Below are 57,671 nucleotides of genomic sequence, written 5' to 3'. Positions count from 1 at the left end.
GCAGAGAGCCGGAAAGCTCTCCGGCTGTTAATTCAATGGCTTCTAATTCTAAATCCTGGGAGGAGGGGACAACTTGCTCAACAGTTTTGGTGTACTCAGGAAAGAGATCATACCATTTCATATACTCTCGGTGAGCACTGCCAAATAATCTTGATTGGGATCGGTTGCCCATGAGGGAGCCATCAGTACCGTATTCGCTATCACCACTGTCGTTAGTGTCTCCATCATTATTACTGTCGAGGCCTGCATGGCTGAGGCCAATATTGTGACCTAATTCATGTCCCATAACATTTTGATCAGAGAAGGAAGCGACCAGGCTCATACCACCTCCGACACTGGCGATGCCTGCACCGACAAGACCTGCTCTGTAAGATGCATTTGGGTAAATAAAAACTTGATGACGCCAGTTGCGCAGATTTAGGGGTTTGCCATTCTCATCAAAAAGATTGTCTGTTGCCCATTGATAAGCCTTATCACGCCATTCAAAGCCACCATCTGTATACTCCCCTTCTTGGCCGGCCTGTGCTCGGGCAACAGCATTTTCTATACTCAAGATTCCGCCATTTTCACTATCGGGAATGTCGAAGACGATGCAATCCAGTGAAGTTTCTTCCTTGCCTTGCTCACCGTAACAATAGTGCTGTAATGACTTATCCTTGACACGATGGCGAAGGAACTTGAGTTGTCCGAAAGAGTTTTCTCTATAAGCGTTATCGAGTGAATCTACATCATTGAATACAGTGTTAGCTATATGAGTAAGATCGCCTTGGTCTGTTGCAGCCCCATCGGAGAAGTTCATTAGAATAAATACAATGCTGCTCTCTGTCGGATCTATAGTAGCTACAGTAAACGTAACCGACTGCTCTATACCATCCGTTAAGTGGAATTTGATGGTATCTTCTACTGTTTCACCTTCTTTCAGGTTATTAGTGTTGTTGTTAAGAGTGTAATCCCAGCCTCCGTTATTGGAAACTTTAAATTCGCCATAATTGCCAGAGAAGGTGCCTTCGACAAATTTCGGAGTATCGCCATCGATATCCTCTATTATCATAATTCCTTGAGCGTGCTCCCTACTATCTACAACCATTTTTGCGAGAGGTGAACCTGGATCAAATGTATAGGGATCATCAGTTCCAGTTATGGATATGGTTATGGTAGTGGTTTCTTCGTTACTGCCAAAACCAACTGTGAACTTATCTGTGGCAATTTCATTAGCACTTAGTGGATCAGCAAGTTTACTATTTAGAGAGTAGTTCCAACTGCCATCTGAGGAAACTTTGAGGTTGCCATACTTTCCCTGAAGATCTGATTCCTCAAAATTTTGATTGGCTTTAGAGCTATCACTCAACTGGCCGGAAGCTGAGGTTTTTATATCTTCAGTGACAATCCCTTCACCGCCAGTGATCACTCCTGGTGAGTCCTTATCACTGTCTGTGTCTGTGTCTGTGTCTGTGTCTGTGTCTGTGTCTGTGCCTGTGTCTGTGTCTGTGTCTGTATCAGTGCCTGTATCAGTGCCTGTACTTGTATCACCACTTACAGGGTTGCCACCATTGTTACTGTCATTATCGGAGCCTCCCCCTCCCCCTCCACAGGCTGTAAGAAAAGCGGATAAACTTATGGCTGTAAGTAACTTTAATGGCTCGTTCATGTCTGTCCCGATCGATTCGATTACATTTGGTATAATTCGGACCGAATTATAGGGAGGCCAGCTTATTATTCTGTGAAGTCAGATAAATATTTGAGGTTTCTACGGAAAGCTATGACACGGGTAAATTCTGGATATCCATAGTATGAATAAAACACATATTACTCCGCGAAATAAAATTTTGTTCTGAGTCTGTACTCATGCATTTAATTGAATTTGTGTGCAAGAAATATGCAATGCTTCACTTGAGTGTCAATAATGTTCTAAGAGGGGAGTAAAGTGACCAAACTCTTTTTGGTCACTTATTCTAGATGTGTTTTGAGTGACTATTCTTCAGTAGACAAGAGACTTATTAACTCTGCGACTTCTATTTGGTTGCAATATTGTGATCTTTGACACTTTTGCAAAGTCGTTTTTATGGTTTTGTTGCCACTTTGTTCTGTGGCCAATTTTAAATAATGCAGGGCCATTTTAAGGTCATAATTTGTGATCTCTCCCGCACTATATGCTTTGGCCAGTTTTAGGGAGGCGCCGGTATGCCCAAGCTCGGAAGCGCTTCGGTAATGACTTAGGGCTCGTTCACTGTTGGCGGCTACGCCTAGTCCTTTCTCATACATGCGCCCCTGATTATAGAAACCATACTTAGAGTTATGTTTAGAGGCGCGCTCAAACCATGCTAGTGCTTCAGCATAATTCAGCTGATCCGTATCTTGAGAAAGATATAAAAGCCCGAGGGCATTCATTGCATCGACAGAACCTGCTTCGGCGGCTTGCGTCAGGTAAGTCTTAGCCTGCTGTAGATCTTGGCCCACTCCCTGACCATTTTGGTAGAGTAAACCAAGATTGTAGCTGGCTCTTGTGGATCCCTGGCTTGCGGCATATTGGTAGATTTTAGCTGCGCGCTGGTAATCCTGTTTAACACCCACACCTAGAGCGGAGGCATAACCTAGGTTGGTTACACAATCGAGATTGTTTACTTTTGCACAGAGGGCATACCAGCCATAGGCACGATCGTGATCGGTTCGTACAATTTTTCCTCTGGAGTTGAATAGACCCATACGTAATTGTGCAGGCAAGTGCCAACGAAGGGCTGCTGCTTCGATGTCTTTCAGCGCAGAAAGTGCATCTTGTGGTTGTTGGTAGAGACCATTTTCTTTAATTTTTCCCCTTAGATATAAGGCTGCGGGAAAGCCGGCCTCTGCGGATTGTTGTAGAAAATACATGCCTTGATGGCTTTGATTTTCGTCTGCCACTTCAAGCAAGTACTTGCCATAGTAATACTGCGCTGGAGGATAGTTTTCTTTAGCCGCCTGGCTGATCAGGTTTGTGAAAATTTTCTGTTGCCCAGGCTTATCTTTTAGGTGGGTGCCCGCCTGCTCTAGTAGTGCCGGGGCATAGCCTTGCTTTGCGGAAAGCTGCAGGTAATGTGCTGCCAAGTCAGCTCTTGGCATATCGTATTGATCAGATGCTAATAGCAAGGCCATTGCGTACTCGGCTTCGCCCCGTTGTAGGGTTTCCGCTGCGCTTGCCAATAACTGGCTGGTCAACTCCGTGTCTACTTCTATTCCCAGGCCGATGGTAGTGATATAGGCAAGCATAATTTTGCCTTCCTGCAGCCCCAGGTCTGCGGCGGCAACAAAGAGTTGTGCGCATTCATCCACTGCGAACTTTGTACTGTTACCCTCAAGGCACAAATTACCAAGGCTGATATTGGCAGTGAGCGAGCCCATGCCAATGGCTTTCAAGTACGTTTGTTCGGCCTGCTGGAAATTCCCTTCGGCTTCTTGAACCTGGCCTACAGCGTGTAGAGCAGAGTAGTCAGAATCTGCCAGAGGTAGCAGTATATTTTTATATAGGGCATCGGAGAGACCCGCGAATGGGTATTGGATATCGAGCAAGCGATGTAGAAAACGGTTATTGTCAAAATAAATTCTTCGGACTTTTCCGTTATTGGGGTCTCGTACATTGTAAACCCGGTATAGACCACTGCGACTCGCGGCAAATTCAAAATAGCTATCGAGTATTTCAAAACCGGAAATATTGAGCAGGTCTTCGGCATCGCCCCAGCTGGCCACTTCATAAGCGCTATAGAAAGTATCACCTCTGCGCGTTGACAGTATTCCTCTGGCAATAAAATTAAAAATATTTTGGTGGTAGCTGGCGAGTTCGTCATTACCAATGGACTCATAGCACTCTGTGGCACTCAGGTGCGGCAGCAGAGAAATACTATTGAGCTGGGTAACTTCTTGCCAATTTACCTCTGCACAGCTTTTTTTGCCTGTCTCTAGCGCAGTCATTTCTGCCTGGTAACGCCCCTGCGCTTCTAGTGAATTGAGAGATTGAGGAGACTTTAGGTACTCGCTCCAATAAATGGGGTATTGCACAGATTCGGGTGCGAGTACCACTTGTCGGGTCAAGTCCTGTAAGGGATCGACCGGTGTATGTATTGTTGATTGCGAGGCACAGGAGGCCAGCAGTAATAGAGTGAGAACAAAAAGCAGCTTCTTCATGGCTTACTTCCTGATCAAAGATTTAATCAGGTTTTTCATTTCCTGGCTCTTATTGCGTTTGGAAGAAGCTTCCCCTTTGGCCCAGAATTTATATTGCAGCGCTCTGTCGAGCTTATTGAACTCGGCTAAATATTCAGGCACCTCCTGTGGCTCTACATGATCGACTTTGGATTTAAAGTTGTAGACCACCTGGAGGGCACTGTTCTCCAGTTTGGCGCTGCGAGTGAAGTTGAACCAGGAATTATCGATCGTGGTTGTGCCCAATTCCTCCTGCCAGAGCAACTCCCCTTGAATATTCACCCTTGCACTCTGCTGAATATCCACGGGGTGTGTCAGGGCCAGCGGGCTCTGACGAATGGGGTGCTGAGGCTTGGATAAATAGGGTACCAAGGCGGAACCATACAGGGAAAATATCTTACGTGCGGAACTTATCTGGGCAAAGTCACCAATTTGATAGTGCTCGGATACCACTAGCTGGTTTTCCTGTAGGCTGTCTTTGTAGGTGATCTCGGGGCTGGTGTTCACTCCCGGATAATATCCGGCGATAAAATTGGTGTAGCTATTTTTGATTTGCTCTGTGTCTGCAGAGAGGAAGAACTGGCGCACCTGCTCTGCTTTACGATGAGAGAAGCGGGAGTTTACCTGGAGCTCCGCACGATTTTCTGCCGCATTGATATCGTATTGTTCTTCGATACGAGCACTTAGATTGGCAACACTTTCCGTACTTGGGTTTACGGTTTTTAGCGCGTTGGTATGCTTTGCAATAGGGAGTGCCAATTCATAGTTGAAAAAGCCTTTGCTCTCTATATCAATCCCCTGGCCTGAAGCCGTGGCATCCACCCAGTATTCCCGGTCATTCAGTTCGATCAGGTTTATCACATGGTTAAAAGTCTCCGGGGAGGGAATATCCTTGCCGATATCCCGCCCGCGGGAGGAGGACACGAGGGCGGGATAGGATTGTACTCCCAAGTGGGCGAGCATACTGGTCAGCAGTAGGGCCTTATCTTTACAGTCCCCGTAGCGTTTCTCCAGAGTTTCCTGGGGTGTTCTGGGTTGGTGGGAATTGATACCCAGTTCAATGCCAAAATAGCGAATATCTTCCTGTACATACTCGATCACCTTGCTGACTGCCGCCTCCAACCCCAGCTGCGCTCGCCAGTTATCCAGTTTGTTTTTTAATGACTCCGGTAGTGTGCGATCGATCTGATAAAGGTTCTGGGCCCAGTCATTAACCTGTCCCCAGTTGTCATAGCTGGAGTATTGGAAATAATTGAGCGGATCGTGCCAATATGGATATTCACTTTCCATCGGCACTCCGGCCACATCGCGCAGATCGATGGTATAGGTGTGATTGTCCTGCAGGTGACTTTGCTGGACAGAATATTCGCGCTTGTTAAATCGGTAATTGAGCTTCTTGTCGCTGCTAATTTTTACAAAACGACGATCTACTGCCTGGGGCCAGGAGAGGTACAAACGGCCAAAATCACTACGGGCAAAAATCGGGTTGCTGCCCTCAATGGTATAGGCGTAGCTGATAATATCGCCGGGGCGAATATCTTCCAGTATATACAGCGCGTTCCATTGTTCGGAGTAGAGTTTATTGGAGAGTTCCTGCTCAGACTGGAAAAGCTTGAAACCATCCTTTTGCAAGCGATCTAGATGCTCACCGTTACGCTGTACACTGATATCGTGCACCTGCAGCCTTTGGAAGGCCGGATAGAAACTGAAGTTCAGCTCGGCAATTTCACTGACCCCCTGCTGATTCAGGGGTTCGACCACGATCTGAAAGTAATACTGTTGCTCTTTTCCCCTGTGGCGAAGCTGGGAGTTGGATAGGTGCACCCGCACACTGCCTTGCGATGGGCGTTTTGACTCTACTGGTTCTAATATTTCCACCCACTCGGGAGTAGTACTGAATAAGAGTTCTGGGGCTGCCTGTGCGAGTGAGGTGACAAGGATGAGTGCGGCGGCCAGCAGTTGGCCGGGGAAGCGATATTTCAAGGTGAGCCTCAATAGTTTTGCAATGGGCGCTAATAAGCCCTGATTAGGATACCGAGGGAGCTAAAGAAGAAATGCAGGTAATTACCGGTTGGCCCCAGTAAACCGGTAGCTCCTCCTGAGCTTCTCAAGCGCTGCCTGTAAATCTTGGAACAGCGCCGGGTGACGGTACTCCGTTAACCGCCAAATGTGCCGGTAAATATACCCCATGCCTGAGACAGAATATATTGAGTAAGAGGTTGATCTGTGTGGGGGTATAAACGACGAAGTGGAAGAGTCGGTATCACCGAGCCCTTCTCTGTAAAGGCCCGGTGATCTTTGAGAGATTATTGGGACTATTCTGGTTGCTGAACCGGCATGGCCTCCAGTTTTTGCTTCAGTTCCTTGAGTTTTTCCTTCACTCGCGCGGCATTATCCGGGCCCATGCGAATCATCAATTTTTGTACACCGGGCAGTTTTTCAAGCTTGGGATCGGCAAACTTAAAGTAGACCGATGGGCGCACCAGCTTGATAGGACCTTCAACTTCAGGGGCTGCCAGTACCTTATCGATAGCTTCAATCACCACCTGGTGAAAGGTTTTATTGCGCATGCCCAACTCGCCGTAGGCCTGTGCCAAGCGCGGATACCAGTACTGGTAAAGGCCCACTGCAGTATCGGTATCCATTGAGGCGAACAGGCGCACAGGCTTATCGTAGCGACGGTAATTGTCCGGCGACAATTGATAGCCCTCTATTGAGGAGCCGGTAACAACAATAGGGCCGCGTATGGTTTTCAGTGGGCGGTGCTTGTGGATCAGGTTTCCTCGTGCACCGGAGTTGACCGCAGCCACCCATTTGCGAATCACCTCATCGTTTACCAACCAGCGCGACAGGGCGTTGTCTGGGGCCAGGCTCATCAGGTCGTCATAAGCGGCCTTGTCGCTCTCATTGAGTGGAGGCGGTGGTTCCCTGCTGGGCTCTTCCACCGGAGCGGGTTCCTGAGGTTCAGGTGTGGTGGCTTGTTCCTGGGGTTGCTCCAGAGTTTCTGGCTCCGGGGTGCTTTGGGGTTCTTCAATAATTTTGGTAGGGGGAACTTCTTTCTTTTTTTCCTCGCCAGTCCACAGCCAATAGGCTGCCGCGGCGACGACGATCACCACAATAATTCCGATGATCCACCCATGCCTAGACTGTTGTTCCGACATTCCCTGCCTCCTTTTGCTGCTATCAGAATGTGACCCTTTGACCACGGCAAAGCCCTTCGGTTTCTCCGTGGTGTCTGGGTTTTACCTTACTCTCCGCCGCAGCCGGTCGCAAAGGGGATTTGCTTCGCTTTTTGCCTATTGCGAAAATCCTGTGCGTCTGCTGTTTGCGAAAGTGACGAAAACAAGTACTGGCTACGCCCCCACTTGGGAGGATGTAGGAATCCCATTGCCGATTAGAGTTGGCTGGTGAAAATGTGCGCGGCGAATAAGTGAGAGAGCAATGGTTAAATTTACCAGCTTATTAATAGGTCTGTTTCTGGGAGCTGTTCAGGCAGCGGCGGCCGAGGGGCCAATTGATCCCTTTTGGCGCAACGCTACCATCTATTTTATGTTGCCGGACCGCTTTTATAACGGCGATAAGGGTAATGACTTTCCCTACGGGCGCAAGGATGACGGGGCCCATCTGCGCGGATTCGCCGGTGGCGATCTGCGCGGGGTGATCGAAAAAATTGAGGCGGGCTATTTCAACGATCTGGGGGTAGATGCTATCTGGATGTCTCCGGTCATTGAGAATATCCACGGTCACAATGACTCTGACAAGCGCACCTATGCCTTCCACGGCTACTGGCCCAAAGACTGGACCGCAGTGGATGCCAACTTTGGCACTGAGGCCGAGTTAGCTGAGCTGATAGAGGCTGCGCACAAGCGCGGTATTCGTGTGTTACTCGATGTGATTCTCAACCACACCGGCCCGATAACCGCAAAGGACCCGGAGTGGCCCGCCAGCTGGTTGCGCAAAGGCGCGCAGTGCGATTGGTCTGATTACGCCGGTAATGTGGAGTGCGCGATCCACGCCAACCTCACCGATATCCTCACCGAGAGCGATAAGCCCGTGGCGCTGCCGCCGCAGCTTGTGGATAAGTGGCAGCGCGAGGGCCGCCTGCAGCAGGAGCTGAGCGAGCTGGATGCATTTTTCGCACGTACCGGCTATCCGCGCGCGCCCAAGTATTACCTGATCAAGTGGCTGACCGATTGGGTGCGGGAATACGGTGTGGATGGCTTTCGTGTGGACACGGTAAAACATGTCGAGCCCGAAGCTTGGGCAATTCTGAAAAAAGAGGCGGATCTGGCTCTGGCTGAGTGGAAAGCAAAACATCCACAGCAAAAACTCGATGATCGCGATTTCTTTATGCTGGGTGAGGTTTATCACTTTGGTGTGAATAACTATGGTCCCACCGTTGGCCGTGTTTACGATTACAGCGATCAACAAGTGGATTTTTACCAGTATGGTTTCGATAGTTTGATCAACTTCGATTTTGCCCAGGTGGCCGGCGAGCCCGCGGAGAAAATTTTCTCCAGCTATTCCACTGCACTGAATCACGGCGAGTTAAAGGGGCTGGGAATACTCAACTATCTGGGCTCCCACGACGACCACCATTCCTTCGATCGCGAGCGCCAACAGACCCGCATTGCCGCCAGTAAACTGATGCTGGCACCGGGGGGGGTGCAAATTTATTACGGCGATGAGCTGGCGCGCCCCATGACCGATGCCCGCGCTTTTGGCGATGCGGCCATGCGCAGCCCCATGAATTGGGGCGATCTGAAAAAAGCTGAAACTCGTGCACTGCTCACCCATTGGCAGAAGCTCGGTCAGTTCCGCCGAGCACACCCCGCCGTGGGCGCTGGTGTGCACAAGAAACTCGCCGATAACCCCTACACTTTTGCTCGCACTTTAGCGGGGGAGCAGCCGGTAGTGGTGGCAATGGAGCTGCCCCGTGGGGAGAAGCGCATTTCTGTAAAAGGTGTGTTTACCGATGGTACGGTGTTAACAGATTACTATTCCGGTGAGCGTGCACAAGTTGAGGGTGGCAGTGTGACTTTTAATACCGGTGGGGATCTGTTGCTGCTTTCAGCTAAATCAAAGTAGTCCTGGTTTTTAACCGGCCCGAGAAAGAAAAAGCCCGGCAAATGATTGCCGGGCTTTCGCAGAAGTTTCGAGCGGGATTTACACTTCCGTGTTGGTGAACTGGTTGCACACCATCACATCCACGTCCAACTGGCCGATCACCCGCTCGGCGGTATTACCGCGCAACAGCGAGCCGGTTTCACCGAACTGGTTGAGGGTGCCCATTACCACCAAATCCGCATCAACTTCTTTAGCTACCGCTTCCACTACATCGCTGGTATAGCCCTGCTTCACATGAATACGGTGCGTGGGTACGCCGGTTTTATCGGCGAGCTTGGCCAGGGCGCCGCGATCTGGATAGCGCATGGAGTCCAGATAGGCATTTACCAGGTGCAGCTCGGCGCCGTAGTGGCCGGCAATATAGGTGGCGCGCTCACTGATCTGGCGGTTTAGCTGGCGCTGTTCCAGGGTCTTCGCCTGATAGTTGACGGTGGCCAGCACCACTTTGCGCTCGGCCTTGGCGCCGGGGCGAATCAGTACCACCGGGCAGCGTGCGGTTTTCAGCACTCGCCATTTGGATTCAGCGAAGGTAAAGCGGCGGCTGGATTTCTTGTGCACTGGCAGGTAGATCATTTCCGCATCGCAGCGCTTGGCCTCCTGCACAATGGCCGCCTGCCAGTCGCTGGACCAGCACACAGTAATCTCGCAGGAGAGACCGGCCTCGGAGATAGGTTCGCGGATCTGCTCGCGGAACCAGGATTCATCGCGGAATAGGTGGTCGTTCACCGCGCGGGTATCTACTGCCTCGCCATCCACCGCGACAAACACTGCCAAACGGGGTTGGGGCTTGCGCCCGCGGGAAGTGGTCAGGGCGCGTTCCAGGGCCACATGTCTGTCATCGTTGGGGTCCACGACCACGAATACGGTGTTTTGCTGCTCCATCTTTCCTCCAGATCAATGGGTCTTTCTGGTCCCTGCCTTATGCAGTTGACTCCTGGGTCTAAGTTATCACGGAGAGGCTCTGGCGCGGGGAATTTGTCGTCTCAATACGAGGAAAAGCGCGCCAGATAGGCCTTGCTAGCGGCGCATGATGAAGTAAAGGAGAAAGTCCGTATTGAGCCAGATCAAGACCTGCCGCCGGTTTGGCAAGCACTGCCTGGGGGGGGGGGGGGGTACTTGGCGAGTTTTTCCAGCGTTTCTTAAGTTTGCCTTAATTTTGTCTCCGTAGACTCTCGCCGTGACACTCCCAAAGAGGGTTTTCAATGGCGCTACAAAGACATTATCAATACCTGGACCAGAGTGCGTTGCCCAAGCGCAAGCTGCGGCGGCGCAAACTGGATTTCGATCTGACCCGTATAGGGCAGGCAGGCCACAGCCGGGTGCAGGGATTTATCGCGCAGAAGTTTGCCGATACCTATGGTGCGCAGGTGAACCAGTTTGCCCCGCTATTGTTATCCGCCTGGCAGGAGAGCGCGTTCAGTAGTGCCCTCGGGCTACGCCGCGCCGATAGCGGATCTCTATTCCTGGAACAGTATCTCGACCATCCGGTGGAACAGGAGATTGCCGCCTTCAGTGGGGGCTCGGTAAAACGCACGGAGATTGTCGAAATCGGCAATTTGATCTCTACCAGCCGCGGTGGCAGCCAGATGCTGTTCCTAATGTTGTTTGAATTATTTGCCGCCGCCGGTGTGCATTGGGCCATTTATACCGCGACTGCGGAAGTGCGTGGCCTATTGCAGAAATTAGTGGGTCGGCAGACGGTTTTATGTGAAGCAGACGGCCGGCGTCTGGGGGATAACCTGGACGAGTGGGGTCGTTATTACGAGTCGGCCCCGGCGGTGACCGCCATCGATATGGTCGCCGAGCACCGCGCCCTGCTGGCAAATCCTCGCACCCGCGAGACTCTGCTGGCCTGTCGCCCTTCGGCGCAGGCCATGTCGCCTGTGCTCACAACCTCGGCGGGAGGGGCCAATCTATGCAACTGATAGATCAAATTCGCCAGCAGGCTGTGAATCACCCTGAACAGCTGGCGCTGCGGGGCGAGGAGTGCACATTCAGCTATGGGCAGCTGCTGGCGGCCGCCGAGGAAATCGCCGAGGACCTGCAGGCGCGCGATATCCGCGTGCTGGGGCTCTACGCCGACAATGGTCCCAATTGGTTGTTGGTGGATCTGGCCTGCCAGATAGCGCAGATCACTTTGGTGCCGCTGCCAGTTTTCTTTTCCCAGCAGCAGCTGACACATACCCTGCGCGTGAGTGGCATGCAGGCCCTGTTGAGCGATAGCTGCGAACGCTTTACCGCGCTCGAAATGGTGGGGCAGGCGCGGGCTGAGTTGGCCGGTATGGCCCTGATCGATATCCATGCGGAAGCGACAGCGGCGCTGCCGGAACACACTGCCAAAATTACTTTTACCTCTGGCTCGACCGGCACGCCGCGCGGTGTCTGTTTGTCAGCCCGAACCCAGTTCACCACCGCCAATGTACTGGCACGGCAACTGCAGCCTCAGGGCAATCGTGTGCACCTGTGCCTGCTGCCTCTGGCCACCCTGCTGGAAAACGTGGCCGGGGCTTACAGTAGCTGGCTGCGTGGTGGTGAGGTGGTGGTGCCGACTACGGCGCGCCTGGGCCTCAGTGGCAGCTCGGGGCTGGATGTAGCCCAGCTGGCGAGCTGTATCGATGAGTATCGTCCCCACAGTGTGATCCTGCTGCCGCAGATGCTGAAAGCGCTGCTGGAACACAGTGAGCGCAACGGCTGGCAGCCGCCGAGCTCACTGCGCTTTGTCGCCGTGGGCGGCGGTAAGGTCTCGGACCGGCTGTTGTTGCAGGCGCGCAGTCTTGGCCTGCCGGTTTATGAAGGCTACGGCTTGTCCGAAAGTGGCTCGGTGGTTGCGCTGAACGTGCCCGGCGCCGATCGCCCAGGCAGTGTGGGGAGGCCCTTGTCTCACTGTGATATCGCCATTCGCGATGGCGAGGTGATGGTGCGTGGTCCCCGCTACCTGGGTTACCTGGATAGTGCCGAGGGTGGTGAAAGCCAGTGGCTCGCCACCGGTGATTTGGGGGAGTTAGACGCAGAAGGGTTTCTGCACATCACCGGGCGCTGCAAGAACATCCTGATCAGCGCTTTTGGGCGCAATATCTCGCCGGAGTGGATTGAGAGCGAGGTACTTCTGGAGCCGATAGTGCAACAGTGCGTGGTGGTCGGCGACGCTCGCCCCCACTGTGCCGCCCTGATTTTTGCACGTCCCGGCAGCAGCCGCGAGCAGCTCGACAGCTGGTTGCAGGCGGTGAATCGCAAATTGCCGGATTACGCCCAGGTGCGCACCTGGACCGCACTGCCGGCGCCATTAACGTTTGCCGATGGCTTGCTCACCGCCAACGGCCGCCCGCGACGCGATCGTATCGCCGCGCAGTTCCAAAATTCTATCGATAGCCTTTATGGAGGTATCTCCTCATGAGTTTTTACAATCTTCTTGAACAGCAAACTGCCGACGCCCGCCAGTCTCTGATGGAGGTACCTTTTATCCAGCGCGCCGCACGGGGTGAGATTGCCTTGCAGGAATATGTGGCCTTCCTCACTCAGGCCTATCACCACGTCAAGCACACGGTGCCTCTGCTGATGGCCTGTGGTAGTCGCCTGACTCAGCAACAGGAATGGTTGCGCGAGGCGGTTGCGGAATATATCGAGGAGGAAACCGGTCACCAGGAATGGGTGCTCAACGATATTGCCGCCTGTGGCGGCGATGCGGAAGCGGTGCGCAACGGCCGCCCCAACCTGAGTACCGAACTGATGGTGTCCTACGCCTATGACAATATCGCCCGCGGCAACCCTCTCAGCTTTTTCGGCATGGTGCATGTGCTTGAAGGCACCAGTACCGCCGTAGCCACTAAAGCCGCGCGCGCCATTCAGAAAACCCACGGACTGCCAAACAAAGCGTTCAGTTATCTGCTCTCTCACGGCGATCTGGATATTGGCCATGTGGATTTCTTCAAGGGGCTGATGAATCGTATTGATCATCCCGATGACCAGGCCGCGATCCTGCACTGCTCGCGGGTTATGTACCGCCTGTATGGGGATATTTTCCGCGAACTGGACAACCCCTTTAACGTGCAGGAGGCCGCTTGATATGACAGCAAAAGAAACGCTCACGGTGCTGGTCACCGGCGCCAGCGGCGGAATTGGTGGTGCCATCAGTCGTCTGCTAGCCGAGCAGGGCCACCGGCTGCTACTGCAGGGGCGCAATGCCGCGCGCCTGCAGCAGGTAAAAGCGGAGCTACCTCACAGTGACCGGCACCAGGTGTTGGTAGCCGATCTGTGTGACGGGGCCGCTCGCGCCGAGCTGGTGCGCATCTGCAAGCAATTACCGGCTGGTGTGGATGTGTTGATCAACAATGCCGGTATCGCGTCCTTTTCCCTGCTCAGCGATATCGGCGATGTGGAACTTAGTCAGCTGCTGCATACCAACCTGATCGCGCCCATGGCGCTGACCCGCGACCTGCTGCCAATACTGCAACGCAGCGAAGGCGCCGCGATTATTAATATCGGCTCGGCCTTTGGTCATATCGGTCATCCGGGCTTTGGGGCCTATGGTGCCAGTAAAGCGGGGCTGCACGGCTTTACCGAAACCCTGCGCCGGGAGTTGGCGGACAGTAAGGTACGTGTGCACTACCTGGCGCCCAGGGCGGTGGATACCCCTCTCAACAGTGACGCAGTTAACGACTTGAATCGGGCACTCGGTAACAAGTCTGACTCGCCACAATTTGTCGCCGCCCAATGCCTGCGTCTGCTACAGAGTAAACGTGGCCGCAGGCGTTTTATCGGCTGGCCCGAACGCCTGTTTATCAAGGTCAATGCGTTCCTGCCCTCTCTGGTAGATAGCGCGCTGGCAAAGAAACTGCCCCTGGTTCGTCAATTTGCCCGCGGGGAAACTCCGCCAACAGTACAGGATAAGACGGCTCCCAGCGCGCTCTGAGCGCGCCGGCCTTTTCATTCAACAACCAATTCAACAACCGCTCCCGCGCCACCCACCGCCCCGGCAAAGGCACTATGCTCTGGCGGTGGGGGAGGGCGTTGCACCGCACCCTCCTTACCTGTTTCCATTGCTGAAGAGCCCAGGCTAATGCGCATCCTGCTGATCGAAGATAACCAATCCCTGGCCGAGGGGATGGTCACCGCCCTGCAGAGAGGAGGCTATGCCGTTGATCATGCGGCCCGCGGCAGTGAGGGCATTGCTCTGGCACAGGCGGCGATACCGGATGTGATTATTCTCGATCTGGGCCTGCCCGACCTGGATGGTGTGGAGGTGTTGAAACGGTTGCGGGCTAAATCGATTCGCTCGCCGGTATTGATTCTCACCGCCCGCAATGATCTCCCCTCTAAAGTGCAGGGCCTGGATGCAGGTGCCGATGACTATCTAACCAAGCCCTTTGCAGTAGATGAGCTACTGGCGCGCCTGCGTGCTCTGGAAAGACGCGGTGGCAGCGGTCTCAGTGCGGAAATCCTGATTGGCGATGTGGCCATTAATTTATCCAGCCATACCGTGGCCAGGGCTGGGCAGGAAATAAAACTGTCGCGGCGGGAATTCAGCCTGCTGCGTGCCTTGGCCGAGCGCCCGGGCCATATTCTCAGTCGCGAACAGCTGGAAGATAAGCTGTACAGCTGGGGTGAGGAGGTTTCCAGCAATACTGTGGATGTGCATATCCACAATTTACGCAAAAAAATCTATCCAGAGTTTATTCAGACCATTCGCGGCGTTGGCTACAAACTGGAAGCGGCTGGCGGCGCATGAAATCTATCCGTATTTTTCTGCTGATCGCGCTGCTCAGTATCATCATGCTGGTCAATTTTGTCTCGGCACTGCGCGGCTACCGCGACACCATGGCGGAAGCGCAGCGGCTGTTTGACCGCCAATTAAGCGCCTCAGCCAGGCTATTGGCAGATATGCCGGTGGCAACTGGGACCGAGCGGGTGGTGGCTCAACCTGAGGCCATGGTGATGCAGGTGTGGTCGGAGGATAAGAAATTACTGGTGCGCTCCGCCGATGCCCCGAAACAACCCCTCAGTGAATTTGCCGTTGGCTTTAAGGAAATAAATTTCTCGGGCTATCGTTGGCGCAGTCTCGCAGAATACTTTCCCGATAATGGCCACTGGATTATCGTTGCGGAGAGATCTGACCTGCGTTACCAACTGGCAGAAAAATTGGCGATTGCCGCAGTACTACCGATACTGTTGGGCCTACCGATTGCCGGGTTGCTGATTTGGTTTGTAGTGGGGCGCGGCCTTTCCAGTTTGCGCAAACTCGCCGAAGACCTGCATAGCAAACGCGCCGAAGACCTGACACGACTGTCAGAGGGTAGCCCCCCACAGGAACTGCTCCCGGTGGTGCAATCCATTAATGCGTTACTCGCGCGCCTGCAGGCCTCTTTTGAGCGCGAGCGACGTTTTTCCGCCGATGCTGCCCACGAACTGCGCACGCCCATCGCCGCCATACAGGTACACGCGCATAATCTGGAGAATGATTTTGAGGGGGCAGGGCAAACAGTAATGCCCCAGAGTCTGGTTAAGTTGGAAGATAGTGTTCAGCGTATGGCGCACCTGGTAGAGCAAATGCTGGATTTATTCCGCACTACACCGGAACACTACCCGGCGCGCTTTGAAATACTCAATCTTCATGCCCTGGCACGAGAGGTATTGGCAGAGGAATACCCGATCTTTGCCCAGAGAAAGCAACAGGTAGAACTGCTGGGCGGTAGGGTATTTCTGCGTGGCGACCGTTTCGCACTGACTATTCTTTTAAAAAATCTCCTGCGCAATGCGGCGAAATACACTCCTGAGGAGGGCCATGTACAAGTGAGTACCCGGTTAATCAGAGGGGATATTCTTCTACAAGTGGAGGATTCCGGGCCGGGGATTCCAGAGAAAGAGTACCCTAGGGTTTTTGAACGGTTCTATCGAGTGGGGGGCGACCGCCACCAGAGCACTGCCCCCGGTTGCGGATTGGGCCTTTCCATTGTGCAGCATATCGCACGGCTTCACGGAGCTTCAATCAAACTCGGCCAGTCGCATTTTGGCCATGGGCTTTCAATAACTGTGCGTTTTAAAAAAGCAAGGGAGAGCAAGGATGCTTAGTTGCTTACAAAGGCGAGAAAAAAGCTATAACAAGCAGGAAAAGAGCGGTGCTTTGGCTGCCGGCATTTGGATTTTGGTTTCAATTTTATTCAGTGCCTGCGCTCCAGATACTAATAAACCCACTGTGAAATTAGAAATCCACAACCATCTTTTTAACCCTTCAGAGCTGATAGTACCCGCTGATACGGAGATTAAACTGGTGATCTACAATCGAGATGCCTCCCCAGAAGAATTTGAGAGTTACCAGCTCAACCGAAAAAAAGTGATCATGGGCAATAGCAAGGCAGTACTATTTATTGGTCCTTTGCCAGCAGGTGAATATCTGTTTTTTGGTGAATTCCATCCCATAACGGCTCAGGGGAAAATTATCGCACAGTAGCGAAAGGCTTATGTTATTAACCTCTGTAATGGTAGTACTGCGGGAAGTGTTGGAGGTGGCGATACTGCTCAGTGTGCTATTGGCAACTACCCGAATGCTGGATCTTCGCGCCCGCTGGTTTTATATCGCGCTATTGCTCGGTGGATTGGCTGCAATCGTCTATGGTGAAAACCTTGCGCGAGTCTCCCAGGCAATAAGTGGTACAGGCCAGGAGCTGGTGAATGCCGGAATATTAATCATAATCTATATATTATTAATAATAGTCACCGCCTTGTTGTTACTTAACTGGCGTAAGCAGCAATACCATTTACCCATCATTCAGGACGCTATGCTACTGGCTGTCACACTCGCGATTATGCGAGAGGGGTCAGAAGTTTATGTTTACCTTACTTCCTTTTGGCTGCACCCACCACTCTTACCCTCCGTAATAATCGGAGCATTGCTAGGTGCTGGTATCGGCTATAGCTTAGGTGCATTGCTTTATTATTTTTTATGTAGCCTGCCAGCCAAATATACTTTGGGGATTTCCTGTATATTACTCATTATCTTGGCTGCCGGAATGATCCTACAGGCCGCGCAATTATTTATTCAAGCAAATTTACTGCCTGGGCAAGAGCCCCTTTGGGATAGCTCCCAACTATTAAGGGAGGACTCAATCCCCGGGCAGCTACTCTTTGCTATAGCTGGTTACGAAGCAACACCAACCCCTCTGGAAGTAATGGTCTACGCAGGCAGTATTTTTCTTATGCTGTGCGTGCTTGGGGGTGTTTATTATAGGTGTTTCAGAGATTAACTAGTGGGCAGATAAATTATTCTATGTGGGTTTATTTACGCCTTTTCTTATTGAGGGAATTCTCGTAAATATAGTCTTTCATTCTTATGGCCGAATCATCCATGCTTTCAAATAACACATATTCGCGCAATCCTGCTTTGAGACAGAGTGTATTAAATTTTGCGGCTGGTGTGTGCTTAGTGTTCATAATATAGCTTGAAATATATAGGTCTTTTAGTCCCCATTTTAATCTGCACATAGGCTTCCATTTTCATGGGATTATTCCTCTCATGAACACTATTTCTCTATTAAAGTCTATTTTTGTCTGCACAGGGAAGAGCTGTCCCCTTAGGCCAATTAAGGTGGAGAGCAATATAGGAGATACACAGAGAACAACCCACTCAGGACCAAGATCCAGCGTGATATTAGCGATATATAAAGTTAGCAAGCTTAATCCTGCTAAAACAATAAAGATAACACAGTATGAGTTTCTCTTAATAGTTACTGTGCCATCAGTGATGATACATTTTTGGATAAATTCATGGTCTACTAACTACTAGAATTTTAAAGATGAAGTCTTCTACATAGTGGTTTTATCGTATATTTCATAAATAAAAATATGTAGCCGACACTGCTAGGCCGGCCAACATACCTTAACAGTTTATAAAATCATTAAACAGTTTTAACCTGCTAAATATGAACCCTACCGCTATCTGAAATATATATCGAAGAAGCGCCCTTAAGTATAATGGAGCTCCATGATCGTTTCATCGAACTCATCTTGATCTACGACTTTAAATCCAAAACGCTCGAAAAAAGGTTTCATGATGTCATGTCCTTCAACGTAGCAAATGGATACAGAATTAAAGCCATCAAGCTGCTTGATTTCAGCTAACACAAGTTTCACGGCTTCCGAACCATAGCCTTGACCTTGTAAGCTGACATCAATCAATAATTGATCTATAAAGATTTCGTTTGGTTTGCCACCGTCATGATTTAGGTAATATTGGATAAAGCCAATGGGCTTGTCTCCAAGATAAACGCCTCGATTGATATAATGGTCATAAAACTTGGATGCGGCAATAGCTTCTGATGGAAGAGCTACATAGTTTTCCTGCTCTTTTTTGATATCAAGGTCAATCATATCGACCCAGTTATCTCTTGTTATTTCTCGTAAGTTAACATTCAATGATATAAATCCTTTTTATAAACAATGGGGAGGATAATATTAATTTATAGAAATGGAGCACAGAGCAGTGAGTGCCTCTTTTCTACACTCGAGATTTACTTGAATCACTAGCTGCCGTTCTATGGTCTAAATACATTCTTAGGCACTTGGCTTTATCGAAAGCTTTACTTCTCAACTCGTAGTTATCACAAGCATGTATGTCAATTTGTTTGAATAGGTAATAGGCTTCGCGATAATTTCCTTGGCTTTCTTTTACAGTGCAAGATTATAGATGGTTTCAGCCTTTGATTCAGAGATACAGTCATTTGTCTCATAAAATACATATGAGGCTACTATTATAAGTGGAGCCAAACAAATTAATACAAGAGTTCCATTCCTCATTATAATTTTCACCGCTGGTGCTGCCTGAGCAGTCCTCAAGGAGCCAGTAAGAACTCCAATTTACTGCCTGCGATTATTAAGTTTTTGTGCTCTAACATTCAGTTGGTAATCTCCGACGCTAGACAGCAAGCACACAACACCGCAAATGAAGGCGAAGAAGGCTAGAATCCAAAAAAAGACAGGTTGATCTTTGACTGTTAAAAGAATTTCTTCTGGACGGAAATTTCCCTTTGTTAGGAGGAATTTTCCATCCAGCACAAGCCAAGGAATTAGCCCTAAAAATATACCTGAAGCTATCAGCAAGTTGATAATTGGCGGCTGATGAGATTGCCTAGGGGCTCCGAATTCTATTAGTGCTTTCCAGTTCATATAAAATCTTAATACAGGGGTAAGGTGACGGTTCGGGTAATATTAACGCGTCGTAAACTTGTTCATTGACGGGTGGAGCGTACTTCAGCGAATTTTTATATCTGGCCCAATACACAATCCATTTCTGTTTCCACAAGCCACGCCAGATCTATAAAGCGACTTACCTCAACAAATGTGCAAGCAGGCTTTATTGTAGAAAATAGCTCTCCATGTGCTTTTGCTGCTTCTTCCCAGCGGGATATATCGGTAAGCATGATACGGGTTCTGATGATACCCGTCGGTTTTCCACCTGCTTCTAGTATGGCCTTCATCGAAAGCTCCAGACAGTACTTCGTTTGAGCATACACATCACCAATGTAAGCTGTCTGGCTATCCTTGATAGGTGCCGTACCAGAAACAGAAATTAGGTTTCCAATTCGGCACGCTCTTGAAAAGCCTATCGGCTTTTCCAGGTGAGAACCTGAGGAGATTAGTTTTCTCATGTTTCCCTACTTGAGTAAAACACCCACTGTAACGTAGTGAGTACAGGCCTGTAAGATCGAAGTTACTTCTGCACATTACAAGGAACGAATAGCGAGTAGTTTTCTTATCGTAACAGTATTTAACCAAACAATAACAGATGCTACTGTAAATTGACCTAGCGAATGGAGAAAGAGTTTCGGCCAAAAATCTATTTCCTCAGTTAGCAGTGGGTGCCAAACATATACAAGAGTCAAGTTTCCTGGAAATAGAAATATCTTGTATCCAGGCATACCGCCGCCCCAGACATTCCAATTTAACGCAAAGGCAATGAGTCCAATTACTAATGCTAAAGCACCGCCATAAATCGCGATGGTAGTCGACTTAAATTTACTCATCGTGCATCATATCCCCTTAAAGCAGAGGTGTGATTTTATGAGCGACCTACTTCTTATGATTGTTAGATAACTAGTGATCATGATTACACTATTACTTGTTAGATTTCTAGGTGTTTTGTGTGCTGAGCCTGTTCATGATTTATGGCGTTCGGGTTAGGGGCGGCTGGAGCATAGCGTAAGCCATGCCAGCCTCGTATTATGCAGAAACTTCAACCGCTTTTTAAATTTTAGGCAAACACTCTAGCCAAACCCGCTCATTCGGATGATGCTCTGCAATCGTGATTAATGCCTCATCTAGAGCTCTATCATCGCAAGGGGCAATCGTGTAACTGAAGTTGGTTAGATCAATATTACTTGAACGTAGCGAATCTAGCTCCTGTTCATTCAGCACATCACCCCCTACCCATACTGGATATAGGGCTGATTTAATTATCGGCTCTAATTCTAAGTAGCCTTTTCTTGTAACAGCGAAAATAACCATAATTAAATTTAAGATTTATATAGTGATAATCACGACCACATTATCCTGATTATTATTCCGGGGGCAATTTTACATCAGTTTTCTGAAAAGTAAGCTAAATCAGTAACTTACATTAATTTGGTACTAATTTCATATTTGAAGTGGTAGTTATAATGACCACTACCTTAATAATTACTTGTTGGCTTAACATATTGAACTCAATCATTTTTTTCTTGTATCTCGCTTGATCCAGAAATAACAGTCACAAAGAGCTTGCTCAAATTGATCACTTGTGTAAACAGGATCTAGGTGCTACAGCAATGGTTATTATTAAGCAGAATGGGTGGCCTTGAAAAAGTGAGAGTTGCAAATTTTGAGGGCTGTCTACAAGCGGTAGGTTAGAACCCTATACTGCTTGAGACTACAACAAACCTTGTGTAACTAGGGCTATAATTGCTTTGGCTATCATAAGTTGATTTCTACCAGCTTAAATCACTTGATTTAAATGCTGGGTTTTAAGCTCTCCATCCTCACTAATTCATCTTAACTTACTGGCGGCCACTAAAAATCAATCCTGTTGCTTTTTTGAGCACCGCACTGCTTCTCATGTCACTAAGTTCAAATCCCTGCAGATAAAACTACTACGCCCCCCTGAAGGGGGATGTGTGCGTTAGTACCATTTCTTTACTCTGCAATAGGTCACACCCCAGAGAGGGTGGGCACTTGTGTCAGAGTTGCTAGGTTAGAAGCACTCTTTGAGTTAGGTATAACAACAATAACTAGGTTGATCTATTTCCTTGCCTGTCATTCTCTGGCAGTCATTTGCTCATACGGATACCAGCTTTTCGCTTGGATGTATCCGGCTGCTGAGCCTAGCCGTGAATGCCTGGCAATTTGAACCTCATATTGACTGTTGTGCCCTTGGCTTCTTTTACCTTTGTTGGAAGAACCTTTCTCAGCTTCAGAGCTTGCTATTTCTCAATCGGTGACTTTGGTATTCAAATTCAGGAAATCTAGTCCCATTGATCCGCTGTTTGTGTGATTGAGGGCTCAGATACCTGGCTTTTAAAAAATAACAGCGAAAAGATGACTAAGAGAAAGCAATAATGAACAGTTCAATTCCTTTAAAAAGGCTACTGGCCAGTACAGGCCTTGTAGTTGGTACACTATCAAGTGCCCACGTTAATGCCGGTACCGCTTTTGTGCATTTATTCGAGTGGAGCTGGAATGATATTGCCAGTGAGTGCGAGAACTTTCTCGGGCCTAAGGGTTTTGATGCGGTGCAAATATCTCCACCCAATGAGCATATCAGCTTGTCCACTTGGTGGGCGCGCTACCAGCCAGTGACTTATACCAACTTAACCAGTCGCAGCGGTACTGAGCAGGAACTGCAAAGCATGATCAACCGTTGTCATGCAGCAGGTGTGAAAGTCTACGCCGATGCGGTAATTAACCATACGGCGGCCTGGAACGGCGGTGGCACGGGTTGGGGAGGCACTCAGTGGACCTTGCTGGACCATCCGGAGTTTTCTGATAACGACTATCACTCCGATTGCACCATTAATAACTACAATGATGCCAATCATGTGTGGAGCTGTCGGTTGAGTGGTTTGCCAGATTTGGATACTGGCTCCAGTTATGTGCAGGGAAAACTCGCTGGTTACCTGAGTAAATTAAAAGGCATGGGAGTTGATGGCTTCCGTATTGATGCCGTCAAGCACATGTCCCCCGGTGATTTACAGGCAATTGTGAATCAAGCTGGCAACCCCTGGGTCTTTTCAGAGGTTATTGGTGCTGCCGGTGAGGCCTCAGAAATCCAGCCTTACAATTATACCTTTCTAGGCCGGGTTACTGAATTTAAATATGGCACCGATGTAGCCAGCAACTTTAACGGTCAGATTAAAAATCTTGCCACTATTGGTGAAAGCTGGGGACTGCTCTCCTCCAGTGATGCCGTTCATTTTATTGATAACCACGATCGCGAGCGGGGCCATGGTGGCGGTGGGAATCTGACTTATCACGATGGAGCCAAATATAATCTGGCCAATGTCTTTATGCTGGCTCATCCCTATGGCTACCCCAAGGTAATGTCCGGGTATAACTTTACCGATACCGACATTGGCCCTCCCAGCAGTGGCCCGAATAACTGTCAAAATGGTGCCTGGGTCTGCCAGCATCGCTGGGGCAATATCGCCAATATGGTGGGTTTCCGTAACTATACCAATGGCACCGCCATGAATAATTGGTGGGACAATGACAACAACCAGATTGCCTTTGGCCGTGGCGATAAAGGGTTTGTGGTGATCAATAATGAGGGGGGCTCTTTGAACCAGACGCTATACACCGGCATGCCTGCAGGGGATTATTGCAATGTGTTGGCGGGCGATAACGAGTGCAGTGGCGATGTGATTACTGTAGATGGTAGCGGCTATGCCACCTTTAATGTCGCTGCTAACTCTGCCGCGGCAATTCATGGTGGGCAATTAGCGACGCCTTGTGACGATTGTGCTGAACCTGGTTTCCCCAGCCTTTACTTTCGCGGTACCGCCAACAACTGGGGTAGTACAGCATTCGAACAAGTGGGTGAAAATACCTGGCAATTAGTTGTGAACTTTGATGGTCAGGCGGACCAGCGCTTTAAGCTGGATATTTATGGTGATTGGACAGAGAACTACGGCGATGATGGTGCCGATGGTACATTGGATAAGGCCGGTGCAGATATTTATACTTCTGTGAGCGGTAATTACCGAATCGAAGTGAACGACCAGAGCCTGAGTTACAGCCTAACTGAAGTTTCCTCACAGCAGGCACCGGTTGCGGTTGTCACTCCCTCAGCAGTAACCGTTGAGGTCAATGAAAGTATCACGTTGGATGCCAGCGCTTCTAACGATATCGATGGCAGTGTGGTGTCTTATAGCTGGAGTAGTGGTGGCAGCAACACTAGTACTTCCCTGAGTTTTGCCAACGCTGGAACCTATACAGAAACCGTAACGGTAACGGATAACGATGGCCTGACTGACAGTGCCACTGCGGCCATTACTGTGACTGATCCCAACGGAGGTTATGCACAGAACTTCACGGCACTGCATTTTCGGGGAACGCCCAATAGCTGGGGCACCCAGGCCATGACTCTGATAGCAGATAATATCTGGCGTACTACGGTTGTATTTGATGGTAGTAGTAACCAGCGTTTTAAATTTGATGTAAGCACTAACTGGGATGAAAATTACGGGGACAACAATGCCGATGGTTCTCTGGAGCAGGGAGGCAATGATATTTATACCAATGTGGCTGGTACTTATCTTGTTGAAGTGAATGATAAAACACTCAGTTATACCCTGACTTGCATGGATTGCGGCAGCCATGCCTCTAATTTTTCCTCTCTACACTTTCGTGGAACGTCAAATAACTGGGGAGCTGAGGCTATGCAGTTAGTGGCGGACAACCTTTGGGAAATTTCAGTTAACTTCGATGGCCAACCCCAGCAGCGTTTTAAGTTTGATGTGAGTGGCGATTGGAGTGAAAACTATGGTGATAGTGACTCTAATGGAACTTTGGAGCAGGGTGGTTCTGATATTTACACCTCTGTTACAGGGAACTATAAGGTGCAGATGAATGATCAGACCTTGATTTATAGTCTGGTAGCCCAGTGAATATTATCTAGTATTGATACAGAAAACCCGGCTTTGAGCCGGGTTTTCTGTAATAAAAGACTGTATTTGCTTGTCAATTGTCAAGCTTGAAGATATGGCCTTCAAAGGGGAGAAGATTAAGTGTTATTCTGCCTTGGCCATTTCGGATAACCAGCTGTTGCTTCGCATTGCTGATCTGCCCTTCTAATGCATAGCTGCCGTCTTTCAGTTTCCACTGTTTAAGTAGCTCATTGGGGATCAGTAGTTCGAATTTGCTGGCCTCTCGATCAAAATTTGCAACGATCAAGAGTTTTTCCGTTTTATTCCAGCGCGCAAAAGAAAATTGTTTTTCCCCATAGCCGCTATCCTGTTTGCGGTTGTAGCTATGCAAGTCCAGATAATCGCCAAGTAAGGCCGGGCTCTGTTTGGAGAAATTAAGCAGGCGCTGGTAGAAGCTGCGCAGCTCTTTTTCTTCTTTTGTCAGTAGTGCAGTGTCAAAAGCGCCCTCATTGTTCCAGCGGCGCACACTGGGTACTGACCAGTAGTCGAAAATGGTGGTGCGGCTGGCTTTGCCGAAGCCGGCATCTTTGTTGGCGGGTTCTCCTAGCTCCTGGCCAAAGTAAACCAAGGTAGGGGCTGGAGAGAGCGCGGCAGACACCAGCATTGCAGGTTTGCCAGCCTCTGGGTTGCCAGAAAATTGTGGGCTGGCAATACGCTGCTCGTCGTGGTTCTCCATAAAGCGCAACATATGAGAGGAAATATCTACCAGGCTTGCCTGTACCTGTGCGATTTTATCTGTGCTGCCCTTGTTCTCCATGACCGCACGAATAGCATCGTAAGTGCCGACTTTATCGTAGAGGTAATCCATTTTGCCCAGATGCAGATAATCCCGATAGCGCTCTGGAGTATAGATTTCGGCAAGTAGCAGTGTGTTGGGGTTGCGCATTTTGATGGAGGAATTCAGGTAGCTCCAGAATTCTACCGGTACCATACCGGCCATATCATAGCGGAATCCGTCCACACCAAAGTCTAGCCAGTAGTGGACGATATCGCGGAATTTTTTCCAGGTATCCGGGACTTTCTTGTCTGCCCAAAACTGGGCGTGGGCCCGGTAGTCGCGCTCGGCATACTCCTGGGGTAGCTCAGAAAAGTTCTTGCTGTTATCGGGGCGAACGCCAAAATTAATTTTGACGGTTTCATACCAGTCGTGCATGGCAGGTTGTGCACTGCGCGCGCCATTACCGGTCCATTTGGCTGGACTCTCTACAAACTGCCCATCGACAAGATCATTGGCTTCGCCATTGAGTGGCTGATAACTGTCTTCTGCAACGGGCACGCGGAAGTCTTCGCCCACCACATAGTAGAAATTGTTGTTGCGGGCATAGGTGACCTGGGTGTTGTCGCCAGTTCCAAAATCCTGCACGCCTTGGGGCTTATCGAGAGAATGATAGGCGCGGGCTACATGGTTAGGCACTATATCGATAATTACATTCAGGCCGGCCGCGTGGCTGCGTTCCACCAGTGCGCGGAATTCCTGTAATCGCTCTGCTGGGTTATTGGCCAGGTCCGGGTTTACGCTGTAGTAATCCTTGATGGCATAAGGAGAGCCGGCGCGGCCTTTGACCACATCTGGATCATCGTTACTGATACCGTATTCCGTATAGTCGCCAACGAGCGCGTGGTGCAGGGCGCCGGTGTACCAGATATGGGTGGCGCCCAGAGCGTGGATTTCACTCAGTGCTTTTGGGGTAAAGTCAGCGAACTTACCTACACCATTCTCTTCGAGTGTGCCCCAGGGTTTGTTGGTACTGTTAGTGTTGCCAAATAAGCGCGGTAGCACTTGGTAGATAACGGCTTTTTTCTCCGCAACTTTTTCAGCGGGTTGTAATTCTTCCGGGCTGCTCTCCTGGCTGCAGCCGGCAGTGCCGAATAGAGCAGCACCCAGTAGGGAAGCCGAAAGGAGTTTGGCAATAAACGGGGAATGTAACTTCTTCATTGTTTCCTGATGACTTTAAATTTTTTTGTCAGTGAACAGCGGTTTGCTGAATTATTGATTTTTGAGCACTAAATCCAGCGGTTCTTTGTGCCAGTCAAATTTAACCAGCAGTTGCTGCTTGCGCTTGTTGTACCAGGCCCCACGGGGTGCCTGAGCAAAGTCTTTTTCACTGTCGAAAATAGGCAGGGATTCGCCGGTAATATTCAGCTGCACGGGCACTTGTTGCCAGTTGTGAATCTTTAAAGTGACCGTGCGGGATTCCGGCATACCGGTATAACCGTCGCCTTCGCGATTAAAGGCGAAGGCTAAACCTTGTTGTTTGTTTTCAGCTGAGAAATGCAACTTCTCGTATTTGCCTTTTTCAAAAGCCTGCGCGGTAGCGCCATCATCTTCATAAACATAGCGCTCGGACTTTACTGCTGATGGGTGCGCGTAGTAGTCCAGGGTCAGGTTTTTACTGGAGTAATCGCGGCTGCTGTGGACATCGTCAATGGTGGGAATAATGGCGCCGGCCCGCACCAGTGCAGGAATCGTTTTCAGGTTCACTTCTACCAGGGCCTGATCGCCAGAATATTGTTCATCAGTCCAGTAATCGAACCAGGTGCCACCGGGCAGTTTTACCGTGACCTCATCCACATCCTCCTCCACGACTGGGGCAACGAGGAAATCCTGACCCCATAGGTAGGCATCCTTGTAGTCCAGTAGAGACAGATCACTTTCGTTTTCGAAAAACAGCGGACGCATCAGTGGCATGCCGGTCTGGCTGTTTTCGAAGGCGAGGGTGTAGTTGTAGGGCAGCAGGCGATAGCGCAGTTTTACATACTCGCGCAGGATATCGCGGGTGCGGCGATCGTGGAAAACCGGTTCGGAAGCAATATGCTCCTGGGCGTGCGGGCGGTAAACCGGTTGGAATACGCCGTACTGTAACCAGCGGATGTAGAGTTCGCGGTCAAATTTCTCGCCGCCGGCAAAGCCGCCCAGGTCTGAATGGGTGTAGCCAAAGCCCAGCAAGCCCATACTCAGAGCCAATTCCACCTGGGGCTGTAAGCCACCCCATTCCCGAGCGACGTCGCCGGTCCAGGGGATCATGCCGTAGCGCTGGGAGCCGGCAAAACCGGCGCGCATCATAATAAAGGGGCGGCGCTCAGGGTATTTTGCAGTTTGGCGTTCGTGCAGTAATTGCGCCCAGGCGTGGCCGAAGGCGTTGTGGATTTCATCGGCCATACCGATTGCGTGAACGGTATCGGAGGGGTGAACTTCCGGTTCACCCAGGTCGCCCCACCAGCCGGCTACGTCCTGTTCCAATAATCCGTCGTAAATATTCCAGAACCAGTCGCGGCCATCTTCGGAGAAGACATCGATCAGGCCGGTATTGCCGAAGTAGAAATCAAAACGCTTGGGTTCTCCGGCCAGGTTTTTGGCCAGGGCATTATTCGCCACGGCTTCCTGCCAGCGTTCGGAGGTGGAGAGGACAAAAGGCTCGGTCACCAGGATGGTATTGATGCCGCGTTCTTTAAGGTCGGCCATCATCTTTTCTGGTTCGGGAAAGGCCTCCTTGTCCCAAGCCAGGTTGCCCATATGACCTTTTATATCCGGGCCAAACCAGTAGAGGTCCAACACCAGGGCGTCCAGGGGGAAATCTTCTTCGGCAAACTTATCCACGGTTGCGCGGACTTCAGCTTCGCTGTGATAGCCAAAGCGGGAGGCGAAGTTACCCAGGGCCCAACGGGGGGGCAGGGGCTGTTTGCCGGTGGTGGATACATAATTTTCCAGCAACTGTGGATAAGTCTCACCGGCTACCACGATGTAAGCGGTGCGCCCGGCTACGGCTTCAAATTGCAGGATATCTTCTTCGTTTGCGCCCAGATCCAGGGTGCCGGTGGCAGAGTTGTCGAACAGCAGAATGTATTTGTTGCTGGACAGTACTGCTGGCAGGGAAAAATACATCTGGTTGGATTCGGTGGTGTATCCGTAATGGGCACGGTTATACAGGGGCAGGCGTTGGCCGCGACGGTCCATCCCCATAACCCGCTCTCCGCCGCCCAGCAGTTTTTCCTCTGGCGACAGTGCGAAACGGAATCCGCGCATCGTCTCGGTGGCAAAGAAGCCACGCTCTTCACTCAGGATTTGTTCGCTGCCGCGCAAGTACTCGATTCGGAAGGGAGACTTGTGGATGACTGCAGTAAGCGAGCCAGTGCGGTAAACGAGCTTGTCCCCTTGTTGCTCCAGCATCGCCTCGGATCGGCCAGCAGAATTGGTGGCCAACGCAAATGAGGGCAACTGTTTCAGGCCTTCGCGGCGATAGTGCACCGATAGCGCTGACGGACCAACCGGGGTGAGGGTGACCTCGCCCTCACTCGTCTGTACAGTTAGTGAGTCTTCGCTCATGGTGTGATCGCGGTAGTTGCGCTGTTCAGCGGCCAGGGATTGAGCGCTCAGGCAGAGTGTAGCTGCGAGGCACACCAGGCGCAGGAGTGGGAGTTTTAGGGTCATCGCGCGGGACTTCAGTTGCTTGATTAGGATTCACAGTTTCGTGTTGGCCCGACGCGTACGCTGGGCCTGAGTTTATCCTAAAGCGCAGAATCTGGCCCGCATCCTCCCCGCTGGGGGGAGGATGGAGGTCTGTGGTGGGCGTGTCAGAATGGCAAAATAAGCATAACGAGAGATGCGGTGACCCTATGAGCCAATCAGAGCCCAATCCTATTCAACAGCCCCGTCTGCCCTTCTGGCAGGTATGGAATGTCAGTCTCGGCTTTCTCGGTGTGCAGTTTGGCTTTTCCCTGCAAAATGCCAATGCCAGTCGGATTCTTTCAGATCTGGGAGCGGACCTTCATTCTCTATCCCTGTTCTGGATAGTAGCGCCGCTCATGGGACTGATCGTACAGCCGATCGTGGGTTCGGCCTCGGATCGAACCTGGAGTCGCTTCGGTCGCCGCAACCCCTTTATCCTTTTTGGTGCTATCGCCGCAGCCCTGGGGATGGCGTTTATGCCCAATGCCGGGATTGTGGTGGCGATAGTGGCCCCAATTATTTTCGGCGGCGTTATGTTGGCCCTGATGGACGCGGCCTTTAACGTGACCATGCAGCCTTTCCGCGCCCTGGTATCCGACATGGTGCCATCAGAGCAGCGCACCCTGGGGTACTCGATACAGTCTTTGCTGATTAACATTGGCGCCATCTTCGGCTCCATGTTGCCATTCATCCTGACTAATGTGATCGGTCTGGAAAATACTGCCCGTGCGGGAGAGGTGGCACCCTCCGTTATATGGGCTTTCTATATCGGCGCCACAGTGCTTCTGGGCAGTGTGTTATGGACTGTGCTACGTACCAAGGAGTATCCGCCGGAGCAGTACAATGCCTATAAAGGTCTCGACTCCGCGCAACTGGAGCGGGAGAGACAGCAAAAAGCCCCACTGGCAAAGCGCTTGATCGGTTTTTTCCAGCTGCTAATTAAAATGCCGCGCACTATGCGCCAGCTGGCCCTGGTGCAATTCTTCTCCTGGTTTGCCCTGTTTATTATGTGGGTTTACACCACGCCTGCGATCACTCAGCACGTTTGGGGAGTGGAAGCCAAGTGGTTTGATCCCGCCTATCTGGAAAGCGTCAAAGAAATTCCCGCACATATCGCTGCCGCTAAGGGTGCTGCCGGTGACTGGGTAGGAATTATTTTTGCTGCTTACTCTCTGTTCGCAGCGATCTTCTCTATTGTCCTGGCCCGTTTGTCTCAGGTGCTGGGGCGTAAGCTCACTTATTCCCTATCGTTGGCACTGGGCGGTTTTGGATACATCAGCTTCCTGTTCTTCCAGGGGGGCGATCCCACACAGGTGAATCTGTTGATTACAGAAGTTTCCGTACCCAGTGGCGCCCTGGGATTATTGCTACCGATGGTGGGTGTGGGCATTGCCTGGGCCGCTATTCTGGCGATGCCCTATGCGATCCTCTCTGACTCGCTGCCGGCGGATAAGACTGGTGTTTATATGGGGATTTTTAATTTCACTATCGCAGCCCCGCAGATTGTTTCCGCCCTGGTAGCTGGCTTGATATTGAAAACAGTTTTCGAAAACCAGGCAATTTACATCATTGTTTTGGCGGGGGTGTGTATGTTGCTTGGCGCTATATCGGTGGCGCTTGTGAGGGAGAGTTCTGAACCCGAGCTCGCATTAAAGGCAACTACTACAGCTTGATAAAAAGTTGTAAAAGATTGTTAGAAAAGCCCCTGTTAGGGGCTTTTTTATTGCCGGGATTCCAGGTTTTCCCAAAGTTTTCGCATTTATAGGTCTGCGGAATTTTATGGCAGCATTTTGACAGTCTGGTGTGAGCGTACCTAGACTGGGCGGATCTCACCGGAAATGAATTAACTTATGTCGATATTCCCTGCAATTGATCAGGCATTAGAGGCTTTTGCCAGTTTTGTCTGGGGCCCTCCCTTATTAGTGCTGCTCGTTGGTGGCGGCCTCGCGCTATTAATCTATTCTCGTGGCCGTCCCTACCGCCATCTTGGGCACAGTATTGGGCTTTTAAGTGGCCGATATGATGACCCCAATGACCCTGGCCAAGTGAATCACAGCCAAGCGCTATCAACAGCACTGTCGGGAACCCTGGGACTTGGCAATATTTCCGGGGTTGCCATCGCAATTACGATTGGTGGGCCTGGGGCGATTTTCTGGATGTGGGTAACCGCCCTGGTGGGGGTGGCTACCAAGTTCTATACAGCGACGCTGGCGGTGATGTTTCGCGGTCGCGATGCCTCCGGGGAACTGCAAGGTGGCCCCATGTATGTTATTCGCGAGGGGTTGGGCCGACGCTGGATGCCGCTCGCAGTACTGTTTGCCGTGGCGGGACTCTGCGGTATGTTGCCGGTGTTTCAGTCCAATCAAACCACGCAGCTACTGCGCGAGTCTTTTGCTGAGCCCTTGGGTTGGGTAGCACCCGGAGGTTCACTCACTTTTGATTTTGTTATTGGCTTATTAATTGCTGTTGCATCGGCCTACGTTATTGCCGGGCGTATCCAGCGTATCGGTAAATTCTCCGCAAGAGTAGTGCCGGGCATGGTGCTGCTTTATTTGGGCATGACCTTTGTGGTAATTGCCAGCTTCTGGGAGCAGGTACCGGCAGCATTTGCGCTAATTTTCTCCGATGCTTTCAGCGGTCAAGCTATTGCTGGAGGTACTCTGGGTTCGGTAATCACAGTAGGGGTGAGCCGGGGCGCATTTTCTAATGAGGCGGGTATAGGCACAGAGTCTTTAGCCCATGGTGCAGCGAAAACCCGTGAGCCCGTTCGAGAAGGCGTGGTTGCCATGCTGGGCCCCATTGTAGACACACTGGTTATCTGCACTTGCACTGCCCTGGTGATACTACTGACTGGCGCTTGGCAGCAGGAAGGGGATATTGCCGGCGTTACCCTGACTGCACAGGCATTTTCTCAGGTATTTGGGCAGTTTGGTCCAATTTTGCTACTGCTAATGGTCCTACCACTGGCTTTTAGCACCATCGTCACCTGCTGGTATTACGGTATGAAGTGCTATGTTTTTCTTTTTGGCGGCCGCTGGCAGGGCCTTTATACCGGGCTCTATATGATACTGATTGTATTGGGTGCGGTGGCTTCTCTGAGCGCGGTCAACAGCATTATTATTGGCATGTACGCCGTAATGGCTGTGCCCACTATGGTTTCCACATTACTGCTGGCACGGCATGTAAACCGTGCAGCGCATGCGTATTTCACCCGAATGGAAGTCGCAAAGCGGGAGGGGGCAGAGGCCTCTCAATAGCAGGCGTTTTTCCAGGCAAAGAAAAGGCGGACTTAATAGTCCGCCTTTTTTATGGTGCCTTTTCACACGTGTCTAGATTTTACCTAAGGCACAACAGATACCTTTGTGCCGACTCTGGCGTGGCGGTAGAAAATCTTCGCCATATGCCAGGGGATGCGGATACAGCCATGGGAGGCCGGGTAACCGGGTACATAACCGGCATGCATGGTGACTGGGCCATTAATCCGCATCATGTAATCCATTGAGGCTCCGCGGAAGCGAGACCCGGCAGGCTTGCGATGGCGGCGTACATCCACATTACTGCGCAGTACTTGGCCACGAGAGCTTATATAGTGACCGTACAGGTTGGAGCGGTGGCTGTATTTCTTCTGTGAAATACGAAAGTTACCAGTAGGAGTTCGGTGGCCTGGTTTACCGGTAGAGACCGGGGACATACCGGCGAGACGTCCTCCCTTATAGAAGTAGGCCATCTGGTCACTTAAGTCGATCACAATACGCGGTGTACCTTGTACATGGCCTTTAAACCACATATGCCGGCTATTTTGTGGTTGAGCTTGTTGGTATCTGCCGTATCGAGAATATGCCCTTTGGTTCCTGCTGTATCGAGAGTAGCTCCTTTGATTCCTATTGTATCGGGAGTGTCCCCTATACTCTCTCCGGTACCTGTAATCTCTGCTATATCTGGAGTGCCGGTCATAATGCCCTCCATGCCCCTGATGAGCGACATACCTTGAGCCCTGGCGGGAATAGGGATTGGAATAATCCGCAGCATAGGCCAGGGGGGCCAATATTGCCGATCCAACAACCATTAGCGCAGCGGCGAACGAAGCGTTTTTACGTAGAGCTCCTTGTACTTTTTGTAGGGATGATTTCTGTCGTTTAGGTATAGTTTGATGGTTTTGCAGCGAAGGTCGGTTATGCATTACACACCTCTCTATTGCCAGTGGGCCGTGTAAACAACCATGGATTTAGAGCCTAACCATTGCCTGCCAGGGTGCGATATCCCTAGCACCCAATCAGGAGCACGGCGCAGGTCAGAGATTTCCCCAAAGCAGCTCCCCGTATACTCGGCCTCAGCTGCGGGATGGGTTAGCACAGGTTTTCACCAATGCAGGTCCAAGGGATGGTAAGGTCCGTGTCTTGGGCCAGTCACATCAAAAAGGAATAAGTGAATTGCTGGTTATTAATCTCACAGACATTTGCAAGAATGGTTTGCGAAGGGATTGATAGGCGTGAGAGCTCCAATCAGAGGAATTATCTTAAAGAGACTTCTTTAGCGGGGTCTTTAGCCGATAAAGTACCAGCGGATTTGCCACATTAGTGAACTATTCACTAGCGGGATCAGGGGTTAATTTATGGAGCGTTTATTTTCCTACGGCACTCTTCAGCAAGAGAATGTACAACTGGAGACTTTTGGCCGTAAGTTACAAGGATCTGAGGATACTTTAATTGGTTACCAGCTTTCTGAAATAAGAATTATAGATCCACAAGTTGTGCAAACTAGCGGCAAGGAGTTTCACCCCATACTGAAGTACACAGGGCGTTCTTTTGATACGGTTGAGGGTACAGTTTTTGAAATCTCTGCCGAAGAGCTTGCTCAGTCTGATGCCTATGAAGTGGATGCCTATCAGCGGGTTGCCGCCAAATTGAAATCTGGTATAGAAGCCTGGATTTATGCTGAGGCAAACTAAAGACGTCTTTTCCTAAGGTAGTTATGCTTTAATTAGAGGGCATAGGGAAGTGTTTCACAAGGGGGGATGGCCGAAGGGATGCGGATACTGCAGATCAGGCCAGCTTTTTCTCGATTTCTCTGTGAATCAATAGATATGAAACAATATTTCGATAAAGGCAAGAAGGGCCTGGTTGACCTTTCCCGTAAAGTGCCAGCTGAAATCACCGGCAGTTTAAAAGTTTTTCAAGAAGTAGTTGCCGGACTGCCAATATTTTCTTCTGCGGAGCGCAGTGAGAATTTTGTGCAGAGATACGATGAAAAGCATTACTTTGTGATTCCCTATAAGCTCTCACAAACTGGCTTTACTCTGCACACAATGCGTTGTTTACCTGATGATGCCCCAGAGGTAAATGATCTACCCAAACGCCGAATATTTCACTTTCCGAACTCCCATTATGAGGGGAGTTTACGTAAATTTATGGTGGAGAGCGCCGTAGAGTTATCCCTGGAAAGGGGGAATTCTGGAAAGAGTTCTCTCGAAAGACTGGCGGATGATATCGACAAACTCGATAGAAAATTGACCGTTGGTATGCTGTTAGTTGGGGGTGTTGCCGCAGTGTTTAATCCCCTGATCGGTGCCGGGCTGGCAGCCAAGGCGGTGCTGCCCGGTATGAGTGGCCTGGTCAATAAATTCGGCTTGCGCCCAGCTGGAGAAAAGCTATCGGAATTACAGAGCAAAAAAATGCTTCGTCAGGCAGAGGAAGATGTCGCCAAGCAGTTTTCCGAATCTAATACCCTCAAGGTGATCAATCCTATTCTGCAAGAATTGGAATTAGCGCTGAGAACCACTGAAGCCCAGCACGACCCATTGACCGATCCCAATTTAGCCGATGGCTCAATCCCTGAGCTAAATAGCCAACACTGGCGCGAGTTGACCGAGCGAGCAGTTTATCATGTATATAAGGGTGTGTATCGAGATAAGAAACTGGCCAAAAAGGCTCAATTGGGGCCGGAGGACTTGCGTTGGTTTGAGGTATTGTTTTCTGGGATAAAGTAGCTTTAGAATTTTTAAGAGAGAAATTCAGCAGCCAATATGGCTGCTGAAAAAAGTAAGAGCGGTCTTTAGAAATTGTAAGTCAGTCCCAGGGAGGAGAGGCTGGGTTTTCTGTCTTTCATCTCAAAAATGGTATGCTCCAAGCTCAAGCTCCAGTTGTTATTGTTCCAGCCAACAGAAATACCGTAATAAGGGTCACTTCCATCATTGGTCTCATCGGTAGTATTAATGCCATGATAGTCATCCCAATCCCACCTTGCAGAAAATTCATGTCTCTTTTGAAATTGTTCATCCCATAATTGATATCCTACGCGTGCTCCAGCGTAAAAATCTTTAGTAATATCTGTGGTGAGAAATAGACCTAGTATTTTTGTATCTGTACTGATCTTATAATCAATAGTACTGATTTCGGACATCTCGTCGCCCCATTGGCTAAAGCTCCACTCTTCATGCCGATAACTCCCTTCGGTATCTCCCAGGTCTGCAAATCCACCTTCGAGAGCAATAAATTTATTGAGGCGATATCCCAGAGTAATAGACCATCCACTAGAGTCAGATAGCTTGGTTTTAAAGCTCTCGAGCGCATCTTGCGAGGAGATATCTGTGTCTACAGACCCATAAGTGGATTTAAGGTAAAAGTTATTTTCCAGTGCTGTGGTATTTGAAGCTGACAAGGCGATCGCTGTAGCCAGAATAAATCTTTTCAAGGGATATCCTTAATCAATTAAATGGTGAGTAGTGTTTGTTTATCGTGAGGTTTGAAAATCTGGTAGAGAAGAAGTTATATGTGCTCAAGTATGTGCGGTATAAATCATGTACTGATGTGACTGTTGATTTGCCAGTTATACTTCCCCAAATTTCACGCATGTTGCAACCTCTGGGAGAGACTGTTAATAGCTATCTATTACAACTGATTGAAGCCATTCCTAGAAAAGTAAAGGAAATTAAAGAGTTAAAAATGCTTCGCAAAGCAGGGGAGGCAGTGCGAAGCAACTCTTCGAATCTAATATCCTCAAAGTGATCCATCCGGTCCTACAAGAATTGGAATTGGCGCTGAGAACCACTGAAGCCCAGCACGACCCATTGACCGATCCCAATTTAGCCGGTGGCTCAATTCCTGAGCTAAATAGCCAACACTGGCGCGAGTTGACCGAGCGAGCAGTTTATCATGTATATAAGGACGTGTATCTGAATAAGAAACTGGCCAAAAATGCTCAGTTGGGGCCGGAGGACTTGCGTTGGTTTGAGGTATTGTTTGCTGGGATAAAGTAGTTTTAGAGTTTTTAGAGAAAAATTCAGCAGCCGATTTGGCTGCTGAAAAAAGTAAGAGCAGTCTTTAGAAATTGTAAGTCAGGCCCAGGGAGGTGAGGCTGGGCTTCCTTTCTTCCATTTCAAAAATAGTGTGCTCTAGACTTACGCTCCAGTTGTTGTAGTTCCAGCCGGCGGAAACTCCATAATAAAGATCACTACCATCCTTGATCTCACAGTCTTGATCTTTTTCTGTGTAGCTTCGGGTTGCTATGTCGGTAAAAACACCATTCTGGTCGTGATCATAATAATGCAAATATTTAGTTACTTTATCTTCAAAATGTTCATTCCAAAATTGATATCCTACACGTAATCCAGCAAAAAAATCTTTGGTGATATCGGTGGTTAAAAAGAGACCAAATGTTTTTGCTTGTGTATTTATCGTGTAATTATGGATTGTATCATGGGCGGAAAACCCATAAGGGGAATCGTAACGATCGTGGTATCTACCCTCAGCATCTCCTAAGTCTACATAGCCACCCTCAAGAGCAAGGAATTTATTCAAGTGGTAACCCAGTATAAAAGACCAGCCATTGGGATCAGATAGATCAGTGCTTAATTTCTCCTGTGTCTCTTGGGAGGAAATGTCTGTATTAACCATTCCATAAGTAGACTTGAAGTAGAAACTGTTTTCCATTGCCATAGTACTTGAAGTGGAGATGATGATAGCGGAGGCAAGGATTAGTTTTTTCAAAGGATTTCCTTAACTAAATATACAAGAATCAGCTAACTGATTGGATGATGAGTGATATTTTTTATCTTGATGTTAAAATTTAGGAAGAGAATTAGTCATTAGTTCTCGTGCTCAGCAGTCGGCTCTGCTACTGAGAAAACCTATTGGCTACTACATCAAAAGTTGTAAGTCAGCGCCAAAGAGGAGAAATTGGGTTTTCTCTCTTCCATTTCAAAAATGGTGTGTTCTAAGCTTAGGCTCCAGTTGATGTAGTTCCAGCCAGCGGAAATGCCATAATAAGGATCGCTACCGTTATTGGTGCGATGGTAGGAACCTTCGAACGTTCCTGTTATCTTTCCAGATTGATTAAGATAGTTTGATTCCCATTTGGTTTGAAAGTGCTCATCCCAAAATTGATATCCGGTACGTATTCCGGCATAAAAATCCCTATTGATATTGGTAGAAAAAAATAGACCTACTATTTGTGTTTGTGTATTAATCGTTTTCTTAAAGTTTCTAGCGAAGATATCATCATAATCTACTGCCACGATATCATACTCTCTACCCTCAGCGTCTCCCAGGTCTACAAAGCCGCCTTCGAGAGCAATATAGTTATTGAGTTGGTATCCCAGTGTAAAGGACCATCCTTTGGGATTAGATAGATTATCGGGTATATTTAAACCCTGCAGTTTTTGGGTGGAAATATCTGTATCTACTGCCCCATAAGTGGATTTAAGGTAAAAGTTATTTTCCAGTGCTATGGTGTTTGAAGCTGACAAAACGATAGCTGTAGCCAGAATAAATCTTTTCAAGGGATATCCTTAATCAATTAGATGATGAGTAGTGTTTGTTTATCGTGAGATTTGTAAAGTCGGTAGAGAAGATGTTATATGTGCGGTATAAATCATATGCTGCTGTGACTGTTAATTTGTCAGTGATACTTCCCCAAATTTGGCGCATGTTGCAACCTCTGGGAGAGACTATCAACAGCTATCTATTACAACAAATTACAACTGCTTGAAGCCATTCATAGAAAAGTGATCGGAATTGAAGAGTTAAAAATGCTTCGCAAAGCAGGGGAGGCAGTGCCAAGCAACTCTTCGAATCTAATACCCTCAAGGTGTTCAATCCGATTCTACAAGAATTGGAATTAGCGCTGAGAACCACTGAAGCCCAGCACGACCCATTGACCGATCCCAATTTAGCCGATGGCTCAATCCCTGAGCTAAATAGCGAACACTTGCGCGAGTTGACCGAGCGAGCGGTTTATCATGTATATAAGGATGTGTATCGAGATAGGAGACTGGCCAAAAAGGCTCAATTGGGGCCGGAGGACTTGCGCTGGTTTGAGGTATTGTTTGCGGGGATAAAGTAGCTTTAGAGTTTTTTAGAGATAAATTCAGCAGCCGATTTGGCTGCTGAAAAAAGTAAGAGCAGTCTTTAGAAATTGTAAGTCAGCCCGAGGGAGGAGAGGCTGGGCCTCCTTTCGTCCATTTCAAAAATAGTGTGCGCTAGACTTACGCTCCAGTTGTTGTAGTTCCAGCCAATGAAAACTCCGTAGTAAAGATCACTACCATCATTCTCATCTTTATCTGAATCGCTGATACTATCGGAAAAAGAGCTTACTACTCTTCCTTCAAAGTCGACGCGCTTATAATTCCAGATATAGTTTTCTTTTTCTTCATATTCGGTTTCCCACAAATGAGAACCTGCACGAATTCCTGTATAGAATTTTTTTGTAATATCGGATGTTAGGGATATGCCAAGCATCTTTGTCTTAGCGTCAATATTAATTTTATAGTTGTAATCATAGTTGCCTGATGCGTACTCACTGTAAGTGATAGAATCACTTTCCCTAATTTTTCCTTCTGTATCACCAAAGTCGGCATACCCCCCCCTCAATAGCAAAAAAATTATTTAGGCAGTATCCTAAAGTTACTGTCCAATCTCTCGGGCTGGACAGATTTGTTTCAAAATACTCTTCACTTTACTGAGTAGAGATATCTATATCTAACTATCCGTAAGATGACTTAAGGTAGAAGCTGTTTTCTATTGCCATAGTATTGAATATGGAAAGAATGATTACGGAGCTGAGAGTAAATCTTTTCAAAGGATATCCTTACATCAATATAAAAATCACCTACCTGGATAAGTGGGCAGGGCGAGTAATTTGGGGGGGGGTAAATTGGCAGAGAGGTGAAGGATTAGTTTCTGCAGTGAATATTTCTAACATCTGATAAATGTGTGCCAGTTCTCATTTTTGGTGCGAGTTGCAGAATCAAACACGCTTAGTCGACAATTATTAATTACGGTTAATTGCAGCCTATAAAAAAATAAACATCTTTGTAAACCATGGGCGCAATGGTTGCGTTAAACAGTTGTATTCATAACAAACTGTGAGACCCTCTATGAGTAAATATATTAGGTTGGCTGTTTTTCAATCAGTATTCTTACTGTTTTTAACAGGTATTGTCCCTAAGGTTTTTGCGCAGGAAGATGATGCTGTTCAATTAGTACTCAGCGCTCACCCAGAGAACCATCTGATGGTGAATGCCAGCGTGATTACTGCGGAAGCGGCGAGAGTGGCAATAAGGTTTAAATCTGCAGATACCAGCCGAAGACGTACAGCTTATAGTGAGCCAGGCACAGACCACGAAGTAACTGTCGTCGGCCTGCGCGCTGATACTACCTATCGATTTACTGCGGTTGCACTTTTAGATAGTGGTGAGGTTGTTCACAGTGAAATCGTAGAGTTTAAAACCGGGTCGGTGCCTGAGGGGGCCCCCGCTGTTGAGCTTTTGAAGAAAACGGTTAAGTCCGAGGGGGGCATCACTATCTTCGCGCCATCAGCGGAGAGGGATAGTACTTTCTGGGGATTTGATGAAGAGGGAGAGGTTGTTTGGTATCTGCACGGTGATGTCCCATTAACTGGTGCCCCAGTAGCGAGAAACCTACAGGATGGGCGTTTACTTTTATTACTCAGTGGGGAGGCCCGAGTAATCTCCTTCTCCGGAGAGGTGTTGTCCTCTTTCGAATTGCCGAGTTATCACCACGATGTCCATTTGCTGGAGAATGGCAATCTGTTGGTGTTAACCAATGAAACGGGCCAGTTTGGTGAGCATTTTTTACAAGGAGATGCCATTTTGGAAATCGATACTGAAGGGAACACAGTTTGGCGATGGTCAGCATTTGATCACTTGGATACCAGCCGTTTCCCCGGTGCTTTGGCCAGTAGGGTTTTGGATAACGGAGCCCTTGACTGGAGCCACTCTAATGCACTGCATTATGTTCCTCAGGATAATTCCATTTTACTTTCTAGCCGCTCTCAGAGCTGGGTGGTCAGTATTGATCATCAGTCTGGTGCGGTAAATTGGATAATGGGGAGGGATTCAGATATTGAGAGCGATTTGAAGGATAAATTCTTTACACTACATACTGGTTCCTGGATGGCTTCGCAGCATGCGCCAATGTTGACAAGTAATCATGAAATTCTGATTTACGATAACAGAAATGAAGCTGAGTTGAGTGGCAATATCTACAATAGCCGTGCAGTAAAGTTTCTGCTCAATACATCGACAATGAGTGCTGAGCAAACCTGGGAATACATAGCGCCCAAGTATACTCAATCATTGGGTGATGTTGATGAGCTTGCCGGTGGAAATATATTACTATGTGCCGGTGGCCCATCGGATATCAGTACGGGGAGTGATCGCAATGCTTACTTGATAGAGGTAACATCGACTAGCCCAGCGGAAACTGCGTGGGAATTAAAAGTGTACGATAGCACGATTTACCGAGCAGAGCGTGTTAGTTGGTCGGAAATGTTGACCACCAATCCTGTTTTTGATTTTCCTGAGTAATGACACAAGCGTTTAGGGGGAGTGGTCCTTATAGTTTTTTAATTCAGTGGGAATAGATTTTTTTTCACTGCTGATGAAACATTATAAATGTACTGCCCTTTTATGATTCAAGTATCTCCTGTTACTTTCTGAATATTCTCCTTGGCCCACACTAATTTTGTTGTGGGCCTATGATTATTTATTCTGCTGGAGAAAATCGTATGTTTTTAATCGGAAGTATGCTGATATTTTTCGATTCTTGGTTCTTTAGCTAAAATTGGTTCTAACTCTTTTAATGATTCTTTTAAATGGGGCTCATCCCAGTGTTTTCTTTCACTTTCTTTTGAATCCCATACCTCTAACGTCATAAAGGTATCTGTTTCCTCACTCGAATATAAAATCTGATAACTCAAACATCCGCTCTCCTTTTCAGAGTTCGCTGCCAGTCTTGTCAGAATGTTCTTAGCTTTCTGTGTTTCTCCAAGTTTAGACTTCACTTTTGCCATTACATATAGATTGGGCATTGTCTGATCTCCAGATATATTTATGAATTGCGTTTTACCACTAGTAAGATGCCTGTAATCATTAGAATAAATCCAATGATTCGTTTGGGGTCCAGGCTGGTTTGTTGTGCGCCAAAGAGGCCAAAATGGTCGATGGTGGCCATAGCAAAGAGCTGGCCGAGTAACACAAAGGATATAGTATTGCCAACACCGTATTTTGGTGAAACCCAGGTGACGCTGAGTACGTAAAAAGCAACTAATATCCCGCCGAGATAAAGGTGCCAGGAGATATCTTTGTGAAAACCGGCTACTTGGAAACCTTCAGTTTTAAATAAGTAAATAATAGAGATGGTCAGTCCGACAAAAAACAAAATCGTCGTAGCGAGAGCCGAGCTGCCAAGCTTCACACCTAGACCGCTATTTAACGTGGCCATCACCGGGATGCCGATTCCGGCAATTAACATTAGCGACGGATAAAGAATTGAGCTAGGCACTGCTGGAACCTCACTGAAGGGGTTTTAAGGCTATAACTGCTCATGTAGATGAGTTGTGTTGGCCCACAATGGAAGCTGAAGGGTTATGAAAAGCTGGCGCAGGGACATCAGTTTGCGCCAGCATTATTGATGCGTTATTAACGGCTAGTTTATTAACTGTTTAACGATCGCTTTACCAACAGCATGTGCACTGGCTGGGTTTTGTCCAGTAATCACACGGCCATCCTCGATGACAAATTCCTGCCAGGGTTGCACTTTGTTAAATCGAGCAGATTTTCTGCTGATAGCTTCTTCAAGCAGAAAGGGGATATCTTCAATGGTGCCAAAATCGATTTCTTCTTCTCGGGTAAATGCAGTCACAGACTTAGTTGCCAGTAAGCTTTCACCATTGCTCAAAGTGATAGGCAGCAGGCCAGCTGGTCCGTGGCACACGGCAGCAAGTACGCCGCCATTTTCATAATGCTCTGCAGATAACTTGGCAAAGTCCTCATTGCTTGCTAAGTCGGAAAGTAGACCAAACCCACCTGGGTAGAACACCGCATCGTAACTAGCAGTATTCAGCTGGTTTACTGGAATAGTGTTGTTGACACGGTTCTGGAAGTCTTCATCGGCCAATACCTGGCTGTTGACCTCATCTCCTTCAATATCTGTACCGTAGAGTGGTGCTTTGCCACCTTTAATAGAGGCAATATCGTAATCAATGCCATTTTCTTTAAGTACATGCACGACGTGAGTCAGCTCAGGGGAGTAGGTGCCATTAGCTTGGTCGGTTTCCCCGAGGGTTGCATGGTTGGTTACGGGAATAAGTACTTTCTTCATGAATCTGTCCTCTGTGTTAAGCATTCAGTGGGGAGGATTCTAGGTTGTCCCTGATAAGATGATAATATGAGATTTCTGTGAAATACTTTTGCTAAATAGCAATAATGGTGAGGTATGGATACATTTGACGGTGTAGTCGAATTTGTTGCTGTAGCTGAATGCCAGGGTTTCTCTGCGGCCGCCAAACAGTTGGGGTGCAGTACCAGCCATGTGAGCCGGCAGGTGGCTCGCTTGGAGGAGCGCCTGGGGAGCGCTCTTTTGGCTAGAACAACGCGCTTGGTCAGCCTGACTCAGGCTGGGGCTGTTTATTACCAGCGCTGTAAAGAGCTGGTTGTGGGTCTGCAACAGGCCAATGAACAGCTAAGCCTGCAGCAGTATGAGCTGAGTGGCACGTTGCGCGTGAGCTGCGCTGGTTTATTTGCTGAACAGTATGTGGCTCCAGCACTGATGAATTTCGCCTTACAACACCCTGACTTAAAGATCGATATCGATTTCAACAGCCGAATGGCCAATTTTGTAGAGGATGGTATCGACTTTGCGATCCGTTATGGCCGCCTTGAGGACTCTGGGCTGGTGGCCCGCAAGCTGGCTGGCCGCCAGATGATGGCAGTTGCCAGTACGGAATATCTTGATCAATTCGGCAGGCCAATCCACCCACAGGATTTAAAGTCGCACAGTTGTATTGTTGCGAATAATGAGAACTGGATATTTGATATAGAAGGCACCGAGGAGTCTATTCGCGTTAATGGACGCTGGAGAAGTAATAATGCCCATACAGTGGTTAACGCATGTGAAAAAGGCCTAGGTATTGCCTATATGCCAAAAAGCAGTTTTAACCGCTCTATAGAGTCACAGCTATTAGAGCCCGTACTGGAGCCTTTTTGGGGGCGCGGAGCCAGTAGCTGGATTGTGTATCAGAATCGCCGCTTTTTACCAATACGAGCGAGAATGGCCATTGATTATCTAATGGATCACTTTTCTAGCTGGCAGGAGTAAATATGATAAATATTCTAGAAAACCTCCCGAAAAATACTGAGGTTGAGCACTTCCAGGACATTGTAAAAAGTGATGCTATACGAATTGAAAGAATTGTTTCATACGGCCAGTCTTCACCGGAGGAAGGTTGGTATGATCAGAGTGAACACGAATGGGTGCTTGTACTGAGTGGTTATGGTGTGGTGGAGTTTGACTGCGGGGAGATATGCCAGCTGAAGTCTGGTGATTGCTTATTGATAAAGGCTGGAAGAAAGCACCGGGTGATTGAGACATCCTCTGATGAGGCGACGGTATGGTTGGCAATATTTTATCGCGAATAAACTTAAAATGAAGTTCAAAAATAATTGAATTTGTAGTTTAAATATATCTTCTGTTAACCAAATTTTTTGTAATTTGTAAGTTTAAATTCTTTAATTAACTTCTCTGCACCTAAGCTATGGGTTATTTCCCTTCGATACACCAAGCAGATTTCATCTTTGAAGCCTGGTTGGTCTTTACTAACCCATTGAAGCTGATTTCTTCCAATTGTTTGAGCAACTCGACCAGGAATAATACCGACCCCGACTCCCTCAAGTGTCATATTTGTGATCAGTTCGTGGCTAGAGGAAGTAATATATTGTTTATATTTGTTATTTTTTTCCATGTTTTTTAGCAGCCAGTCTGTTTGCATCAGCGCTGGGTCATAAATTAATACGTCCCTAGATTGTATTTTTTCAGGGTTATGCCAAAAACTCACCATATCATGACAGAGGTGCTTTATTATCAAATCAGGATGGGATACGGGATTTACCACAATGCCGATATCAATTTTCCAGCTGATCACTGATTCGACAATTTCCCGAGAAAGCGCGTGTTGGAAGCTTAATTCGATACCTGGATTTTGAGCAATGAATCCGGCTAGCCTTTCAGGCAGCATATGTAGAGAGATGGAGCTGTGACACCCGATAGTGAAGTGACCAACGGCTTCTTTGTTTTCGCGCAGCGCTGAGTACTTTACCTCATCCCAATCATCAAGTAACTGTTGAGCACTTTTTAATAGTCTTAACCCTGCACGAGACAATTGCACACCAGTTTTTTCTCGTATGATAACTTCTGTACCAAGCTGTCTTTCCAGCCTCTTGATAGCCGCGCTTAAACTCGGCTGCCGAATCCCTAATCTCTCTGCAGCTCTTGAGATATTTTTTGTTTTAGCAACTTCAATAAAATAATTGAGTTCATCAGCGTGTGGAAACATAGGTATAACTTATTTAGCCACTTAAAAAGCCAGTGTGTTTAAGTTGAGTCTACATCGACATTTATTTTGTTGCCATAGATATTGCCTATGGCAACCAGCGACGACATCTATTTTTCAAGTTTCAACTCCCATGCTAATTTCTTCGCCTTCCTAGTATTCAAATTATTTCTGGAGTCAGGGTGTCTACATCATCTCTAAGCTATCCGGCGGTAGCGAATGGTAGTGCGGTAACTTATGAAACTAATTTCAATTCAGTTTTAACTTTTCCTCTACATGCTTGGTATGAGTGGGGATACTTACATAATCCAATTACTGCGAGTGACATAGACCTTTCTAGAGTTAAACACTCCTATGCATTACTGCAGGAACAGCTTGGAGATGATGGAAACCCTATCTACGGTTTGCACACAAGTTATGGAGAGAATGAACGCAATCGCTTAGATCCAAATCAGTGGAAAGAGACACAAGTCAATCTTCTGGAGTACTTAAGAGTTGGTGTTGGTGCGCCATTACCGAAATCGGTAGTCAGGCGTGCATTAAAGTTACAGGCTCTAAAAACAGCGCACGGCTTATCTGGTATCCATCCTTCCACTTATCAAGCGCTTCTTAAGCTGGCCAACAGTGAAACGCTTCCGAGGGTACCTCGAAAAGGGAGCCTTGGAGCCAGTGGTGATTTGATTTCCATGGCCCATGCTATTTCACCACTATTTGAACAAGGGCCAAGAGGCCCCCGTGATGTCATTGGGCTTGTAAATACCAATGCTATGATGGCTTCCTGGGCTATTGAACATGATTATCAGCTAAGAAAGCTATTAAGAGATTGTTTCAAATCCGTGGCATTAACCTCCATGGCCATAGGGGCGGGAGATGAACACTTCTCCGAAGGGTTGAGCTACGGAGAGGTGCACGGCAGTTATGCTCGTGCTGGCCAATTACTTACCCAGTTACGACGTGATTACCTGCGCTCCTCAAGAGTTATTGAGGGTGAAAAAAGCTTATTACAAGCCCGATATTCTGTTCGCTGTGCTCCCCAGATATTAGGCCACTGCCTTGATCTATTGGATTATTCAGAGGCAAAAATTCGTTCCGAAGCCACTGCTGTTGCAGATAACCCTCTAATTCTTGAGTCAGGCCCATGGCATGGTGGATTGTTTTATGCGATTGGATTGGCAGCTTCTGCCGAATTTATGCAGGAAATTATCCATCGCTTAGCCGAAATGCTTGATCGACAAATATTGATTTTGATGGATCATCGCTTGAATGGAGGACTGCCGGATAATTTAAATGCTGAATCGTTTAACCACTGTAAAGGGATTCATCAGTTATCGTCGGCTCTGTTCCAGGAAATAAAAGCCAGATCGACACCTGTGCGTCAGATGAGTTTCTCGTGTGAAGGAAATAATCAGGACTTGGTTCCCTGCGGAATGACAGCTCTCAATAATGTCAGCGACCAACTGGATAGTTTAAGGGAAATTATTCGAGCAGCGACTTTTTGCTCAGCTAGGGCAGCAATAATGCGTTCAAGTGGCGATTTGCCAGAAGCATTAAAATTAGTGAATTGGCCCCAATATACAACATCTCAATTAGAGAGCATCCTATGAATTTTAACTATTTAACAGGAAATTTTGGTATTGAGATTTCCGCTAAAGAAATTTCTGAATTAGATCTGGACACTAAGCAAACATTAAAAAATTTATGGCATGAACATGAACTTTTAGTTATCCGAGATATGGACCTGGATACTCAGGCATTTGTTAGGTTCTGCAGCTTGTTTGGGGAGCTTCAGCAGAACTACTTCTTCTTTCAAGGTCACTCAGAGGGTTATCCACAAGTTGCTAAAATTATTAAAGAGCCTGGTGAAAAGAAAAATACAGGAGGAATATGGCATCACGATCAGGGCTATTACTCCAAGCCGGTAAAAGGTATCGCATTGTACGGTATTGATATTCCTCCTAGGGGTGGTGATACCCTATTTACAAGTTCAACGCTTGCTTATGAGAATCTGTCAACTGTAATGCAACAGTTAGTCGGTTCACTCAATGTGATACATACGACAGAGTTGATGCTTAAAAAACAGCCGCTGAAGAAATCAGTAGAAGGTAAAGATGGAGATGATTCAAGTATAGAACGAGCACTAAAATTGATGCCACTAGAATCTGCTATACATCCAGCAGTCTGTAAAAATTCTGTAACCGGTAAGCCTTTTCTCTACTTAAACCGAACTACCACCTCGCAATTTGAGGGAATGACATGCGATGAGAGTATGGGGCTTTTGAATTATTTATTTCAGCATATAGAAAAACCAGAATTCAATTGTCGAGTGCAATGGCGTCCTGGGACCTTGGTTATTTGGAATAATCACCAAGTCTTACACTATGCCGTCAATGATTACAATCAACGACGAGAATTACATCGTGTACATTTTTCTGCTGAAAAACCGATTAAGTACTATAAGTGATTAATTGGTGGATTTTATGAATTATTATGAGCTGCGAGCTGAATTTTTACATGTCAATAGTCAGCCTGAAATTGAAAGGCAGAGTTTAAAAGATGAACAGGTGAGACGGTTATTGCGTGAATCCTTTGAAAAATCTGATTATTATCGCAAGCTAATTATAAATAATAACATTGATATAGAGGAAATAAGAAGTTGTGAAGATTTATATAAGCTACCGATTATAAGTTCGGAATTGTTTTCAACTTCTATGTCAGAAGTTAGTATGAATTATGACAATGTTGTTCGCTATTGTCATACTTCAGGCAGTACCGGTGCACCCAAGCGCGTGCCTTATACACGTAAAGATATTGAGCTGGCAATAATCTCTCAGGCTCGAAGCTATTTGCTTGCAGGTGTAGAACCATTCGATAAGTGTTTATGTGCAATGACTTATGGTCCCTGGCCTAGTGGGATGATCTGTCATGCTGCCAGTGAAATTTTTGGTCTCACTATTCCTGCAGATTCTTTTCTAGGAATTGATCATCAGCTACAGAGTCTACAAAAAGATAAGCTGAATTATATGGTTTGCTTACCTTCATTGTTACCAAGGCTGGAGCGTTACTGTCTGGAAAAAAACATATCGCCCGTGTCTTTGAGTGTCAGGAAAATATTCGTAGTGGGTGAATTGTTTTCAGAGACTTTTCGGAGTTACTATGAGGGGGTATTCAACGCCAAGTTAATTAACATGTATGCAAATACGGAATTTGGGCTAATAGCGAGTGAATGCCAATATCATAACTTACATGTCTGGGAAGATTTTTTTCATGTAGAGGTTATTGATCCAGATACGGGTAAGTTATGTGAAGATGGCGTTACAGGGGAATTAGTAATAACAGCGCTGAAACGTGAAGCTCTTCCTTTGATTCGTTATAACACACACGATTTGGTTGAAGTGTATAAGGAGCCATGTGAGTGTGGCCAAACTGGAGCCTATTTGGGCCCCATCAGAGGGCGTCGCGATAATATGTTCACAATCAATGGGGGAAATATATATCCAATTGTGTTGGAAAATATTGTTACAGCCATTCCTGGACTCAGCTCCTTTTACCATTGCATTATTGATAAGATTGATGGGCACGATCAATTATCATTTAAAATTGAAGCTAAAGATAATGTTGATGATCAGGAGAAAGAGTATTTGGCAGGTGAGTTTTATAGAGAGTTGACTAGTTTTGATCTAACGCTTCGTATGATATTCCTTGGGCTTGAGTCTGCTTCAAGACTAAATATAGATATCCTGCAGCCTGGTATAATTAGTCAGAAGTCAGGGAAGATTAGAAAAATTATAGATAGAAGGTGATTTCTGCATCATCAATATCTTTTCAGTTTGTTGTTTTTGTGGTTAAGTGTTCCCCCGAATAGATGTAGTATATCGAGTAAGGTTGAGGCTGGCTTAAAGTTAAACATTGTTGGTTTGATAGGTGTGAATTTGGGTAAGCCTTACTTTTTTATTAATAAAAATAAAATTACATATGGGGTTAGCTCATGTTCAGATGTTGGATTTTTGCGTATTTATTTTTGATGTCCTCTTTTTCTTTGGGGGTAGAGATTGATAAGTCACCATTGATAGTTGGCGATTCGATAAGCTTTTCATCCGCAATCTTAGATGAAAAGCGCACGTTGAATGTTTACCTACCAGCGAGTTATCAACGTGACACTAAAAGAAGTTACCCGGTAATCTATCTTTTAGATGGTTCTATGAATGAAGATTTTGTGCATATAGCTGGTTTGTTGCAATTTGGGTCCTTTTCCTGGATTAATATGCTGCCGGAATCGATTCTTGTTGGAGTCGTAAATGTAGACAGGAAGCGGGATTTTACATTTCCCTCGGCTAAGAAGCTGGATAGGCAAGAGTTTCCAACCTCTGGTGGTTCGGATAATTTTATAGGTTTTCTTGATAGAGAAGTTCAGCCTCTAATTGAAAATAATTATCGTGTAAACGGGGATTCTACTTTGATTGGCCAGTCCCTTGGGGGGCTTTTAGCTACAGAAATTCTATTTAAACATGCAGATCTCTTCGATAATTACATCATTATTAGTCCAAGCTTGTGGTGGAGCGGAGAGTCTCTTTTGAAACAAGTTCCTAAAGATTGCTGTGATGATAAGTCGGTCTATGTAGGTGTGGGGAAAGAAGGGGAGGTCATGGAGCGGCTGGCAAGAACTTTATTCAATAAGTTAGATAGTAATAAAAATAATATACACTTCGGTTATTTTGAACAGCTGGATCATGGTGATACGCTGCATCTTGCTGTATATGATGCATTTGATAAAATTTTTAATGCTAAATATTTAGGTGATAAAAAGGATTAATTGGGTGCAAGTAGGCAGTAGTATTATGTCCTGATTTGTTGATCAAGTGGTTCTATATTTTAAGATCATTTGTTTTTTGAAGGGAGGGTATTTATTAGCCCTTCCTGTAGTTCCTTTTTGTCCAGATGGTGATATTTCCTCTTGATTTCATTGATATCCACGCTGGGCTTGGGAAAAGTCATTTTTAAGGACTCCATTGCATCTGCCACTATGGAGGCAATCGCAAGATTCCTAAACCATTTGTGGTTTGCGGGAATGACAAACCATGGAGCATGAGAGTGGCTGCATTTTTTTAGGATATCCTCAAAAGCCTGGGTGTAGGCATCCCAGTAGCTTGCCTCCGTATAATCGCTCTCGCTGATTTTCCAGTGTTTGCTTGGGTCATCAATACGCTGTTTAAAGCGTTTCAGTTGTTCATCTGCATCAATATGCAGGAAAAATTTTAATACCAGGGTGTTGTGGTCGGCTAATAATTGTTCGAAGTGGTTGATATGATCGTAACGCTTGGACCAGATACTCTCTGGTACCATATTATGCACCCGTTGAATTAATACATCTTCATAGTGGGATCGGTTAAAAATCGCCACATGTCCCTGTGCAGGGGTGACTTTGTGACACCTCCACAGGAAATCATGGGCGGCTTCTTCTTTAGATGGCTGCTTGAAGCTGGTTACTGTACAGCCTTGGGGATTCATTGCTCCAAGCACATGATTAATAGTGCCATCTTTACCGGAGGCATCACGACCCTGCAGGCAGATCAATAGGGAGCGCTTGTGCTCGGCATACATAAGATATTGCTGTGCGCGAATTCTTTCATCCAATTTATCAATGACTGGCTGGGCCTCTTCGCGATTTTTATAGCAATCTTTAAAACTGGCATCGATCTTATCTAACTGTACCTTGCTGCCGGATTTTACCTGGAATGCCTCGAAGCAATTCATAGTTTTATTTCTTCACGATAAGTTAAATGATTTGTCCATGCAGGTTGGATTAAATATCCTGCAGACGTTGATAGAGTAGCTTCTTCACCAGATCCAGAATAAACATCCACAAAATCATATAGAGCCAAACGAGCCCGATAATACGCCAGGGAATAGCAGGTACCAGCCAACCAAATCCACACATCAAAACCGTGAGCGCCTGAGTACCAACAATAGCGATAAATAACTTCATTGCGGGCAGTGGCTTTGCGAAGAAGGCAGAGCGAGATCGCACGACAAAAAGTAGTAAATGGCCGCCGGCAACAATTTGTAAAAAAATAATCGTTTGGATCTGAGACTTATCCAGGGGTATCCAGGATTGCCATTGACTGTTTTGTAGCCATTCCATACCAATCAAAAGCAGTCCCATGGTTTGTGCGATAGAAAAAATGCCGATAATGGTTGAACCCAATAATAAATCGCGCATTTCCCAATGCACCGGCTCTTTCGGCAGCAGGGTGTTGTCGTAGGCAATAGTCATAATGGGAATATCGTCAAGCAGTGCCACTAATACGATCATGACTGGGGTGAGGGGAGAAAAACCGAAGAGGATAGTGGCAAACACCACCACAACCATAATATCCAGGGTCATGGATACCCGAAAGAGCACATAATTAATAATGCGCTCAAAGATCTTGCGTGCTTCGTCAATAGCATCCACTACAGTGGAGAGGCCCGGAGCGGTGAGAATAATCGCCGCTGCGGCACGGGCCGCATCGGTGGCGCCACTAACGGCAATTCCGCAATCAGCTTGTTTTAGGGCTGGCGCATCGTTCACACCGTCTCCGGTCATTGCCACCTGGTGCCCTCTCTCTTGTAAGGCTTTTACGATTGCGTACTTATGTTCGGGGAAAACACGGCCAAAGCCATCGGCGCGTTCAACACAATCGACCACCTGCTTGGATAAGTGGTCCATATTCTCCGAGTCGGTAAAAACATCGGCGGCGGCGTAAATATTCTGCCCAATCCCCACCTGAGCAGCGATTTCTTTGCCGATAGCGACGTCGTCGCCAGTAATCATTTTTACCTGCAGCCCGTGCTCCCTGGCCCGGCTGATGGTTTGTTTGGAATCATCCCGAGGCGGATCTTCTAGAGAGAGGATGCCAAGAAAGTTCCAGCTTTTCCCACCATTGGAACTCGCCACACCCAGGGAGCGTAAACCCCGTGCGGCGAGTTCCTGCACACAGTCTGAGGCTTTCTTTTCATTATCACCACTGAGCTTGCACAATTGCATCACCGCTTGGGGCGCACCTTTGCAATAAAACAAAGAATTTCCACTGTCATCGACTACTTGGGCCTGGGCACGCTTGATTACTGGGTCGAAAGGAGTGAATTCTTTGAGCTGGTAATCATTAAGTGCTTTCTTATCTTTGAGGCCGGCAAAAATTGCCTGATCGATCGGATCACTAGAACCTTTTTCCGAGGCGAGTGCCGCGGCGAGAATTAACTGTTCCGGGCTCTTGGCGAAAAATAATTTGGGGTCGTGCAGGCTTAGTTGGTTCTTGGTGAGCGTTCCGGTTTTATCGGAGCAGAGAATATCGACCCCGGCAAGCTCCTCTATAGACTCCAGTCGCGAGACTATGGCTTTTTTTCGGGATAGCGCCAGGGCACCGAGTGCGTTAGTGACAGTGATTACGGAGGGCATTGCCACGGGAATCGAGGCAATTAATAGCACCAGGACTGTGCGTAAAATATTAATAATGTCCGACCAGTGCCAGCTGGGGGCCACTACGATATCCCGATAGAGCTGGGTACCTACCAGTAACAAAGCCAGCACCAGGCACAGCACTATCAGGAAATCGCCAATATGAGTAACGGCTCTTTGCGAGTGGGAGGCGCCCTGTCCGGCACCGGCTACCAGCTTTGCGGTACGGCCAAAAAAAGTATTACGCCCGGTGCCAATTGTAACGGCGGTCATTTCGCCGCGCTTGGCGATACTACTGGAATAACCGATGTCTCCCATTTTTTTACTGACCGGTAATGACTCACCCGTAAGAGCTGCCTGATCGATACTGATGGATTTGCCGTCGACAAAGCGCACATCTGCGGGCACCACTTGGCCGAGCTTGATTCGTACAATATCCCCGGGAACCACATCGGCGGCGTCAATGGTATGAAAACTACCATCGCGCAACACCTCTGCCTGCGGCGCCATGCTGGCCTTGAGCGCGGCCAGGGCATTGGAGGCCTTGTGCTCCTGCCAAAATCCCGCTACGGCGTTGTAAAGTAGTAGCGCCATAATAATGGCGAAGTCAGGCCAGTGACCGATAAGTGCCGATAGCAGGGCGGCGGCTTCGATCATCCAGGGAATGGGCCCCCAAAAAAAACGCAGAAACTTGAGTAGTGCGCTTTGTTCTTTCTCCTGGATGCTATTGGGGCCATAGCGTTGCAGACGTGTCTCGGCCTCAGCCTGGCTTAACCCCTGAGGTGAGGTGTTGAGTGCCTGGTAAATGGAGGGTAAATCGGCTTTCTGCAGGTCAACCTGGGAGCCTTTTAAGTCGGCTTTACTGGCGTTTCCGCTTTCGGATTTTGGCCCGGGTATTGGCACGGATCGATTCCGCCTGTTGAAAAAAATTTCCCGTCGAATGGTCCGCCTGTTAACGACAGTTGGGGTTAAATAAGGCTAATCATTATTGAATGATTGGGCGGTGTATCCATATTAATTGAACATTATAGGCTGTGATCTGATGGACACCCGTAGCTAATAATTTTCACCTTGATCCGCTTAAAGACACCCTTTTTTAAAGGTGTCCAGGCTGAAGTCCCAAAAGGCTTTAACGCGTGCTGAATTGCGCATTTGAGGATGAGAAAGTAACCAGAAATGGCTTTGGAACTCTTTAAGCTCGAATACTCTCTTTAGTTTGTAAGGTTGCACCATTTTTTGGTCCCCTTCGGGCAAAATGGCAAAACCCAGTTTTGCATTGGCTGCACCTGCCGCCGCCATTACCGAATTACAGTAAATTACTTTGCGGCTATTCTTAAATATTTTTTCACTCCAGCGACCAATCGGCAAACTCAAACCGCGATAACCAATAATATTCTGCTGCTTAATCTCATCCAGTGTCATTGGACCGCTAACCAAGTCTGGATGGGCAAAAATATGCCAGTTGATATCAAAGAGCTTCTTGGCAATGAGGTTATCCGGAGCGCTAGGTGATCCACGAAAGGCAATGTCCGCCTCCCTCTTCTCCAGTGATAGGTGTTCCGCCGAGTCTATGAGTTCAAATTCAACTTTGGGGTGGTGTAAGCGAAAGGCGGCACAGAGTTTTGGGATCACCTCATAAGAGTAAGAGCCGATTGAGGTAATACGGATAATGCCTTCCATTTCCAGGTTTTTAATGCCGGTATTCAATGCAATGGCATTGATATTCTCAGCGGCTTTTCTGGCGTGTTCTAAAGCCGCATTCCCTTCGTCTGTGAGGAAATAGCCCTGCCTGTCTGCCACGAAAAGCTGGCAGCCAAGATCTTTTTCCAAGGCCTGTAAACGTCTCCAGGCGGTGGAATGGTTTACCCCCAAGGCTTTGGCTGCACTCTGTAGGGAGCCGTGATCTGCCACGGCTATCAGGTATCGAAGATCGTTCCAGTCCATCATTTTGCATTTATGCAATTATAAATTGCATAAATTGATAATTTAGTTGCCAATTTGCAGAGATTATAGTCTCCGCATCATTGATGTTCATTAGCTGGAGAGACTATGAGTCACAAAATTCTTGCCGTTTATGCCTCTGCCTTAGGGGACCATTCGACTTCCAGGTCACTGGCTAAGCACTGGCTGTCACGACAGGCTGCCACTGAAGTCACCGAGTTGGATTTAAGTCTTAACCCAGTTCCGCATTTGAGCGGTGAAATGGTAAGTGCCTTCTTCACCCCTGAGGAACAGAAAAGTGCAGCCCAGAAAGCGCTAACGGAGTATTCGAACAATCTTATTGAACAGGTCAAAAATGCAGATACGGTACTGATTGCAGCACCCATGTATAACTTTGGTAGCCCATCTACTCTGAAAGCTTGGTTTGATCACTTAGCGCGGGCCGGAGTGACTTTTACGTACACAGAAAATGGACCAGAGGGTTTGATTAGAGATACCAAAGTGGTCTTGGTCACGACATCTGGGGGTTTCTATAAAGATTCTGTTATTGATTTTCATGTGCCCTACATCAAGCATTTTCTCGCATTTATTGGCATTGACTATGTCACGGTCATTTATGCCGAAGGGCTGAATATGGGGGATGACCACAAAGAGACTGCCTTAACTCAGGCTAAGGTAGCTCTGGAAGCAATCTGATCTATGAGGCGCTCAGCAAAGTAAAATAAAGCAAAGTAAAAAAAAGCCGGCTTTGGGCCGGCGGAGAAGCAGACGTCGAAAGGATAAATGACGTTGCAGAGAGACAGAAAAACCAACTTATAGCCCTGGGAGAGATACTGCCGTTTTTCTGAAATTGGCAGCCGGTGGTTGTTGCCACCAGCTGGTAAAATTTTTTGACGGGCTGTTAAAGCCTGAAGTTAATTATTGTTTCGCAATACACCGGCGCCAGCGGCGGGCAAAACCAGCGTGTTTTCTCTCAGCTCCATTGCAAACAGGCCTGGAGTAATATCCTCGGCCCCAAAAAACTCTTGTGGCAGAGCATAGCTTTCCTCAGTGGCGCCTAGGTTCAGGGCGACCAGGTATACTTCCTTATCTGCGCGGCGCACGAACACCAATAAATCATTGCCGGTATCGAGCACTTCCTGTTGTGCGGTTGCCAGACTTTGGGGCAGTTGCCGGTGCCATTTAATCAATGCACGGAACTGGTTGAGCATAGAGTGCTGGCTGTCTTGCTGCAGATTCACGGCTAAGTTCCGGTGACTCTGGGAAATCGGTAACCAGGGTTTCCCGCTGGTGAAGCCGGCTTGATCAGCGCTATCGGTCCAGGGCATAGGCGTGCGGCAGCCATCGCGACCTTTGAATTCGGGCCAAAGGTTAATACCGTAGGGGTCCACCAGATCCTCAAAGGCGATATCCGCTTCCGCCAGACCCAGTTCTTCCCCCTGATACAGGCATACGCTACCGCGCAGGGCAAGTTGCATCAGTAGGAACAGGGGCGCGCGCTTTTGCGCTAGCTCCGGACCAAGGCCGCGGTTCCAGCGGGTGATAGAGCGCGGAACATCGTGATTGCTAATGGACCAGCAGGGCCATCCTTTTTCAATTACCGCGCGGTTCTTTTCCAGGGTTTCGCGCAGGAATTGCGCGCTGCAATCCTCGGTTAATAAATCGAAGGAATAGGCCATATGTAGGCGCTGTTCCGTGGTGTAGTCCGCCATGATCTTATGGGTATTATCGTCACCCACTTCGCCCACGGTAACGGTACCCGGGTATTGATCCATCAGTTGGCGCACACGCTGTAAAAACACCAGGTTTTCGGGCTGGGATTTGTCGTTCTTATGCCATTGGTAATCGTAGTGATTGACCGGCGGCAGTCCTTTTTGGTCCAGCTTAAGCGGGCGGGGAGGATTATCGCTGAGGGCCTGTTGGTGGAAGATAAAATTCACCGCATCCAGGCGGAAACCATCCACACCGCGATCCAGCCAGAATTTCATATCCGCCAGCAACTGCGCCTGCACCTCGGGGTTGTGCACATTGAGATCCGGTTGCTCTTTGAGGAAGTTGGCCAGGTAGTATTGGCGGCGGCGGGTACACCAACGCCAGGAGCCACCACCGAAAACAGATACCCAGTTATTGGGCGGGTTGCCATCGGCCTTAGGGTCCTGCCACACATACCAGTCGGCTTTGGGGTTGTTGCGGCTGCAGCGGCTCTCCTCGAACCAGGGGTGCTGATCTGAGGTGTGGCTCAGAATCTGATCGATAATAACTTTCAGGCCGCGGGCATGGGCGGCCTCAATTAAGCAGTCGAAATCCTGCAGATTGCCGAAAATCGGGTCCACATCGCGATAGTCCGCCACGTCATACCCAAAATCCACCATGGGGGATTTAAAGAATGGGGATATCCAAATAGCGTCCACACCAAGGGACTTCACATAATCCAATTTCTGGGTGATACCTGGCAGGTCGCCGATACCATCGCCATTGGCGTCGCAGAAACTGCGGGGGTAAATCTGGTAAATAACGCTGTTGCGCCACCACTCGGTGCTGTTGCCGCTCATGGATTACTGCCTTGTCTCATTATTCGAAGGGTGGGCGGGCCCACTCAGGAAAGGATAGGGTGAGTATGGCGAAGGGCGGAGCCGCGTTCCTCCTCCCCATAGAGGGGGGGAGGGGCTGACCGGGGGGATTTAGAGCAGGAGTAACAAGTTTCGGGAACTGCTCAAATAGAGATGTGCAGTAATCCTGCAGTGGGGTTTTGCGCACATCCCTGTGCCCCGAGCTGCGGCTTATCCTATGGGCGGTCCTGCACCGAGCGCAGCATTTGTTCGGCCAGGGTAATCGCTTCCTGGCGGTCTTTGACATCCAGCTTTTGGTAGAGGCTGCGGATGTGGGTTTTGATGGTACTCGGCGCCACTTTGAAATGCCTGGCGATACGCTCGTTCGAAAGGCCTGAATGAATAGCGTTTAAAACCTGCCACTCCCTTGGAGTGAGTGGTGAGTGACGTAGAAAATCCGGTACCGCGTCGCTGGCGAGAATCTCGCGAATAATAGTGTCGTCCAGCTCAATACGAATGCCACCGTCCAACTCCGGCTGTTGCTGGGCGAGTTTAATCAGTACTTGGGCCTTGTCGGTGGATGCCTCATCCAAGCCCCGTTCCAGCGCAGCCTTGAGAATCACAATCAGGGGTTTGCCAATTTGTAGAAAGCTGGCGCGAAATCCTCTACCTGCGGCCAGCAGTAGTGCCTCGCTAATGGCCTCCACGGCCTCACCGTACTGTTCGCGCAGCCACAACAGGTGGGATTCCAGCACACGGTTGCGCAGGCAATCGGTGATTAAATGACACTCTTCCGCGACCTGTTGCAGGCGGCTGAGCAGGCGATTGGCGTCGGACCAGCGGTGCAGTTCAATCAGTGCGCGCACATGGTTGCGGCCGTGGCACTGTTCAAAGTGATTACTGGGCCTGTCCGCAACTGGCGCAGCTTGCTCCAACCAGCTGGCAATGGCTTGTTGGTTGTCCAGGGCGCGCCAGGTGCGAATACGCGC

Annotated in this window: 50 protein-coding genes (2 of these 50 only partly in view); 24 read left to right on the top strand and 26 right to left on the bottom strand. The window is 48.1% G+C overall.

Features of this window, described 5'->3' with window-relative positions; genetic code table 11:
* The 4 genes from ACJJIB_RS20060 to ACJJIB_RS20045 all read right to left on the bottom strand — a co-directional run.
* A protein-coding gene (locus ACJJIB_RS20060; protein WP_444887348.1) for a VCBS domain-containing protein crosses the window boundary here: on the bottom strand, window positions 1–1,648 show its 5' portion. It extends 275 nt beyond the left edge of the window; only the first 1,648 of its 1,923 coding nucleotides appear in the window; its start codon is at window positions 1,646–1,648; its stop codon lies beyond the left edge, outside the window.
* A gap of 323 nt (window positions 1,649–1,971) precedes the next feature.
* Window positions 1,972–4,155 (bottom strand): hypothetical protein, encoded by a 2,184-nt coding sequence (locus ACJJIB_RS20055; RefSeq protein ID WP_444887347.1) that lies wholly within the window; start codon window positions 4,153–4,155, stop codon window positions 1,972–1,974.
* 3 nt (window positions 4,156–4,158) lie between these two features.
* Window positions 4,159–6,156, bottom strand: a complete 1,998-nt coding sequence (locus ACJJIB_RS20050; RefSeq protein WP_444887346.1) for a DUF3857 domain-containing transglutaminase family protein — start codon at window positions 6,154–6,156, stop codon at window positions 4,159–4,161.
* Between the two features lie 332 nt (window positions 6,157–6,488).
* Window positions 6,489–7,334 carry a DUF3014 domain-containing protein gene (locus ACJJIB_RS20045; protein WP_444887345.1) on the bottom strand — a complete coding sequence of 282 codons (846 nt, stop codon included), beginning with the start codon at window positions 7,332–7,334 and terminating at the stop codon, window positions 6,489–6,491.
* Between the two features lie 280 nt (window positions 7,335–7,614).
* Here ACJJIB_RS20045 and ACJJIB_RS20040 point away from each other — a divergent pair, with 280 nt between their 5' ends.
* Window positions 7,615–9,261, top strand: a complete 1,647-nt coding sequence (locus ACJJIB_RS20040) for an alpha-amylase family glycosyl hydrolase (RefSeq protein ID WP_444887344.1) — start codon at window positions 7,615–7,617, stop codon at window positions 9,259–9,261.
* Window positions 9,262–9,339: 78 nt separating this feature from the next.
* Here ACJJIB_RS20040 and ACJJIB_RS20035 read toward each other — a convergent pair whose 3' ends face one another.
* A complete protein-coding gene (locus ACJJIB_RS20035) occupies window positions 9,340–10,182 on the bottom strand; it encodes a universal stress protein (RefSeq protein ID WP_252083498.1) in 843 nt (280 codons plus the stop codon).
* A 320-nt stretch (window positions 10,183–10,502) separates the two neighbouring features.
* Here ACJJIB_RS20035 and ACJJIB_RS20030 point away from each other — a divergent pair, with 320 nt between their 5' ends.
* The 8 genes from ACJJIB_RS20030 to ACJJIB_RS19995 all read left to right on the top strand — a co-directional run bounded on the left by ACJJIB_RS20030 (window position 10,503) and on the right by ACJJIB_RS19995 (window position 17,537).
* Window positions 10,503–11,225, top strand: a complete 723-nt coding sequence (locus ACJJIB_RS20030; RefSeq protein ID WP_444887343.1) for a thermostable hemolysin — start codon at window positions 10,503–10,505, stop codon at window positions 11,223–11,225.
* Window positions 11,216–12,694, top strand: coding sequence for an AMP-binding protein (locus tag ACJJIB_RS20025; protein WP_444887342.1), 1,479 nt, complete (start codon window positions 11,216–11,218; stop codon window positions 12,692–12,694). The genes ACJJIB_RS20030 and ACJJIB_RS20025 overlap by 10 nt, the downstream gene beginning before the upstream one ends.
* Window positions 12,691–13,362 carry an iron-containing redox enzyme family protein gene (locus tag ACJJIB_RS20020; RefSeq protein ID WP_444887341.1) on the top strand — a complete coding sequence of 224 codons (672 nt, stop codon included), beginning with the start codon at window positions 12,691–12,693 and terminating at the stop codon, window positions 13,360–13,362. Before ACJJIB_RS20025 ends, ACJJIB_RS20020 begins: the two co-directional genes overlap by 4 nt.
* Window position 13,363: 1 nt before the next feature.
* Complete coding sequence (locus ACJJIB_RS20015) at window positions 13,364–14,209, top strand: SDR family oxidoreductase (RefSeq protein WP_444887340.1); 846 nt, start codon at window positions 13,364–13,366, stop codon at window positions 14,207–14,209.
* Window positions 14,210–14,356: 147 nt separating this feature from the next.
* Window positions 14,357–15,025 carry a response regulator gene (locus tag ACJJIB_RS20010; protein ID WP_444887339.1) on the top strand — a complete coding sequence of 223 codons (669 nt, stop codon included), beginning with the start codon at window positions 14,357–14,359 and terminating at the stop codon, window positions 15,023–15,025.
* A complete protein-coding gene (locus ACJJIB_RS20005; protein ID WP_444887338.1) occupies window positions 15,022–16,365 on the top strand; it encodes an ATP-binding protein in 1,344 nt (447 codons plus the stop codon). The genes ACJJIB_RS20010 and ACJJIB_RS20005 overlap by 4 nt, the downstream gene beginning before the upstream one ends.
* Window positions 16,358–16,744 carry a cupredoxin domain-containing protein gene (locus tag ACJJIB_RS20000; RefSeq protein WP_444887337.1) on the top strand — a complete coding sequence of 129 codons (387 nt, stop codon included), beginning with the start codon at window positions 16,358–16,360 and terminating at the stop codon, window positions 16,742–16,744. Before ACJJIB_RS20005 ends, ACJJIB_RS20000 begins: the two co-directional genes overlap by 8 nt.
* A 10-nt stretch (window positions 16,745–16,754) precedes the next feature.
* A complete protein-coding gene (locus tag ACJJIB_RS19995; RefSeq protein WP_444887336.1) occupies window positions 16,755–17,537 on the top strand; it encodes an FTR1 family protein in 783 nt (260 codons plus the stop codon).
* Window positions 17,538–18,255: 718 nt separating this feature from the next.
* Here the strand turns inward: ACJJIB_RS19995 and ACJJIB_RS19990 are convergent.
* The 4 genes from ACJJIB_RS19990 to ACJJIB_RS19975 form a co-directional block, all read right to left on the bottom strand.
* Window positions 18,256–18,705: a GNAT family N-acetyltransferase gene (locus tag ACJJIB_RS19990; RefSeq protein ID WP_444887335.1), complete on the bottom strand. Its 450-nt coding sequence runs from the start codon at window positions 18,703–18,705 to the stop codon at window positions 18,256–18,258.
* A 441-nt stretch (window positions 18,706–19,146) separates the two neighbouring features.
* On the bottom strand, window positions 19,147–19,455 hold the full coding sequence (locus ACJJIB_RS19985) for a hypothetical protein (protein ID WP_252083487.1): 309 nt from the start codon (window positions 19,453–19,455) through the stop codon (window positions 19,147–19,149).
* Between the two features lie 95 nt (window positions 19,456–19,550).
* A complete protein-coding gene (locus tag ACJJIB_RS19980; RefSeq protein ID WP_444887334.1) occupies window positions 19,551–19,937 on the bottom strand; it encodes a Rid family hydrolase in 387 nt (128 codons plus the stop codon).
* Between the two features lie 75 nt (window positions 19,938–20,012).
* Window positions 20,013–20,312, bottom strand: a complete 300-nt coding sequence (locus tag ACJJIB_RS19975; RefSeq protein WP_252083485.1) for a hypothetical protein — start codon at window positions 20,310–20,312, stop codon at window positions 20,013–20,015.
* Between the two features lie 1,566 nt (window positions 20,313–21,878).
* Between ACJJIB_RS19975 and ACJJIB_RS19970 the strand changes: the two genes are divergently transcribed.
* Entirely contained in the window at window positions 21,879–24,425 is a 2,547-nt protein-coding gene (locus ACJJIB_RS19970) for an alpha amylase C-terminal domain-containing protein (protein WP_444887333.1), read from the top strand.
* A gap of 73 nt (window positions 24,426–24,498) precedes the next feature.
* On the opposite strand, the gene ACJJIB_RS19965 is transcribed toward ACJJIB_RS19970, so the two are convergent.
* Both ACJJIB_RS19965 and ACJJIB_RS19960 read right to left on the bottom strand, forming a co-directional pair.
* Window positions 24,499–26,400 carry an alpha-amylase family protein gene (locus tag ACJJIB_RS19965; protein ID WP_444887332.1) on the bottom strand — a complete coding sequence of 634 codons (1,902 nt, stop codon included), beginning with the start codon at window positions 26,398–26,400 and terminating at the stop codon, window positions 24,499–24,501.
* Window positions 26,401–26,451: 51 nt separating this feature from the next.
* Entirely contained in the window at window positions 26,452–28,893 is a 2,442-nt protein-coding gene (locus ACJJIB_RS19960; protein ID WP_444887331.1) for a glycoside hydrolase family 31 protein, read from the bottom strand.
* A 185-nt stretch (window positions 28,894–29,078) separates the two neighbouring features.
* Here ACJJIB_RS19960 and ACJJIB_RS19955 point away from each other — a divergent pair, with 185 nt between their 5' ends.
* A complete protein-coding gene (locus tag ACJJIB_RS19955; RefSeq protein WP_444887330.1) occupies window positions 29,079–30,584 on the top strand; it encodes an MFS transporter in 1,506 nt (501 codons plus the stop codon).
* A gap of 177 nt (window positions 30,585–30,761) precedes the next feature.
* Window positions 30,762–32,168, top strand: a complete 1,407-nt coding sequence (locus tag ACJJIB_RS19950; protein ID WP_444887329.1) for an alanine/glycine:cation symporter family protein — start codon at window positions 30,762–30,764, stop codon at window positions 32,166–32,168.
* Between the two features lie 83 nt (window positions 32,169–32,251).
* Here ACJJIB_RS19950 and ACJJIB_RS19945 read toward each other — a convergent pair whose 3' ends face one another.
* Complete coding sequence (locus ACJJIB_RS19945; RefSeq protein ID WP_252083479.1) at window positions 32,252–32,659, bottom strand: L,D-transpeptidase family protein; 408 nt, start codon at window positions 32,657–32,659, stop codon at window positions 32,252–32,254.
* On the bottom strand, window positions 32,656–32,895 hold the full coding sequence (locus tag ACJJIB_RS19940) for a hypothetical protein (protein WP_444882909.1): 240 nt from the start codon (window positions 32,893–32,895) through the stop codon (window positions 32,656–32,658). Before ACJJIB_RS19940 ends, ACJJIB_RS19945 begins: the two co-directional genes overlap by 4 nt.
* A 628-nt stretch (window positions 32,896–33,523) precedes the next feature.
* Here ACJJIB_RS19940 and ACJJIB_RS19935 point away from each other — a divergent pair.
* A complete protein-coding gene (locus tag ACJJIB_RS19935; RefSeq protein ID WP_444887328.1) occupies window positions 33,524–33,859 on the top strand; it encodes a gamma-glutamylcyclotransferase family protein in 336 nt (111 codons plus the stop codon).
* Window positions 33,860–33,994: 135 nt separating this feature from the next.
* Entirely contained in the window at window positions 33,995–34,897 is a 903-nt protein-coding gene (locus ACJJIB_RS19930) for a hypothetical protein (protein WP_444887327.1), read from the top strand.
* Between the two features lie 65 nt (window positions 34,898–34,962).
* Here ACJJIB_RS19930 and ACJJIB_RS19925 read toward each other — a convergent pair whose 3' ends face one another.
* Window positions 34,963–35,601: an outer membrane beta-barrel protein gene (locus ACJJIB_RS19925; protein ID WP_444887326.1), complete on the bottom strand. Its 639-nt coding sequence runs from the start codon at window positions 35,599–35,601 to the stop codon at window positions 34,963–34,965.
* Between the two features lie 340 nt (window positions 35,602–35,941).
* Between ACJJIB_RS19925 and ACJJIB_RS19920 the strand changes: the two genes are divergently transcribed.
* Window positions 35,942–36,166: a hypothetical protein gene (locus ACJJIB_RS19920; RefSeq protein ID WP_444887325.1), complete on the top strand. Its 225-nt coding sequence runs from the start codon at window positions 35,942–35,944 to the stop codon at window positions 36,164–36,166.
* A 64-nt stretch (window positions 36,167–36,230) separates the two neighbouring features.
* Here the strand turns inward: ACJJIB_RS19920 and ACJJIB_RS19915 are convergent, their stop codons facing one another.
* On the bottom strand, window positions 36,231–36,896 hold the full coding sequence (locus ACJJIB_RS19915) for a hypothetical protein (RefSeq protein WP_444887324.1): 666 nt from the start codon (window positions 36,894–36,896) through the stop codon (window positions 36,231–36,233).
* A 155-nt stretch (window positions 36,897–37,051) separates the two neighbouring features.
* Window positions 37,052–37,687, bottom strand: a complete 636-nt coding sequence (locus ACJJIB_RS19910; RefSeq protein ID WP_444887323.1) for an outer membrane beta-barrel protein — start codon at window positions 37,685–37,687, stop codon at window positions 37,052–37,054.
* Window positions 37,688–37,995: 308 nt separating this feature from the next.
* On the opposite strand from ACJJIB_RS19910, the gene ACJJIB_RS19905 reads away from it, so the two are divergent.
* Window positions 37,996–38,250, top strand: a complete 255-nt coding sequence (locus tag ACJJIB_RS19905; protein WP_444887322.1) for a hypothetical protein — start codon at window positions 37,996–37,998, stop codon at window positions 38,248–38,250.
* A gap of 65 nt (window positions 38,251–38,315) precedes the next feature.
* Here the strand turns inward: ACJJIB_RS19905 and ACJJIB_RS19900 are convergent, their stop codons facing one another.
* Window positions 38,316–38,783, bottom strand: a complete 468-nt coding sequence (locus tag ACJJIB_RS19900) for a hypothetical protein (protein WP_444887321.1) — start codon at window positions 38,781–38,783, stop codon at window positions 38,316–38,318.
* Between the two features lie 500 nt (window positions 38,784–39,283).
* Here ACJJIB_RS19900 and ACJJIB_RS19895 point away from each other — a divergent pair, with 500 nt between their 5' ends.
* Complete coding sequence (locus ACJJIB_RS19895; RefSeq protein WP_444887320.1) at window positions 39,284–40,735, top strand: aryl-sulfate sulfotransferase; 1,452 nt, start codon at window positions 39,284–39,286, stop codon at window positions 40,733–40,735.
* A gap of 206 nt (window positions 40,736–40,941) precedes the next feature.
* Here ACJJIB_RS19895 and ACJJIB_RS19890 read toward each other — a convergent pair whose 3' ends face one another.
* From ACJJIB_RS19890 to ACJJIB_RS19880, 3 genes are all read right to left on the bottom strand, one after another.
* On the bottom strand, window positions 40,942–41,238 hold the full coding sequence (locus ACJJIB_RS19890) for a putative quinol monooxygenase (RefSeq protein WP_444887319.1): 297 nt from the start codon (window positions 41,236–41,238) through the stop codon (window positions 40,942–40,944).
* Between the two features lie 20 nt (window positions 41,239–41,258).
* Window positions 41,259–41,711, bottom strand: a complete 453-nt coding sequence (locus ACJJIB_RS19885; protein ID WP_252083467.1) for a DMT family transporter — start codon at window positions 41,709–41,711, stop codon at window positions 41,259–41,261.
* 144 nt (window positions 41,712–41,855) lie between these two features.
* The gene (locus tag ACJJIB_RS19880; protein WP_252083466.1) at window positions 41,856–42,530 is read right to left on the bottom strand and encodes a type 1 glutamine amidotransferase domain-containing protein; all 675 of its coding nucleotides are present in this window, start codon (window positions 42,528–42,530) and stop codon (window positions 41,856–41,858) included.
* A gap of 114 nt (window positions 42,531–42,644) precedes the next feature.
* Between ACJJIB_RS19880 and ACJJIB_RS19875 the strand changes: the two genes are divergently transcribed.
* Together ACJJIB_RS19875 and ACJJIB_RS19870 are read left to right on the top strand one after the other, a co-directional pair.
* Entirely contained in the window at window positions 42,645–43,526 is an 882-nt protein-coding gene (locus ACJJIB_RS19875; protein ID WP_252083465.1) for a LysR family transcriptional regulator, read from the top strand.
* Window positions 43,527–43,528: 2 nt separating this feature from the next.
* Window positions 43,529–43,846, top strand: coding sequence for a cupin domain-containing protein (locus tag ACJJIB_RS19870; protein ID WP_444887318.1), 318 nt, complete (start codon window positions 43,529–43,531; stop codon window positions 43,844–43,846).
* A gap of 53 nt (window positions 43,847–43,899) precedes the next feature.
* Here ACJJIB_RS19870 and ACJJIB_RS19865 read toward each other — a convergent pair whose 3' ends face one another.
* Entirely contained in the window at window positions 43,900–44,760 is an 861-nt protein-coding gene (locus tag ACJJIB_RS19865) for a LysR family transcriptional regulator (protein WP_444887317.1), read from the bottom strand.
* Between the two features lie 179 nt (window positions 44,761–44,939).
* On the opposite strand from ACJJIB_RS19865, the gene ACJJIB_RS19860 reads away from it, so the two are divergent.
* From ACJJIB_RS19860 to ACJJIB_RS19845, 4 genes are all read left to right on the top strand, one after another.
* Window positions 44,940–46,361 (top strand): aromatic amino acid ammonia-lyase, encoded by a 1,422-nt coding sequence (locus ACJJIB_RS19860; protein WP_444887316.1) that lies wholly within the window; start codon window positions 44,940–44,942, stop codon window positions 46,359–46,361.
* Window positions 46,358–47,218 (top strand): TauD/TfdA dioxygenase family protein, encoded by an 861-nt coding sequence (locus ACJJIB_RS19855; RefSeq protein ID WP_444887315.1) that lies wholly within the window; start codon window positions 46,358–46,360, stop codon window positions 47,216–47,218. The genes ACJJIB_RS19860 and ACJJIB_RS19855 overlap by 4 nt, the downstream gene beginning before the upstream one ends.
* Window positions 47,219–47,234: 16 nt before the next feature.
* Window positions 47,235–48,557 (top strand): phenylacetate--CoA ligase family protein, encoded by a 1,323-nt coding sequence (locus ACJJIB_RS19850; protein ID WP_444887314.1) that lies wholly within the window; start codon window positions 47,235–47,237, stop codon window positions 48,555–48,557.
* Between the two features lie 185 nt (window positions 48,558–48,742).
* Window positions 48,743–49,567 (top strand): alpha/beta hydrolase, encoded by an 825-nt coding sequence (locus ACJJIB_RS19845; RefSeq protein ID WP_444887313.1) that lies wholly within the window; start codon window positions 48,743–48,745, stop codon window positions 49,565–49,567.
* A gap of 65 nt (window positions 49,568–49,632) precedes the next feature.
* Here the strand turns inward: ACJJIB_RS19845 and ACJJIB_RS19840 are convergent, their stop codons facing one another.
* The 3 genes from ACJJIB_RS19840 to ACJJIB_RS19830 all read right to left on the bottom strand — a co-directional run bounded on the left by ACJJIB_RS19840 (window position 49,633) and on the right by ACJJIB_RS19830 (window position 54,154).
* Window positions 49,633–50,508, bottom strand: a complete 876-nt coding sequence (locus ACJJIB_RS19840; RefSeq protein ID WP_444887312.1) for a polyphosphate kinase 2 family protein — start codon at window positions 50,506–50,508, stop codon at window positions 49,633–49,635.
* 49 nt (window positions 50,509–50,557) lie between these two features.
* A complete protein-coding gene (locus tag ACJJIB_RS19835; RefSeq protein ID WP_444887311.1) occupies window positions 50,558–53,095 on the bottom strand; it encodes a plasma-membrane proton-efflux P-type ATPase in 2,538 nt (845 codons plus the stop codon).
* A gap of 177 nt (window positions 53,096–53,272) precedes the next feature.
* The gene (locus ACJJIB_RS19830) at window positions 53,273–54,154 is read right to left on the bottom strand and encodes a LysR family transcriptional regulator (RefSeq protein WP_444887310.1); all 882 of its coding nucleotides are present in this window, start codon (window positions 54,152–54,154) and stop codon (window positions 53,273–53,275) included.
* 87 nt (window positions 54,155–54,241) lie between these two features.
* On the opposite strand from ACJJIB_RS19830, the gene ACJJIB_RS19825 reads away from it, so the two are divergent.
* On the top strand, window positions 54,242–54,829 hold the full coding sequence (locus tag ACJJIB_RS19825) for an FMN-dependent NADH-azoreductase (protein WP_444887309.1): 588 nt from the start codon (window positions 54,242–54,244) through the stop codon (window positions 54,827–54,829).
* A gap of 218 nt (window positions 54,830–55,047) precedes the next feature.
* Here the strand turns inward: ACJJIB_RS19825 and ACJJIB_RS19820 are convergent, their stop codons facing one another.
* Window positions 55,048–56,685 carry an alpha-amylase family glycosyl hydrolase gene (locus ACJJIB_RS19820; RefSeq protein WP_444887308.1) on the bottom strand — a complete coding sequence of 546 codons (1,638 nt, stop codon included), beginning with the start codon at window positions 56,683–56,685 and terminating at the stop codon, window positions 55,048–55,050.
* Between the two features lie 233 nt (window positions 56,686–56,918).
* On the bottom strand, window positions 56,919–57,671 hold the final stretch of the coding sequence (malT, locus tag ACJJIB_RS19815; protein ID WP_444887307.1) for an HTH-type transcriptional regulator MalT. The gene runs 1,962 nt beyond the window's last position; only the last 753 of its 2,715 coding nucleotides appear in the window; its start codon lies beyond the right edge, outside the window; its stop codon occupies window positions 56,919–56,921.

It is taken from the genome of Microbulbifer mixtoriginis (SeqCode), from assembly GCF_052467705.1.
The sequence above is the reverse complement of the archived record's forward strand: the minus strand, read 5'-3'. Positions and strand labels throughout refer to the sequence as shown.

Bases quoted from the DNA above. Each gene is read 5' to 3' on its own strand.
- ACJJIB_RS19980 (WP_444887334.1), bottom strand. From the start codon at position 19,937: ATGAGAAAACTAATCTCCTCAGGTTCTCACCTGGAAAAGCCGATAGGC.
- ACJJIB_RS20035 (WP_252083498.1), bottom strand. From the start codon at position 10,182: ATGGAGCAGCAAAACACCGTATTCGTGGTCGTGGACCCCAACGATGAC.
- ACJJIB_RS19875 (WP_252083465.1), top strand. From the start codon at position 42,645: ATGGATACATTTGACGGTGTAGTCGAATTTGTTGCTGTAGCTGAATGC.
- ACJJIB_RS19880 (WP_252083466.1), bottom strand. From the start codon at position 42,530: ATGAAGAAAGTACTTATTCCCGTAACCAACCATGCAACCCTCGGGGAA.
- ACJJIB_RS19855 (WP_444887315.1), top strand. From the start codon at position 46,358: ATGAATTTTAACTATTTAACAGGAAATTTTGGTATTGAGATTTCCGCT.
- ACJJIB_RS20020 (WP_444887341.1), top strand. From the start codon at position 12,691: ATGAGTTTTTACAATCTTCTTGAACAGCAAACTGCCGACGCCCGCCAG.
- ACJJIB_RS19840 (WP_444887312.1), bottom strand. From the start codon at position 50,508: ATGAATTGCTTCGAGGCATTCCAGGTAAAATCCGGCAGCAAGGTACAG.
- ACJJIB_RS19935 (WP_444887328.1), top strand. From the start codon at position 33,524: ATGGAGCGTTTATTTTCCTACGGCACTCTTCAGCAAGAGAATGTACAA.
- ACJJIB_RS19865 (WP_444887317.1), bottom strand. From the start codon at position 44,760: ATGTTTCCACACGCTGATGAACTCAATTATTTTATTGAAGTTGCTAAA.
- ACJJIB_RS19825 (WP_444887309.1), top strand. From the start codon at position 54,242: ATGAGTCACAAAATTCTTGCCGTTTATGCCTCTGCCTTAGGGGACCAT.
- ACJJIB_RS19845 (WP_444887313.1), top strand. From the start codon at position 48,743: ATGTTCAGATGTTGGATTTTTGCGTATTTATTTTTGATGTCCTCTTTT.
- ACJJIB_RS19955 (WP_444887330.1), top strand. From the start codon at position 29,079: ATGAGCCAATCAGAGCCCAATCCTATTCAACAGCCCCGTCTGCCCTTC.
- ACJJIB_RS20025 (WP_444887342.1), top strand. From the start codon at position 11,216: ATGCAACTGATAGATCAAATTCGCCAGCAGGCTGTGAATCACCCTGAA.
- ACJJIB_RS19965 (WP_444887332.1), bottom strand. From the start codon at position 26,400: ATGAAGAAGTTACATTCCCCGTTTATTGCCAAACTCCTTTCGGCTTCC.
- ACJJIB_RS19995 (WP_444887336.1), top strand. From the start codon at position 16,755: ATGTTATTAACCTCTGTAATGGTAGTACTGCGGGAAGTGTTGGAGGTG.
- ACJJIB_RS19820 (WP_444887308.1), bottom strand. From the start codon at position 56,685: ATGAGCGGCAACAGCACCGAGTGGTGGCGCAACAGCGTTATTTACCAG.
- ACJJIB_RS19850 (WP_444887314.1), top strand. From the start codon at position 47,235: ATGAATTATTATGAGCTGCGAGCTGAATTTTTACATGTCAATAGTCAG.
- ACJJIB_RS19985 (WP_252083487.1), bottom strand. From the start codon at position 19,455: ATGAACTGGAAAGCACTAATAGAATTCGGAGCCCCTAGGCAATCTCAT.
- ACJJIB_RS20005 (WP_444887338.1), top strand. From the start codon at position 15,022: ATGAAATCTATCCGTATTTTTCTGCTGATCGCGCTGCTCAGTATCATC.
- ACJJIB_RS19950 (WP_444887329.1), top strand. From the start codon at position 30,762: ATGTCGATATTCCCTGCAATTGATCAGGCATTAGAGGCTTTTGCCAGT.
- ACJJIB_RS20010 (WP_444887339.1), top strand. From the start codon at position 14,357: ATGCGCATCCTGCTGATCGAAGATAACCAATCCCTGGCCGAGGGGATG.
- ACJJIB_RS20055 (WP_444887347.1), bottom strand. From the start codon at position 4,155: ATGAAGAAGCTGCTTTTTGTTCTCACTCTATTACTGCTGGCCTCCTGT.
- ACJJIB_RS20000 (WP_444887337.1), top strand. From the start codon at position 16,358: ATGCTTAGTTGCTTACAAAGGCGAGAAAAAAGCTATAACAAGCAGGAA.
- ACJJIB_RS20040 (WP_444887344.1), top strand. From the start codon at position 7,615: ATGGTTAAATTTACCAGCTTATTAATAGGTCTGTTTCTGGGAGCTGTT.
- ACJJIB_RS19930 (WP_444887327.1), top strand. From the start codon at position 33,995: ATGAAACAATATTTCGATAAAGGCAAGAAGGGCCTGGTTGACCTTTCC.
- ACJJIB_RS20015 (WP_444887340.1), top strand. From the start codon at position 13,364: ATGACAGCAAAAGAAACGCTCACGGTGCTGGTCACCGGCGCCAGCGGC.
- ACJJIB_RS19960 (WP_444887331.1), bottom strand. From the start codon at position 28,893: ATGACCCTAAAACTCCCACTCCTGCGCCTGGTGTGCCTCGCAGCTACA.
- ACJJIB_RS19940 (WP_444882909.1), bottom strand. From the start codon at position 32,895: ATGTCGCTCATCAGGGGCATGGAGGGCATTATGACCGGCACTCCAGAT.
- ACJJIB_RS20030 (WP_444887343.1), top strand. From the start codon at position 10,503: ATGGCGCTACAAAGACATTATCAATACCTGGACCAGAGTGCGTTGCCC.
- ACJJIB_RS19970 (WP_444887333.1), top strand. From the start codon at position 21,879: ATGAACAGTTCAATTCCTTTAAAAAGGCTACTGGCCAGTACAGGCCTT.
- ACJJIB_RS19870 (WP_444887318.1), top strand. From the start codon at position 43,529: ATGATAAATATTCTAGAAAACCTCCCGAAAAATACTGAGGTTGAGCAC.
- ACJJIB_RS19975 (WP_252083485.1), bottom strand. From the start codon at position 20,312: ATGAGTAAATTTAAGTCGACTACCATCGCGATTTATGGCGGTGCTTTA.
- ACJJIB_RS19895 (WP_444887320.1), top strand. From the start codon at position 39,284: ATGAGTAAATATATTAGGTTGGCTGTTTTTCAATCAGTATTCTTACTG.
- ACJJIB_RS19890 (WP_444887319.1), bottom strand. From the start codon at position 41,238: ATGCCCAATCTATATGTAATGGCAAAAGTGAAGTCTAAACTTGGAGAA.
- ACJJIB_RS20045 (WP_444887345.1), bottom strand. From the start codon at position 7,334: ATGTCGGAACAACAGTCTAGGCATGGGTGGATCATCGGAATTATTGTG.